The organism is Flectobacillus rivi (assembly GCF_030056655.1).
Lineage (GTDB): Bacteria > Bacteroidota > Bacteroidia > Cytophagales > Spirosomataceae > Flectobacillus > Flectobacillus rivi.
Genome location: NZ_JASHIE010000018.1, coordinates 1 through 57,671, shown reverse-complemented (window position 1 = coordinate 57,671; position 57,671 = coordinate 1). Strand labels below are relative to the sequence as shown.

Below are 57,671 nucleotides of genomic sequence, written 5' to 3'. Positions count from 1 at the left end.
TACGTCCTTCCATAGGTAACTGCTTCATCTGGAGAGAGGTCACGGCGATAGCAGCACCAGCACGTTCGGTTTCTTTATTGACAAAGTTGGCACTTACTACCACCTCTTTTAGTTCGGTGTTACTTTGTTTGAGCTGAGCATTCACTCTTAATTTGTCACCTTGATTCAATGCATAGTCGGTGAATTTTGTAGTTTGATACCCCACAAATGAAATGGTAATGGAATATGGCTTACCCAAAGGCAATTGTTGTAGTTGATACTCACCTTGTGCATTGGTGACAGTCCCTGTCTGGAAGCCTGTGGATTCGTTGCGAACTTTCACTGAAACACCTGGCATAATTTCGCCACTTTCGTCTGTGATTTTTCCTAAAATGGTAGCATCCGTACCTTGTGAAAATGAATTAAATGAGATAAACAGTACAGAAAAAATAAGGAAAATCTGGAGCTGTTTTACACGGTTTGAGAATTTGTTTGAAATAGTAAACGTGAGCATAAATGCGTATGGGTTTTGTTGAGGCCACAAAAGTATGACGACATTTTATGCTCTTTATCTGCTTTTTCTAATGTGAACAAATTTTCATTTTGGGGTAACTTCAGTTTTAAATACCCTGATTTTTAGCGACTTTGTATGTATGATTTGATATTGTTCCGATAAAATGTTATTAATGGTTAGTACCAAAATAAAAAATCCCCACCGAAGTGAGGATTCCTATAACAGCGTTAGATATGTTCTGACACCAATCAAATTTCAATAAGCAATAGGTCGTCAAACATATTTACGCAGTACGTTTTACAAAATCTATGCCGTTACGACTCTACAATTTAATTTTTGTGGTAATCTTCAAAATATCTAGGGCTGCTTTTTGAAGATTGATATATTGTTCAGGAATCAGCAATACCGTTTCTTCATCGTCACGAACGGGATTTTTGAGCTGTATTAATTGTACCTCTGCTAAATCAACCTCTTCGCCCTGAAGCGTTTTTATTCCTAAGGCTAATATTTTTTCGGTGTTATCCCCTACCATTTGTAGATTATGAAAATCTGGAATTTGGTCAAAATGCTCTTTTACATAAAGACCTAAAGTAGCGGTATAAGACGCAAAAAGATGATTTAATACCGAAAATTTATGAACTTCCTTGATACTTGTTTGCTTACTTTTAGGTTCAGAAAACATCCGCTGAAAAGCCGATGCCAAGTTGGCAGTTTTTACATATACATCTTTGCGTGCCAATTTGTAAGGCAGATAATGAAACTCATTACCTAGATATAGACCTCTTACCTGCCTAAAATATTCTAAATTAGCTTCTAGCATTTCGACTAATACCTTTTGGAGTTTTTCCTTTTCCCAAGCCGGAAATAGAAAATAGCTTGCAATAAAGGATATGCCACCGCCAATAAAGGTATCCATGACTCTTTCTTCAAGAATAGAAATATTCCCCATTCCTAAGAAATTATAAAGAATGAGTATAAATGGAGTCATAAACAATACACTTACCACATAGTTTTTCCGTTGAAAACTATACGCTCCAAGCATGCAAAGCAACAAAATGGCAAATAACACATTTTTGTTATGCTGATACGAAAGAATCAACAAACCGAAAATAGCGCCTACGATTGTGCCGATTAAACGATGATAATTTCGCTCTTTAGTTAGACTAAATGCAGGCTTCATGATTACCATAATCGTGAGCAAAATCCAATTGCTATGCAAAAATTCAAATGATTGTGCAATGATAAAGCCAACCAGCATTACCAGCGCAACTCGTAAAGAGTGCCTGAAAATTTCAGAATCAAACGTAAGGTTTTCTCTGAAAATTTTGGGTTCAAATTCTTGGTGAGAAATAAATTGGTCGGTTGCTAAATCACTAGAATTAAGCGTCTTTTTCTTTCTATTTTTAAAATTCCCTACAATTTTCTTTAATCTCGCAAAGATATTCTTGATGTTGACTTCGATATTTTTCAATGCACCAATACTTAGTGCTGTAAATCCATGTTCTTCGGCATGTTCCTCCAAATCAAGAACAGCAAGGTGTAGTTCTTGAAGTTTTCTAGGAATAATTGGTGAAAGATGTGGCGTTGTGCCCATTTTGAGGTCATACCCAATCTTTTCTAATTCATCTGCTAAAAGTGTCAGAATATCCTCATACTTTTTGAGAATACCAATGCTATCAAACTGTTTATGAAGATGTTGATAATTATAAAAAGTGGACATAATTTGCTCAAACAAATCAATAATATCCACAAAAACTACCACCAAAAAGCGTCCCTCTTGTGTCGACTCTCGAACTATCTCACGTGTTTTAAAAAGCATTTCTCGAGTAGCATCTTGCTTTTCATTTACACTGATTTGTGTTTCAATAAGCTTTTTATAATTTTCATCATAATCAACTCCTTCACGATAAAAAGCCGCTTTAATTTTCATGAACTTGGCTACTTCCACAATAGAATCTCCTAACGATTGTTGTGCAATGCGATAGGGCATTATTCTGTACAATGACAAACTAAGTGCTGTATACCAAAGTCCCCCTATTAGGATATAAACAGGGTGCATCATGATTTCATGAAGCGGGCGAATATCTCCAATACTCAATGTCATGACCAATAGCGCTGCCGTACCGATGGCAGCTGCACGAAGCCCATAGACATAAAACATAGAGAACAAAAAGCTAAACCCAGTAATCATTAATCCCAGAATCGGGATAGACAGATTGGCAAATCCTACTAATAAAGCCACTAACGAAACTATTCCTGTGGTAGTAAGCATAGCATTGCGTCGATGCACAATAGGTCCAGGCGAATCCACGACGCTGGCACATAAGGCTCCCAAAGAAATTGTCATGCCGATATTGATTTTATCAAATTCGAGCATGAAAAGACTTGGAAACAGAACCCCAAAGGTGATACGAAGTCCGTCTCCAAAATAGGAGCTTAAGACGAAATGCTTGATTTCGTTAGTAGGTCTTTGTGCACTATTGAGCATATTATTCAAGATTAAGATTGCTTATTTATACTAAATTCAATGGTAGGTTTAGGTTTTTTGAATATAGAACTATTTTACAAAGAAAAAGGGTATTTCGCTACAAAATACCCTTTTCTTTATTTAATCTTGGAATAACTTGATTTGTTTCAAATTGTCGAACGTTAAGGGCTTTGTGATAAATCCGCTCACTTCTTCAAACCCTTTGGCTCGTTCTATATCGGCAGGATTGATGGACGAACTAACGACATATATTGGAATCTCTTTCTCAAATTTATTTTTGATTTTGGAAAACTCTTCCAAAAACTCCCATCCATCCATCACTGGCATATTAATATCCAGTAATATCAAATCAGGAATCACACCCTCTCCCACGACTAATTCATTGAAATAGTTGAAACCTGCCAAGCCATTTTCGAAAATGCTCAAGCTTTTACAAAAGTTTTTGGAGACCAATAATTTCTTTACCCAAAATCCATAGATGTTGTCGTCATCTATGACACAAATAGTTTCTACAGGCTTCATTAAAATGTAATCTTAAATGTTGTACCAATATTTTCTTGACTTTCGACTTCTATTTTACTTCCCATCAAATCCAGTTGGTTTTTGATTAAAAATAACCCAAAACCTTTTCCACTGGTGTGCTTATGAAAAGTATGATGCATACCAAAAAGCTTGTACTTGTATTTCTCAAGGTCAATACCTACACCGTTATCCTCTATTTGCAATATGATTTTATTATTTTCAATCCAAGAAGAAAGAGTAATCTCTGGACACACTTCGGGTTTCCGAAATTGAATTGCATTGGAAAGAAGATTTGTCAGAATGCTTTCCAAATAGGCTGGTATATAGTAGACACTTTTACAGCTTGTAAAGTTGCTTTTGATACGTGCGCTACTGAGAACTAGCTCGCTTTGAATCTGACTTTTGATTTTTGTCAGCATCTCATCAAAGCAAATCCTAACTTTCGGTTGTTGAACTTGTGATTGTGTTACTAATACTTCATTGAGTTGTGAAATAGTTTCGCTGAGCTGCTTAGAAATTTGCTTAACACTGTCTAACAAGAGCTTTTGTTCATATTCAGTATCACATTCTTCAATGAAATTACTTACCATTTCTAAGTTGCCAGTATGTGACCTTAGATTATGTGATACAATATGGGCAAAATTTACCAATTTCTTATTTTGTTCATGAATGATTTTTAAAGAATCTTGTAAAAAAAGTTCTTTTTGTTTCTCTTCATCGATATTCTTGATTACTCCACGAACGCCGATAATGATACCTTGAGTATCGAATAGTGGGCTGCCTATGACCCTTACCCAAATTTTATTTTGCAAATATGTCAAAAACTCACAACTTACATCGAAAGCTTTTCCTAAGGCAATAGTTTCGTCAAATGCCTTCGCGACCATAGCTCTAGAGGCTTCCGGGTAATACAAGAATGCCTCTGCCAAACTAGGAGTTTCTAAATGTGAAGGAAATTCATGGATAGCTTTTGTACTTTCTGACCAATACACTTTCTGTGTTTTGAGATCAACCTCCCATGCACCAATTCGTGCTAATTTGGCTGATTCATTCAACAGAAATTCATTCTTCAACAAAGAACTTTTGTAATTAACAGTCTCCGTAATATCAATGATGGACCCTGCCATTTTGATAGGCTTTCCCTCCTTATTCCACATAGCTTGCCCTGACGTTTGAAACCATTTATATTCTCCAGAGCGACAAAGTAATCTAATATCAGTCTTATAAGGTTTATGATGATAAAGATGTTCCCCAATGAGTTGCTCGACTTTTGCCTTATCATCTTGATGCAAAAGCGTATTGAAAAAAGTATTGAAAGAAGTGCTAATGCCGCCATCTTGATAGCCCAGCAATTCATAAAATTTACTTGACCACCAAATGGTATCAAATTGCAAATCCCAATCCCAGATTCCAGCTTCTATGCTATTGATGATGAGTTCAAACTCTGTTTTGTGAACGGGAGGGGCTGGCAACTTTTCAGGGTATTCTATCAAATAGGAAATGTGCGTAAACGTTCCTTTCAGCAATACAGCATAGTTATGCGCATCTCTTAGTTCAACATATCCATTTATTTGAAAAAACTGAAAATTTCCATCAGCGTTATACAACCTTATTTCTTGCTCAAAATAGTTTTCATCTTTTGTTAATTCCTTTACTATATTGAAATCTAGCCATTTTGTATCTAATGAAAACAGATGGCGCTTCAATGTATCCAAATTATTAATTGTTTGGGAAGGCAGTGATAAAATCGCATTCACATTATCTGAAATAGAAAACGTATTGCTCGTCAAATCCCATGCCCAAAAGTTAGGAATATCGTAATATCCTTCCCGATTCCAAGGCTCTCGGATCGTTTTCATAACACAGTGTGGTTTTACTCAAATCAAAAATTCAATTGTGGTCCTTTTAGGGAATTTATCAGTAGTGGAAAGGATTTACTATATGATTGAAATACAGTAAAATGAAGCATATTTTTATTGATAAGTCGCTGAATCAGTGACTATAATAGCGTTACGGGTAGACAGTTTGTCTTAAAATTGGCATATAGCATAAAGTAAAAAAAAATTTACTGGCTATATATCTGAACGGTGTTTACTAGAAGAAAATCAGATTTAAATTGTAGAAGCTAACGAAATTCGTAAAACAGATTACGAATTTCGTTAAATATATCAACTTTAGCAAAGATACAACTATGTATTGATTATATGGTCATTTTGGTATCTAAGATGTTTGGCCAGCAACAAATATAACTCATCTGCGGTATGTGGCTTCAACAGATAATCGTTCATGCCTACAGCGAAAGCTTCTTTGATAGTTTCCGCATTATTGTCAGCTGAGCTTGCAATGATGGTCAAGTTGCTATCTATTTTGCGGATTTCTTTGGTCAATTCAAATCCGTTCAATTCTGGCATTTGTAAATCTATAATCGCTAAATCGTAGCATTTATCTGAACTTACCAACTTTAAAGCTTCGTATGGAGATACACAGGTGTCGACCTGAATACCTTTTTTCAACAGATTTCTTGCAATGATTTTTAAGTTGATTTCGTTGTCATCTACTGCCAAAATATGATATCCTTTAAAATCAAAATCAGTCAATTCTTTGATGGAGTAATTTTGGTCTTCCGCAATTTTGAAATTAACGGTAAAGTAAAAATTTGAGCCTTCATTAAGCCTACTATCAACGTGGATTTCACTATTAAACAATAGCAAAATCTTTTTGATAATGGCAAGTCCAAGTCCAGTACCACCAAACTGACGCGTTGTTATAATCGATGCTTGTGCAAATTCATCAAATATTTTAGGCAAAGATTCTTCAGAAATTCCAATGCCATTATCAATAACCTCAAATTTGACCTCAACATGCGAGTGGGTTCTGTTCACAACTCCAGCTTTTAGCGTAATGAGCCCATTTTTGGTAAATTTTACCGCATTAGATACCAAATTGTTGATTACTTGAACCAAACGAGTAGGGTCTCCCTCCAAAAATGCAGGAATATCGGTATCCAAATCTATTTGTAGGGTATTGCCTTTTTCTTTAGAACGATGCCAATTTATTTCTACAATATTATTAAGCAAATCAACAAGGTTAAAAGGAATTTGCTCAATTTGTACTTTTTGTGCTTCAAGTTTACTGTAGTCTAAGATATCGTTAATAATCGATAAAAGAGTTTCACCAGTAAACTTCAACACCTTTAATGGAGCTTCTTGTTCTTTACGAGGCTGTTCTTCCAAAAGCAAATGAATATTGCCAAGAATTGAGTGCAAAGGAGTTCTAATTTCATGACTCATCATCGAAAGAAACACCGATTTTGCCTTTAATGCTTCTTCCAAATGAAGTTTCGCTTGCTCTAACTCTTGGTTTTTTATTTCTAAATCTTCTTTGATTTTTTCTAACTGAATTGTTTTTTTCCGAAGCTCAAACTGATTCGTTACTTGATTAGCCAAAGCTTTCAAGGCTTCAATTTGATCATCGGCTAGCGAACGGGGCTTGTTATCAATCACACAAAGTGTACCTAGTGCATATCCTTTTGAAGTTACCAGTGGAACTCCAGCATAAAACTGCACGCCAGGGTCATTTATGACAAAAGGATTGTCATAAAACCGATCATCTTCCAAAGTGTTTTCAACAATAAAAGGCTCGTAGGGATTCAAAATAGTATGTCCACAAAAAGAAAGATCTCTTGGTGTCTCTGCCACATCGATTCCTTTAGCTGACTTAAACCACTGTCTATCCTTATCAATCAAGCTGATAAGGCTTATCGGAGTTTGACAAATCTCTTGAGCAATTTGAGTGATAGAGTCATAATCTCTCTCGGGTGAAGTATCGAGAATATGATAACTCTTTAGCGCATCCAATCGCTCCGATTCGTTACTTGGTAAGAGTGGTTTTTTCATAAGTAGTTTGTTACGTAATAATTGAGGTAATGTACCCAACAATATCTTTGTATGTGAACAAAGACCCCTATTGCCCAACCCACTCGGAATAGGTTATGGCTATCTGGTATTCAGAAATTTACGGCGTTTCGCTACTGGCAATAGACGAAACTTACTACTTAGGGCTTGCAGATTTATAGTTTTATAGAAGTGCCATCACAAGGGTAATATGAGCACAATACAAATTAATTTACTATAGGATACTCACTTGATACGTGTAGAAGTCACTAAAGACACATATACAGAGTGGTAAAAATACATATTTTATTTAAACAAATAAAACTATAGTTAGTTGATGAATATATTTTATGAGTATCATAAAACAAACTGAGTATTTCCTCTTACATTGACGTGGACTGTCAATAGCCCTGAAGATGTCGCTGCAATTGTTGTTCCTTTGAGGTGATGTGGTCGAAATACAGCCCCATACTTAATATCTTCTTTGTAAATATTGGTAGTAGCTTCAGTTAAGGTTGTAGATTGTACTCTAATACTCAAAATCTGCCCTTCATTATCAACAGTTATTTTAAAGACAATTTTACCAACTTCGCTAGACTTGTCTGTCAACAAAGGTTTTTGAGCCAAATAAAAGCGATCTAGTCCATATTCGAGACCTTTTCCTTTTGAGGCGCCATAATCTGGCATAAAAGCTTTAGGTTCGGGGCTATAGCCATATTTGTCAGATGTAGAGCTTGGCAATTTTGCTTTAGGAGCTTTATAAGGACTTGCTTTAGCATAGGATGTTTCTGCTCCTGATGCATTAAGATTCTCCCTGTTTGGGGCTGCAGGACCTGATGCTTCTTTGATTTTTTTATTATTTTCAATAGTATTTTCTTCTGGAACTTCTGTTAATTCATTCGTAGCAAAGGAGATTCTGATTGGTTTTTGGGCCACTATTTTCGTAGCTTCATTCCAAATAGGTAACTTGATGGAAGTATAAAAAAGAATAGCGCCAACAGCAAGCGTCCACCAAAAGGCTGCTTGCTTGTTTTTTTGTTCTTCTAATTCTTCTTGGTATGTTTTCATGGGTTAAGGTATTTTCTTCTTCTGCAAATTTATAAAATCGCTTCAAAAATATAAAAGATAAGGGGTTGAATAATAGCTTATAAAGCCATATTCAACCCCTTGACAATAATTATTTCTTGTTACGATTTTTTAGGAGCAGTAGCTGGAGCATAACCAGTACGAGTCATTTCGCCCCAAGAGTGTGTTTTCTTGAAAAACAAATCATAGTTACCTTTTATAGCCCAATACACCGTGAGTGGGTGATAAATAAAAGGTTCTAAAATAGCAGTGACAAAAAGCCGTCCAATTTCTTTTGGCTCGGAGTAACGATTAAAAAAGGTTTCCTGAGCCTGAATTGCCAATATTGAAAAGAATAGCGACATTGAGAAAACCAACCCAATCATAGCTATAAAAAAGTAGATATTGATATAACCCAACAGAATCATTACCAACGTAAAAATCAGACCGAATGCTTCGATAAACGGTCCAAACCATTCTGCAATTAACCAATATGGGAAGCTAAGCAAACCAATAATACCATATTTTTTTCGTCCAATCATATCTCTATGAAGCATCAAACACTCGGCTGTACCACGTGCCCACCTATTACGCTGGCGCGACAAAATGGTCTTTGTTACAGGAGCTTCCGTCCAACAAAGTGGAGTGGGTACGTATGCTACTTCATAAGGTATTTTTTTGTTGAGCATAAGTTTGTGTAAACGAATAACCAACTCCATGTCTTCACCAACTGTTTTCTTGTTATAGCCACCAGCCTCAATAACCCTTTCTCGATGAAAAATACCAAATGCACCCGAAATTAGCAGAAGTCCATTGATAGATCCCCATGCGGTACGTCCTAACAGGAAGGCTCTAAAATATTCTATTAATTGAATTCTTGGCAGAAATTTATTAGGAATTTGTAGCTTCACCATGTGACCATGATATACCTCTGCATCGTTATTGAGCCAAACAATTCCTCCTACTGCAACAACTTCTTTATGGCTATTAATAACAGGATAAATCAAGTGTTCAAAGGCATTTTCTTCCAACAAACAATCCACGTCGACACAAGCAAAATAATCTGAGTACGAAACATTTATGCCCGCATTAAGGGCATCGGCTTTGCCACCATTAGCTTTATCAACGACAATAAGCTTTTTGAAAGCTTTATTTCTGGATTTATAAATAGCTTTGATTTCGTTGCAAGGCAAACGATATTCGAAATAGTAATCTACCTTTTCTAAATCGTAAAACTTGATGGCTTTTTCAAGCGTATCGTCTTTACTCCCATCGTTTACAATAATCAATGTTAAATTATTGTAACCAAGTGATAATAAGGAGCGAATGTTCTCAACAATGGTGACCCCTTCATTATACGCAGGTGCTACAACAGAAATAGAAGGTAGGTACGGATTTTGACGAAAAGCATTAAAATCGATATTGAGGTTTGCTTGTTTGTGGTGCTTCAGTACTTTCCATGACCTAACGCTCATGAGTATGTAAGATGTAAAAATCATCATACAGTACAAAAACAAACCAAATTGTATAAAGTAAGAGAAGAATGTTAGCATCCGTTTAAAATTTATTTAGCACATGAATCGCCAATTTTTGATCAGATTTATCCCCATTTGATTCAAGATAAGATAAAAATGACATACTATTCGAATTCATGTTTTGAAGCGTTTCGGCAGCTTTCACCCGAATAGCTGGATACGCATCTTTCAATTTGTTGAATATAAATGGAACATCGTCGTCGGTTCCGTGTAAGGCTACGTATTTTAAAATGGCAATTTTTACTGGTTCTTCTTCAGAAGCAAACCTTCTCTTTAGATCATTCAAATACTCGTTGCCACCACACTCTGCGAGGTATTCGATAATAGCAGTTCTTACTTTTGGATTGGGATGTACCACAAATGATTTAGTATCCATCTCCAAATCAAGCTCTTGAAAAATATTAGCAAGTTTCAATCCTAGTATTTTAAGTGTAACTGATTCATGGTTAATCAGTTTGCTTAAGTTAGGGATTTGTTTAAATTGGCTTCTTTTCAAAAAACTGATGATTTCATACATTTCCCAATCTGAAAGAGGAAAATGTATTTCGGACAGAATATCCACTTGATCGCCACCCATTGATATTTCGGCCTTAATGGCCACCAAACGTACAAATTGATTCGGATGATCTAATAATTCGGTAAACATCGCCGAATTTTCTAACGCCTTAATCGCCAAAAGGTCATTCGTTGCGTTGACTAGTTTATACCATTTGTACCTGAAGAATTCCTTTTTGATTTTTTGCTCGAAACCAAAAAAGGTGTACAGCTCTTTTATTTTTTTTTGATCGTCGCCCAGGAGAACTTTGTTGGCGTTGAATATTTCTTCGTAGAGAATTTCTCTAAACAATTTAAACTTTAGCTGAATATTAGAAAAGTAGTTTGCAATTTCTTTGCTCATAAATTCTTGAATATTCAAGTCTTCTTCCATGAGCCAAGCTGTGATATATTGCTGAATTTTTTCTCGGATTTCTGCTCTTCGTTTTGCGCTTCTTTTGGCACTTATTTTTTCACTCAGTATACTTATTATAATCACCGAATCTACAACCAACAAGATTGTAGCAATGACTAATATAATAAATATAAGTCGTTGAATATGAGTGGGTATATTATTCATAAATTTTGAGAGAAAGGGCAATAAATATCATCAAACCTACAACGGAATCCCTAAACGGAGGTTCCCAGTAGCCTTTTAACACGAATGATTAGCTCGTTGAAGCGAAACGGTTTTTCAACGAAGTCATTGGCGCCAAGTTCCAGAGAAGAAACGATTTTATCTTCTACATTCGTACTTGAAAGTACAATAATTGGAGTTTGAGCGTCGCGGGTTTTACGGATATGAAAAATAAGCTCATACCCTCCCGAAAACGGCATTTGTAAATCAGTAATGACAATATCAGGTTGAACCTCGTCGTATAAATCAATAGCGTCTAAGCCATTTTGACAACCTGTCACTTCAAAGCTTTCTCTATTAAATTTATCAACAAGTAATTTTAACAACAGTGATTCATCTTCGGCAATAAGAATTTTCATGATTGATCAAAATTGGGTCTAGTACAATACCCCCTAGGTATTGTGAAACTAGGGTTAATATTTATTTTAATTGTTACCGAATAATAGTTTTATTCGATTATTACTTCATTTAGATAGCTTCTTCTGAAAGCTTTTTGAGCTTTTCGTAATCGTTTTGAATATGAAGCAAAATCTCTTGAAGATCCTCAATCATCTTTTCTTGAGGGACAATAAATTCTTGGGTTTGTAGAAAGGATTTTTCGACTTCTTTACATTGTTTACTAAACTCAACTTGACCTACACACCCTAACATTGAACTCATCTTATGCAATTTTTTGGCAAAACCCATTTTGTCACCACTTGCAAAAGTATGATTCAAATCAGACATTTCGGCAGGTATGTTGTTAAAAAAGTACTCCACTATTTCAAGAAAATATGAAGCCTCGTTATCAAATAACTCTGCAATATATTCTTTGTCGAAACTAGGATGAAAAGGAAAGGATTCTAAGCTCATTATTATCAAACTTCACAAATAAAACAATCTTAAAAGTTAAACGCTAAAATTGGCGGAGCGCTACTTTTATACTATATCAAATCGAACGGTACCTTCAGTTATTTTACAAAGAAAATCAAAAAACCTATATTTGACTAGTGTAATTAACGAAGAATTAAAATTATCAACGCAAAAATCGTTCCAAATAGGTTTTACTCGAATTTCGGTATTTTATTTGTAGCATAAAATTTAGATTTCATTTTTTTTGATAGAATTATAATTAAGCATGAGCGAATCACCAGAAAAAAGTACCTTTTTTGACCTTCAAAAGTCTGGGTTAAACCAGTTTGGAAACATGGCCCTTGGCTGGTTTCTAACCATTCTTATTATTCGTCTTGTTGAGTTGATTTATGGTAGTACAACTCAAAATATTAGCGATTCACTCATTTTTTTATGGGCAAGAGGTTCGTTGTATGACCTTATCTATTTTTCAAAATCTATTGTCTTTTTAGGGCTGCTTCATCAAGCTCTACTGTTTCTGTCTTCTAAGATTGCTAAAATTGTCATTTGGGTCATTATTTCAGCCTTGACATTATTGCATTTATCATTAATGCAATATTTTTTGACAGCCTTAGTACCACTCGGTGCGGATTTATATAGTTATTCAATCGACGATATCAAACAAACCGTCGGAGCAGCAGGTGTTCCTGTACTCGGAATGATTGGAATGTTAGTAATCATTGGATTGCAATTTTTACTTTTCCGTACATTGACGCAAAAAGCTCCGATACATCGCATAGTTATTCCTTTAACGATTTGGGGACTTGCCTTCGTTGTTTATTATTTTGATGTAGAACTACAAATACCAAGTCATCAATTTAGTAATGAATTTGACAACTATCTCACTTATAACAAGTCTCTCTATTTCTCTAATTCGTCTTATGATTATTTTGTTGCTACCGACGACGAAGTAGATATCTATGCCGATAGTTACTTGGGCATTGGCGGTGCTTTACTTGGTGGCAATAACGAGATTTTGAAAGTAAATTATTTGGATGAAAATAATTACCCTTTCTTAAGAATAGATTCTACGCAGGATGTATTAGGTAATTTCTTCAATAAATCTCCTCAAAAACCTAATATCGTATTTCTATTAGTGGAAGGACTCGGTAGAGCTTTTACGGGTGAAGGCGCTTATCTGGGCAACTACACCCCCTTTGTGGATTCTTTATCGCAGAAAAGTCTATATTGGAATAATTTCTTGAGCGAAGGGGGACGTACATTTGCTGTATTACCTTCTATTTTAGGGTCACTCCCTTTTGGAAAAAGTGGATTCAATGATTTAGGCAATAATATGCCCGTTAATAATTCATTAATTGGCATTATGAAACGTGCAGGTTATCATACCGCATTTTATTATGGTGGCGATAGCAAGTTCGATAATATGAAGTTGTTTTTGCAAAAAGAAGGTATTGATCAAGTCAATGATGAGCCCACTTTTACAGGTTCTGGATATCTAAAACTTCCTAAAACAGGTTCATTTACTTGGGGTTATGATGACAAAAGTTTATTTAAACGATACTTTGATGTAAATGCCAATGAGACTAGCAAACCTAGTTTTCAGGTTATCCTGACGGTTTCAACTCACAGTCCATTTTTAATTAATAATCAGAGTGTTTATACCCAAAAACTATTACAATATAGTCAAAGCCCTAAGGCTAGAATGACTGCGTCACAGCAACAAAATGCCAAAGATTACACACAAATGCTTTCGACAGTAATTTATACCGACGAAGCTATTCGTGAGTTTTTTGAGAAATATAAAAAACGTAAAGATTTTGCTAACACCATTTTTGTCATTACGGGAGACCACCGTATGCCAGAAATTCCGATGGCAACTAAAATTGACCGTTTCCATGTGCCTTTGATTATTTACTCTCCGTTAATAAAGCGTCCTGTGAAATTTGAATCTATTTCGACACACTTCGACATAGCGCCTACTATCGCAGCCTTTATGAACAAAAACTATGGTGTAGCAAAACCACTGGTCACCAATTGGATTGGTACAGGTATTGATACCGTCAGACAGTTCAGAAACGTACACTCTTATCCATTGATGATGACAAAAGCACAAATGATTGATTTCATTTATGGAGATTATGTGTTGAACGGAACAGACTTGTATCAAATAGGACCAAATATGTCGATGACCCTAAGTCCAGAAAAAGACGCACAGTCGGCGGTGAAGGCTAATTTTGATATTTTCAAACAGAAAAACGAGAAAATTCAGAAAGGAATTAAGTTATTACCTGATTCTGTTCGACTCAAATAAGTGATTAAACAAAAGAGGTTCTAAAACGAAAGTGTTTTAGAACCTCTTTTGTTTAGGATCTTTTCCTATTTGCTCAATCGATTTTTAACAAGCCTTTTTACCGTATCGATACTAACGGAAATGTCTAATTCTTGTAAAAGCTTTTTTTGTAGGGCTTTCAAATTAATTGATTCGTCTTTGAGCGCTTCTTCTATTACCTCCAAATGCTGAGGATTATCAAGTGATATGATTTGTTTTCGACCTTGGCCTTCTTTTCTAATCAAACCATTGAGTCCTTCCGATAACCATGCTTTTTTCCAATTCACAAATGTATTTTCACTAATATTCATGAACTTTGCTACATTCTTTTGGTTCATTCCAAAATCGTTCAGCAAAAGCCCCTGACAACGCATACGAACCTCTGGCTTCGGATGATACATCGAAGTTTCTTGTAAAAGCTTTTTTTCCGATTCAGAAAGTTTAAGTGCTTCTCTTTTTTGCATTTTACTCGTAAATCTAGCGTGATTTAGGTACACCTCATTTTTTCAAAGGATAACTTTACTGCTTTTTTGCTAGATTTCCAAACCGTTACCTAACTTCCGCCTTCGATTGTACCTTTTCCTTATAGTAATCCTCTAAAATCTTGCTTGTAAGCGGTCGATATACCTCCCAAAAGAAGCCTTTTCGTTCTGAAACAGATTCATCTTGCACAAACCAAGGAACAATATACTCAATCCACTTAAAGTAAGTCGAAAACATTCCGATAGGATTATCACTAAAATCTCCAGCAAAATAACTGAAATGATAATCGTCTCCTTTATGAATAATTACCGCAGGAAATTTTGATGGAATCCCGTAGCGCTGTAGTTCTTTTGTCCCTTGCGAATTGGCATATACTTGATGATAAGCCATTACCTTATTCATTTTGGGATTATTCTTCAATACATCAAACCAATATGGATATTTGATGCTTTCTGGTAACCCATATACCTCCTGACCTTCGTCGGTACTTACCATAAAAGGTACTTCGTTGGTCAGATGCGTTTCATTTTCTAATACAACGACTTGGTCTTTTTCTGAAACAAATGCAACACCTGATTTTTTAAATGGCCATGAACCTCTTTGCTTGATATAGTTGCGGACCAACCATTTGGGCAACTCAACATTTACTGTTGTGTCAAGAGAGTCAAAATATCGGCCTATCCAACCTGTCCATTGAACACCAAAATCATTTTCAAATTCTTCACGAAGATGTGGAGCTGTAGGCGAATTGATATCGTTGAACTCCATCATGACAAGCTTTTTCTGTTGCTTCATATTTTTGAGCAAAGTCAAATCTTGTTCAGACATCCCGCCGTATAAAATTCCAGAACGCTCGGTTTGACTTTTCCCAGCAAACCATTCCTGACGATAAATACCATAAGTATCGGTAAAAAATGCCACATCTGAGTCCTTACTAAGCTGCTCTAACTGCGAACTCGAAAAACGTTCCAAGCCTTTTACTTGATACTTTTGATCGTCTTTCGGAAAAAAACCAAAGTAATCACTAATCTGATACAGTTTGGTACTAGTTTTGGTGAACCGCTTATGTTTTAGCATCCAAATCAAAGAAATATGTTCTTGTCCGTCGGGCGTAAGAACAGTCTTATCAACGGTGGCTACCACCATTTTTCTTTTGGGAGTAAAACACCAAGCCAACCACATCCAAAGTGGTGCGCTAATAATTACAAGCAATACTAATTTAATCCAAGAAAATTTCTTCATTTTACCTAAAGCTTTCTGCGAATGCTAATGCCAATATCAAATTGATTCCCGTTGACTCTTTGACTTAAATCTTCATTAAACCACGTTGCGCTGAGTCCTAGCGTTGTTTTTTCTTTAATCACCTTGCTGTAGCCAAGATTTATTTTGAAAGTATTGAGCTTTCTTCCTCCTTCCAACAATACGTTACGACTTTCATCGGGCGAAATCCCTGTTCCTATTCCCAAAGAAAAGTAATCAAATGAACCACCAAAATAATATCGAGTTGTAAAGGTATAACTCTGTGAAATATCGCTATTGCTTGGCACTAAAAACGCTCGCAAATTGAACCAATAATTACCGATGTACTTGCCCAATGAGCCAGTGTAAATCCATGTTTCGTCCGAAAACTTTAAGTAGCGATACCCAATCTCTCCTTCAAAGCTTTTGGGTAAGTTAGCATACAATGAAATCCCATTTCTAAAAGTAGGAAAAACAGGCAAGTTGGGGGAATAACCAAAATTGACATAAGAGTAAAAGGTTTTGCTAATGCGAGGATAGCCATCCACCTCAAACTGGATACCATCTTCACCAAACCTTTTGGCATGAGTAACGCGACCTATAAACGAGCCTACTTGTGAGCCTCTACTGACAGAAATACTAGTCAAATGCCAAGGTTGTTCGTGTAAGGAAGAATTGTAATTTTTATCAAAATAGAAAAAATCATAGGACAAAGTCGCAAATACTTGTCTCGAATTATCTTGCATACGTGCCGCCAAAGTACGAGCTTCGGTATTCTGAGGTTCGCGTTTGATAACTCCATTAACAATTGAAAGCCCCTCATCAAATTTTTTCAAATCTTTCAAAGCTTTCGCTTTTTTCAGTAATATCTCGGTATCGTTCGGGTAATATCCTAGGGTTGTTTCGCAAATAGTGAGCGCCTCTTGAGGATGGTCGTTCCAATATTCTAAATCAATCATGGAACTAAGCGCCTCTTTATTTTTTGGATTAACAGAAAGTACTTGTCCTAGTTCGGCACGGGCACTATCAGTCTTGTCTGTCCAAATATATATCCTTCCCAAAAACACTCTTATGTCTTGGTAATCAGGGCTTTTTTTAAGTGCCTGTTGGCAGTACGAAACGGCAAGGGGATAATTTTTTTGTTCAAATGCAGCGGTTCGAGCCAATTTGAAAAGCTCGTCGGAGTCAAGTGTGGGAGCTTGCGAGTAACTTTGAAAACAAAGACTCGATAAAGTAAGAAATAATAAAAGATACTTTGAGAGTAAATTCATAAAAGTAAGTTTTGAAATTGGGCAATAGTTCAAATACAAGGTATGCTAGGAAACCCAATCGTAAACATTAAAATATCAGAAATATTGCGAGAAAAGGCACTCTTAATACTCTAGCAAATTTTATGCTATTATCATGATTTTTTAACGTTCAGGAAAATAAAATTACGGGCTTCCTAGCATATATCAAACATATTGCCAAAATCTTACCTAAACTTCGACTCTCAGTGCTTTGAGACCGTAGACACCCTGCATCTCTTCCAATTCGAGGTGTTCGACCTTGCCAGAAAGAATATTTTTACTTTGAAGATATGTAATATAACTAACGTATTCTTCAGCGTCTTTATGGTTGGCATACACCATGGCTATCTTGCCAGGCTGTGTCAATCGTTCGCCTGTGTTTTTTACTAAGGCTTTGTCGATACGCTTTTTCATAATCTCGTATCGTAGGTTATAGGCTCCTTCAGTATCAAAACGACGTTCGTCTTTTCTGAAACTAATATCAATCGGATTGCTGTGAATCAAAATCAGTTGCGTAGTATGCAAAGGCACAGGCAACTGTGGGATCAAATCTTCAGTCATCTTTACAATTTTAGCCATCGAAATCAATTGCCACAATCGTAAGTTTTTCAAATACAGTGGATTAAACGGTTTATTTGGAGCAATACTTTGTCCGATATAGATATTGTATTCGACACCATCCGTTTTATACTTTTCGAAATAGTTTGGATATGCTTCTTGTAAGATTTCTCTTTCTTCTTCCAAAAAATTATTAATCGTTGCATTGATTTTGGTCAAGCTATCCTCAAAGGCATTTCTATGGGTAAAAATATGCTGATGGAAGGGCTCAGTCTTAGCAAAATATGCTGCGATGGCTTCGCTCGCTTTGCCTTTTTCTCCTTGTAGATGTTTGAATATGGGTTGTATTTCTTCTTCAAAATAAAAGTTGATATTCATTTCTTCATCAGGTAAAATTCCTTCAGAAATTTTTTGAATAAAACCGTCATTTTTGAAATTCAATTCATCCAATAAGGGCAAAACAAATTCATTTCGTAATACCTCCAAAGTCTCATGAATCAGCAAAAGCTGCTCCATAAAATCCTGTTGCAAGGCTTTATTTCTTTCAATAGAAGAATTACGAATATCGATAGCGCCATACAAAGGATATACCTTTTCAAAAACCACATTGCCCATGGGTTGTTTGGTGGTGGCTCTATTTTTGAGGTATTCCCAAGCGACTTCATTAAACTTCCACTCAACTGAGGGTTGTAACGACGTAAACTTTTGCTTAATCAATCGCTCTATTTTATCATTAAAGTTTTTGATATGATAGTCTAACGCTTGTTCCAAAATAGGCAATACACTATTGATTTTAGTAAGTGATTCATGCGATAATTCAGAAACACTCGAAGAGGCAATCTCCAAAACTCCAAGCATGCGGTCTTGAGATTGAATCGGATACATCAAATAGCTTTTGAATCCCTGCTCAATTAAATAGCCAGCGATACTTGTCTCTTCATTGAGCAAATTAGGAATAAAAACTACATGTGGATATTGTAAAAATTTGTCATAGGCTTTTTGAAATTCTTCATAATAAATACTTGAAACTGGGGGCGTAATAAACATCGTACCACGATGATACTCATGAGCATTCACATAGGTATCATTTAGCCGCAAGTATGGAATGAGATTTACTTGGACATTAGCAGTTCCCAATAGTACTTTAATGGTTTCGCTCAAGGCGCTATAACTAACTTCTTCTTTTTCTGAAGGCATTCTGAGAACGATATTCTTCATCTCATGAAGACAAGTCTCGGCAGTTATGTCTTTTACCGTAATTAATCCAAATCCTTCAAATTCGAATTGGTTGAGCGGTAATAATCGTTGAAGCGTTTCTAGGTCTATTATTTCATTTTTCCCATCACATACCAAACCACTCTCAAGTTTTGGCAAAGGCTCTGTTCCGATGTAGTTGACATCCAAAAAGCGTTTGTCAGGCTTGATAAGGTAATGTGTTAGCAATCCCGTTTTTTTATTGAAAAAAGAATACGGTACTTCTTCATTCATATCGACCTTAATACCATAGTATTTCCCCAAAATCCATTTGTAGGCATGGTGTAATTTCGTACTATTGAGTTTTTGGATATGCTCTGATTCTTTGACCAAAATTTTACCAGAATCTTTATCAATAAAAACATCTTCAAATGCCTCTGAATAGTAAAAAAAGCGAATATGAAAAGGATAACTAAGCGCAAAAATCTCTTTATCGTTTTCAGATAGCAGCGGAAAAATAACGGTTTTGAGTAAACTTAAAACCTCAGGATATTTCTGTAAAATTTGTGTATCATAGATGGGCTCTTGAAGTTCAGGATATTGCTCTAGTTGGTTCAATACCTCTTCATAAATTCTTTTGAGAATCCCTTCAGAGGATTTAGTATATTCTTTCAATAGTCGAAAAAAAGGACGAAAAGAAAGCTTAGTCGATACGAGCTCTTCGACAGTAAATAAGTCTAAGTCACATTCTGGTACTAGCGTGTTCATTGTTGTTGTTGCCTCTACGGCATTCCTTGCTGCGATTAATTAATTCTACCCCCCACTAACTACTCTCCTGAATCACAAAATAGATATCCTTGGCGTGATATAACTCTAAGGTAATCAACATTTTACTATTATAAAACAATAGAAAATGTAATACTATCTTTTTATAACAATCATTCATAAAATAGAGATCCTCTCTTTCACTGGCGAAAAGAAATAGGCTTTTATTTTGATTGAAATGGTTTCGAGATCTGTGTATAAATGAATAGAGCAGCTTGCTGTAAAATTTAGTTATTTTATCAAACTATACGCCGCCACCAATCCTCTATCACACTTAAGTGGGTTTCGTAAGAATGAAACAAATGTTAACTCCAAAAAAGTTTATTTCTTGTAATTATCTTGTAATGATTATAAAAAATATTGTTAGAAGAAAAAACCAAGCTTAAAACTAATCACTTCATCCTCTGAAGAACGTCCATAAGTCAAAGTCAATACTGCCATTTGGAATGGCGAAAGCCAAATACCACCACCGTATCCATGATGCCATTTTTGAGATGTTTCATCTGGATTCCATACTCTGCCAAGGTCATTAAACGCCAACACGCCAAGATGCGCAGGGAAAAGGTACGATTTGAAAGAGAGCAACTTCAAACGTGCTTCTAAATTATGATAAAATGAGCTTCTTCCTGAAAAACGTGAACGACGAAAACCTCTGAGGTTACTCAACCCTCCCAAAGTATTAGCCTGATAAAACTCGTAATCTAACAAGTTGATTCCCCCACCAACACGAGTAGCAAAGGATAAAACAGCCGGGAGTTTGAAGGTATGATAAAATGCCAAATCGGTTTTGACATTTAGGTAATCGTCTTTATAATTATGCTCAAATGCTTTCTGAAAAGTTGCCTCTGTATTCCATTTCAAACCACGAGTGGTCATTACTGGATTATTGCGAGTATCGACAGTAAAGCCTGTACGTACACCATAAAAATCCTGTTCATCATACACTGGTGATCCTTTGGGTGCGTATTCGGCAATATATCGTTTAGCATTTTCTTTTACATTATAGCCATTAAATACAAGTCCATAATATAGTTTCAAGGGTCCCCAATTATTACTCAAAAGCACCGAGTTTTCAAGATTACTAAATTTAACTCTGTAATATTCTATGCCTTTTGATTGTATATATTTTGACTCATTGCTAAAGCCAAAAAAGTTATCTGTAAGTCCGTCTTGTTGTAAAGTTATTTTTACTTCTAAATCTGTTTTACCTATCACATCAACGGCTTTTCCTACATAGTAAAGATTGAAGGCATTGGTTGAAAAAGCATAATTTCCTGATAAACTATGTTGCATTCGGAAAGGCGATTTTCTAAAACCTTGCTGGGTATATTGTACCCCACCACCAATAAATAATCCATCGTCAGGGTTATAAGCCAGCGAACCTAATGGAGCTAATCTATCATACACATACGCAAATCTGTCTAAATCATTGATATGCTTATCGTTTTCGGTGGTATGATTAACAGTTTCTTCTCCTGCCTGAATTGTTGTGTTCTTCTTTTTGTCATAAATCAGCGTTTTGCGTGCACCTTTTTCAACCGCTGAACTATCGATAAAGGTATCTTTCCCTTTTCCTCCAATCAACCTTACTTTGATACCTTTATTTGATTTTCCGTACACATGAAATACATCTTCTCCGTCCATTCCCCAGATACGAATTTCTTTGGTATCTTTTTGGTCAAAAACTCTTTGGTACAAAAGGGTTCCTTGTTTTCCCTTTTTAGTTTGGTCAAATAGCTTTACACTGGTATTGCCGTCGGCAAGGCGCTCGATGTCGATAATTTCGTCCTTGTCCGAAGCCACAACATCTACTTCTTTCGCTAAAAATTTATAATACTCTGAAGCATAAGCCAATAAATCCTTTTTGCGTTGCTTAAGCTTATTCGCTATCTCAGAGGTAAATGGGTCATTATTGGGTAACTTTTTAATAGATTCATCAATCAATGAATCTGTAATATTTTGCTGTAATAAGCTAGCTGTTTCTTGCCAATCTTGGTGAGATAGTTGCGTTAAAAATGCTCTGTCAACGTATCTTGCATTGAAGTTGAACGTATTTACATCTCGAATTTTATAATCAAAACCCTGTACTTTAGGTAGTATCCATTTGCGAGATACAATCTTTGGCAAAAGTCCTTGACTTACAAAAAAAGCTTGGTCACGGTCGCGTGGAATAGCCTTATAAACTGTATGTTTTCCTTCATCAAAAGCAGCCCAACGCCATTGGTCATCATGACGATCCCAGTCACCAATGAGCATATCTAATAATCTAGCTCGAAGTAAGGCTTTTTGATCTACGACATTTTTATTGTCTTGGTCCAATTTATCAAAAAGTTTTAGGGTCGAGTAGGTCTTTTTTGCACCTGCAAAACCCTCATCTGGTCGCTCTTCAAACAAGGCTAATTGTCCTGCAAAAAGTCGTTGATATGGACCAAGAATAGTATCATTAGGTAATCTAACCAATCGTGGATTGGTATGCAACACTCCAGCAGCTTCGGCCAAGGAAGGAATCGTTAGGGCTGCAAATGGGTGTGATGCTGAAATTTGGTCACCAACGATATCAACGGTAAATTTGCTACGAATTGCCTCAGGGACAGCACTTTCTGGATATTTCTCCACCGAGCGAGTTACATACTGATTTTCATCCTTACCTGCATATCGGAGCGATAAGGTCTGTTGTCCTCCCCCACGTTGAATGACTTTTAGTCCTCCTTTTTCATGAGTCAAATCCAACACAGGCGCTTGTACAGGACTAGTCCAAATACTACGATAGTTTTTTCCTAAAAGCCATTCTTTAAATTTATTAGCTTTAAACTTAGGATTAGGAATGGTTTGTTGATTAGATTGTACAACTAATTCTTGATATGGCTTTTTCTTGAATTCTAAAACTTTTTCATAAAGAAGCTGACCGTTGGCATCCCAGAAATAAATTTTGGAGGTACCATCTGATAGCCAGTCTAATTGTGTAAATCCTTTGGTAGCAGCAGCAAAATAAGAATCTTTCCCTTTTTTGACAGGAGTCGTTTTGGAGCCAGCACCAGAAGTAATATAGTAAAGAGAATCTTTTTCAATTAATTGAAGCGTATGTTCGTGTCCGTTGGCATAAACTACGTTGGGATATTGTGACATGATACGTACCATTCCTGTTCGCATCTCTTTGTACACAGGATTAGGAATATCCTGAATATTGCCAATCCAAGAACGATACAAAGGATAAATAGAACCTAAAATCGGTAAAGGAATATTGAGTCCTAGCTCGTTGAAAGGTAAAATATGAGATTTGAAAGGGTAATATCCACCATGTAAACTATAAGAATACATGGGATGATGACCTGCCACTACTACCTTTTTGTGTCTGTTACGATACAAAATATCGTCTAAGGCTGTCAACAGACCAGTAAGGGTTTTTACTTCACAATCAGAATTTTCATCAGGTTTTTTCCAAGGATGCAAATACCATTGCGTATCCAACAAAACTAGAGTCTGATTGTCAGAAAGTGGTATTTCTTGAGGTGTTGGACAACCACCTTTGGGGAAAAATACGGCTGGATTTTGAAGATATTCCGTTACAAATTTTTCTTGAGCAATAATTTCTGTCCATCCATTTTTCCCCCCTTGTTCCCAATCGTGATTTCCAGGAATAATATAACCCGTTCCTGTATGAGATTTTATCACCTCTAATTGCGCTTTCAGACGGTCTTCAGCATCTTTTCTGTCAGGGTGTTCTTCATCGACCATGCCTTTGGGGTAAATATTATCCCCTAAAAAGACCACGGAACTATTTTTTCCTTTCAATTTTAATTTTTCTGAAAGTGTATTCAAAACAGCATCTTTACCATGCGTGTCGGGTTCGCCTGCATCACCGATAAGAAACAAAGAAAATTCAACTTTAGGTACAGAGTTCTGCGCCAAAAGTTGGGTTGAAAAACATAGGAAGAGAAGTATACAATAAAAGCGAGTTTTCATCATAAGAAATTATCAAGCAGTAGTGTGCGCAAATCAAAATCCAATCGTGAGGTTTCCAGTAACAGCGTAGCCATTATACACTGGAACAAACGATACGTTGGAAGGTAATTTTGGAGCAATCTGTTTTTTTATCCAAGGATAAATAATGTATGAAGCCTTGGCAGAAAGGATTCCAATACCTGCACCAACCAACACATCGGACAACCAGTGACGGTTATTTAACATTCGAAAAGTACCCGTAGCGGTAGCAACTGTATAGCCACCTATCGTGTACCAAACGCTTTGGTCACCATATTCGGTAGCCAAAACCGTTGCACCAAAAAAAGCATTAGCCGTGTGCCCCGAGGGGAACGAATCATTACTCGAATCATCAGGACGAGTTGTATTGGTTATCTTTTTTAGTCCAAAAACAGTCCCTAACATAATACCTGTGCCTAAAACAATGATTCCACCTTTATCGACAAAAGTATTTTTGCCTTTGACACCCACTAAACTCAAACCCATGGCAGCAGCTTGGGGCGCAAACTGCAAGTAATCGTCGGCATGAGTCCTGAAACTAGACAAATACTTGGTATGCCATTCTTTTTGTTCAGCTTTGGTACTATTATTAATAAACACCATTCCTGTACCAATCAGGATACCTGGTGCAATCATTTCTTTAGCAGTAATTAAGGGTTTTGAACTATCAGAAGTTTGCTTTTGAGCGCAAGTAATTTTTGATAAAAAAAGAAAGCTGATAAACACCAGCCTAAAGGATTTTTTGAACATAGAAATGAAATTTTAGTCAATGGCAAGGTTACCAAATTGGAAACAGAACACAAAGCAATGAGTATTGGGTTATCAGCCATTCGCACAATTGCCTTTAAATCGATCCAAACTTTGAACTGTTTACATTTTAAAAACTACTTCCCCAAAATGAACATTATTTATGTTTCTGTAACATAGCTGCCACTCCGAATGCCAAAATAGAAGCTACAAAACCATACATAAAGATGTTGTAAGCAATACGTAACAACTTATACTTTTTACCAAGTACCTTCCCAAGGAAGTAAATATCGCGCGTCATAGAGGCATACAGAAACTCCGAGTCGTTCATCATTTCTTTCATACCAGCCTGATAATCTTCTAATTCCATTTCATGAAAATTACCAAAAAACAACAAATTCGCGCTACGGTTGGCAATATCCTCTTTTGAAAATTTACCTTTCGTTACGTTAGGGATAGTAGCTAATACTGCAAAAACCGTAGCCAACAAACATACCGTTGTAATCATTATCGTAGGTACAATCAAATAGGCATTTTCCTCCAATTTTCGAATTAATATACTGACAATCAAAGAAATAACAATCGTGTTGACCGAAATCATGATGTTTGCCTTATTATCAGCCATTGAAGAAAGTTGGAAGTGATTAGCAGAGGTAGTTCTAAACATGGTTTCGATGCCACGATCAGGGCGTTTTACCTTTGCTTCTGCCTCCTTTTCCTTTGCTTTCTCTTTATTTTCTTTTTTAGCTTGTTTCAACTCTTCCAATTTATCCTTGAGAAGACTTATATTTTTCTGTTTTCGAGGCTCCAAAACTTTCTTTCCATAAGCGGTAAAATAGTGATGTTCTTCCATGAAAGTTAGCGTTTTCTTAAGCCAATCTTTCTCAGACAAAGACATTTTAGTAAAGCAAATTTCGGTACGAAGATGTTCGGTTTTTTCTAAGAAATTTTCAGAAGCTAAATGCGACAAATCTGCATCACACAAAATCATCTGCTTGTGTGAATGTGGGCTTTGCGGCATTCGGGTGGCTCCGATGTAAGTTGAAATTTTCTGTATTTGCTTTTCTGTGCACTCGATTTTGGTAAGAAATTCCTGAGAAAGCGCAATACTATGTGTCTCATGATCATCGAAACTCACAGAATAACCAATATCGTGTAGCCAAGCCGCCATCAAGAGGTTTTCGAGTGCTTTATCTTTAACACCTTCTTCTTGGGCTATTTCTTTGGTGGCTGCCACTACGGCTTCGGTATGTTGAGCATTGTGGTAACAAAACTGAGGCGGTAGTTGTGACAACACCGATTCGGCATATTGTTGTACTAAGTTGAGTTTTTCGGTATGCATAAAGGCAATTGCAACACGATTACAGTGTTTTTTTCAAGTAAAAAGTCCCAAAAGGAATTAAAGATAATAAGAATGCCAACATCGCTTTACGTAAGGTCATTCCTACTTGAATAATCATGGCTAAAATGATCGCTACAAAAGCCACAAATAGCACTCCATGGATGGTACCTCCGATTTTAACGATTTCGGGTTTATGCAAAATATACTTGACTGGCATTGCAATAAACAACAAAAACAAATAGCTGTAGCCTTCGATTTTTCCTATGACAAGGAACGCTCTGATGATATTAGCGGATAAGGAAGTTTTTTCTGACATAATTTAATTAAGCTTTTGTAAACAACTATCAAAAGTGATGTGACAAAGTAAATTCAGAACTTTGGAGAGTACTTACATTTCTTCAACTCAATATTGAGAAATTTCGTTTCAAAAGCCTATGATTTAGCAAAATACACAATAAAAGTTGTGCCTTTATCAACTTCACTTTGTACATCTATTTTTCCACCAAGCGCTCTAATTTGAGAACTTACGATGTAAAGTCCTAACCCTTTGCTTTCTGGATAATCATGAAAACGCTGATAAAGCCCAAAAATTTTATTTCGGTGTCGCTTCAAATCAATCCCAATGCCATTATCTGCAAAATGAAGCTCTACGTAATTCGGTGTATCTTTGGTAAACACCTGTATTTCAAGTGGTCGCTTCAATGAACGATACTTTAGGGCATTGGTTAATAAATTTAATAAAATACTTTCAAGATATGATGAATCGAAACTAACACTGCCTGCTGCACTAAAGTCTGTTTGCAATGAAGCGTTTGCTTCTCGAATTTGATACCCAACAGAAGATTTTACTTTGTCAAATTCGGTTGTCAAACTCAAGGGTTTTTTCTCTAAATTCACTTGATTTTTAATCACCAACACATCCAATAAATCATTGATAGTTTGATTGAGTAAGTGAGTGGACTCTTTAAATTTTTCAAGTAATTCTAAGGTCATTTCATCGCGTATTGACTCAGGTTCTACCAAATCCAAAATACCCATTAAATTAGATAATGGCGCACGTAAATTATGAGAGGTAATAAACGTAAACTGCTTTAAGTCAGTATTGCTATCGGTCAATTCCTTAATCAAAACCTCTCGCTCTGCTTCAGCTTTTTTACGTGCTGAAATATCTCTAAATACTGAAATGGCATGCGTAAACTCACCTTTCGCATCGGGCACTGGCACCACCTCTAAGCTTGCCCAGAATTGCTCTCCGTTTTTGCGATAAACAACAATTTCTACCTCTTCATGCTTCCAGTTTTTAATGGCATCTTCAATTTTGGCAAGAGCTTCCAAATCCGTTTTTTCACCAACCAGCATCATTGTTGGATTAGCTTTTATTTCACTTGGATCAAACCCAGAAAGTCGCAAAAAGGCAGCGTTATAGTAAACAGCTCGATGGCATGCGTTCTCGATATTTGGCTCAGTAATCACAATGGCATCATTGCTATTCGTAATTACAGATTCACGCAAACGTAATTGTAATTCTTCTTCTTTTTGTTGAGTAATATCACGTCCTGAGGCAAATATGAGTTTTTCGTCAGGCAAATAAGTAACCGACCAAGAAATCCAACGAACACTTTGATCTTTGGCGATAAAGCGATTTTCCATCACCGACACCGAAGCCTTTTCCTGAATACCACGAAGTACCTCAAACGTTTTTTGTTTGTCTTCAGGGTGTACAAAATCTAATACATCATGTCCATTGATTTCATGAGTATCATAACCCAAAACACGTAAAAAAGCATTATTGATTCTGACAAAAAAGCCATCGAGTGTAGCAATGCCGAGCAAATCGTTGCTCAACAAGAAGAAGTGATTAAGCATTTCGTCAGCATTTCGCTTCTCAATTTCGGCCCCCAATTGCTTACATACTTCACCCAAAAAAGTCAGAATACTCTCATCGACTTGGTGGTTGGCCTTACTAAAAAACACCATCCAACCAATATGCTTTTCATCGTAGGTAATAGGAATAGAAATAGCGGAGTGAATACCTATTTTATCCGAAACATTGGTTCGTTGAAAATCCTTCATATCATGAAGATTATTCAACCAAATAGGCGTTAAACGATTACGACTATTGTTATATACAGTTTGAGTAAGATTTATTTCTTTCTGTAAAAATGGTTCGACCATTTCTTGCAAATGCTCAAATTCGGCAGTATAACTATACGTTTGTAATCGGATATATTCTTTTTGATAATCGGTCATCCAGATTTCAGAATGCTCCCAACCCAAGTAATTTCGGATTGTTTCGAGACAAGCATTGAGCCCTTTGGTCAAAGATGGGGCATTCCTAAACAATTCTAAACCATGGACTAAAATTCGTTTTTCCTCTTCTGCTCTTACTTTTTCAGTAACATCACGAATCAACATTTGCATAGCCTTTCGTCCAGCAAAGTCGATAGGATAGGCTGTAACCTCAACAATGATTTTTTCGTATCCTGCTTTTAAATGTACTTGTAAAAGACTGTTTTTTAAGGTTAAAGATTCTCTTTGCATGGCTTTAGGACAAATATCTTCCATGCACATTTCTAAAAACTCTTCTCGGTCATAACCATAATGATGAATAGCCGCAGGATTTACTTCTAAGAATTCCATTGTAGCACTATCATAAATCCACATTGGATTGGGGTTATTATCAAAAATTTGACGATAGTTATATTCGGAAATACGCAACTTTTCCTGCGAAACCTTGCGCTCAGTTATATCCATCATAGTACCTAACATCCTTACAGGCACATCGTTGTCATCATAAATTACCGAACCACGATCATGTACATAGAAATATTCACCTGAACCATTTTGAAAACGATACTCATATTCCCAGAATTTGGTACTTCGAGAAAGTAAATGGGCTTTGATAACCGTTTCCACGGCAATAATATCTTCTGGATGGACTCTTTCGCCCCAAAAGCTAAAATCTGAAGTAAAAGATTTTTCCTCATAACCATGTGTATGCAAGAATGTGTCACCTGAGCGTACGACTTCGTTATTGGACAAATTGACATCCCACACGACCCCAATGGTCGCATTTGACACCATGGTATAGCGTTCGTTGCTTTGTTTTATTCTTTCAAGATTACGCTTACGCTCGATACTATATCTAATCGTTTTTGAAAGCAATTTAGACTCTAATTCACCTTTTATCAGATAATCCTGCGCACCATTAATGATTGCTTCGGTGGTAGTTTGAGTATCCTCCATACCCGAAAGCACAACAATTGGAATATGGGCAGCCATTTTATTCAAATCTATAATAGACTGAATACCAATGCTATCAGGTAAAGACAAATCCAAGAATACTAAATCATAATCGGCATTGGACAACGCTTGTTTAGCCTCAGCTACCGATATGACGTTCTGAACCTCCTTTACATCTAGCCCTGTATCGTGTAAATACTCCTCAAAAAGTATATAATCTCCGAGGTTGTCTTCTACAACGAGTATCCTCAATTGCTGTGGTCTTATAGTAATCATGGTGGTGATATAGTTAATACAAAAGAGTGAATTACGCACAAAGCCAAAAGGCTTATACGAAATTAGTTGCTTACCATTTTTTCATTTTACAAGTTTGTCTCAATAAACTTGGGCTTATTTTTGGGTAATGTAAATTTAAAAGCACTGCCTTCTCCGACTGTACTCTCAACCCACATTTTTCCTCGGTGGCGTTCAACGATTTTTTTACAAATCGCTAGACCAATACCTGTTCCAGAATATTCTGTTTTGTTATGTAGCCTTTGAAAAATGATAAAAATCTTTTTGAAATATGCAGAATCTATACCAATTCCGTTATCTCTGAAAGAAAAAATCCAATCATTTTCAGTTTCCTCTAATTCAATCTGTATAACAGGGTCTTTTTCTCCTCGATATTTGAGCGCATTTCCAATTAAATTCTGAGCCAATTGAAGTAATTGTACCCTATTCCCATCTATAATGGGCAATTTGCTAACCAATACAGTAGCGTGTTCTTTTTTGATTTTTTCATCATAAATCTGAATTACTTCCGTCATAACTTCATTCAAATCTACCAGAACGAATGCCTCTCTGTTAGTGCCAACTCGTGAATATTCCAGCAAATCAAGGATCAGTTGTTTCATTCGCTCAGCACCATTTACTGCAAAATAAATGTATTTTTTTGCTTGGTCATCGAGCTGAGCGTCATACTTTTTCTGTAAAAGTTGTAAGAAACTACTTACCATACGCAAAGGCTCTTGAAGATCATGCGATGCCACATAAGCAAATCTTTCTAATTCTTCATTAGAAGCAACCAGTTCAATAGCTCTTTTTTCTAGTTCAAGATTTAATTCATTTAACTTCAATTCAGTCTGTTTCAAGGGCGAAACATCTTGAATTGCCCCAATCATTCGTATAGCATGATTGTTTTCATCATAAAGCGTAAAACCTCTGTCATACACAAACTTATAGGAATCGTCGGCACATAGGATACGGTATTCGTCTTCCCAGTGCAGTTTTTTATCAACCAAATGTTTCCTTAGTCCATAGTTAACTCTTTCGGCATCGTCGGGATGTACCTTCGACAGCCACCAATAATAATCTCCTGTAATTTCTTGTAGCGAATAACCTAATATCTGGTTCATACTATCGCTCCACAAAATTTCATTGGTATCAAGATCCAAATCCCAAATCAAATCGTTGGTGGCTTTGGCAACCAAATTATAACGTTCATTACTTTCTCGTAGCGCCAATTCGGCGAGCTTACTTTCCATGATGAGCGTTACCACTCGTTTGACATTTTCGAGTGCGACTTCTTCTTCTCTAGAAGGCACTCTCTCATCATTAAAAAAATAAGCCAATACGCCAATGATTTTATTACCTGCACCAACAATTGGCATCGACCAACAAGCTTTGATTCGCTGGGCTCGAAGCATTTCAACTAAAGGTTGCCATTGAGGCATGAGGGCAAGGTTTTTTACAAATTGTTTGTGTGGAAAAAACAAGCTCGTATATTCACCGTCATTGTTTGGTTTTGTATTAAAACCAAAGGTCTCGATAGAGGTAATCAAGTTTTCATCCAAACTCGAATCTACTAGCATTTTTAAATCATTGCCCACCACTTGCCATGCCGTAATGAAAGTGCTTCCTTGTAGCTCTTGTACCTCGTTGATATAATATTCCAAAACTTGCGCTAAAGTAGAGTCTTGTGAAGTATTATACTCTAAAGCTGCTTTTTCAATTCGGTCAAGTTGCTCCTTTAATTTTTGCTCAGTAACATCTCTAAAAAAGATGGAAAGACCATTTTCGGATGGATAAGCATTGATATGAAACCATCTTCTGCCTGGCGCATAATAATCATCAAATGATACCGAAACATTTTCTTCGATAGCACGGGTATATTCAGAATAATAACTCAAAGGAGCTCCATGCCCGAAAGTGTCCCAAAGATTTTCGTTGATTAAGAAATTACGACTCATTCCCAAAAGTCTTTCGGCTTCGGCATTCATATAAGTTACTGTATATTTGTGGTTTACAGCAAAGAACCCATCGGTAATACTTTCAAGAATATTGGTGATTTGAACATTGTATTGTTCCAAATCTCGTTCATGTTTCTTGCGTTCTGAAATATCCGTAAAGATGGTAAACAAGGACACTATCTGATTATTTTCGTCGGCAATAGGTCCTGCGCTCACATAATAATCTATCCAATCTTCTTCTTTATCATAAATCACAACGTCTTGACTAACATGTTGTCCTCTTAAAACGGTATCAAAAATATTTTGGGCAAGAGGCTCTTCTACAAGTGGAATTTTTTTGTCAACTATATCCGTAAAATCTCCCGCAAATTCATGGAAAGATTTGTTGACATAGATGGGCTTTCCTTCGGGGCTCCACAAACACACCAAGTCTTTCATATTGTCGAGCAAGTGCTTGTACAAACTTAAGTGTTGGTCGCTGTGTTTTTTCTCAGTAATATCCTTAGCAGCGGCAATTACCCTATCTTGTTCTTTGATAGAAGCGACTGTCCATGCCAACCAGCGGACTTCACCATCTTCTTTGAGTATTCTATTTTCAAAATATCCTACTTGACGAGTTTGAGCCAATAAGGAAATTTGTTGTTGAGTATTTGCTTGATCATCTTCATGTATATAATCAAAAACAGATCTGCCCATGAGTGAGTGCTCAGTACCATATAGCCATTCGGTGGCCACTTTATTGAGCTTGGTAAAGCAAAAATCTGCATCAAGCATACATAGAAAGTCTGGCGATGAGTTAAAGAAAATATTGAGCTCGTCTTCAGCCTTTCGTCTTGATAAGTCCACCCCAATTTGTCTTGAAACATTATCAAAGAAATCTGTATCGTTTGATATATGCTCTTCTGTAGAGTAAAAGCTGAAAACCGCTATAACTTGACTACGAAACATAATGGGCAACGCCACACCCGAACGACACTCTAGCTTTTCGATAATACGTTTTTCAGTAGAAGGAATAAAACCATGTGATAAGTCCCATTCCTGAATACGCTGGGTAGCCCATGCCATACCTGGCAAAAACTCTCCTCGTTTGAGGTCTTGGAACGCCAGTCCTGTAAAATCTAGGGCCACAGACTCATCCGCAAACCAGTTGGTATGAAGATTAAGCTTAGAATGATTAAGGTTGAGCATCCAAGCTTCAGCATAGTCGCAGTCTAGGTAATAAGCTAAAATCCTGAGAGACTCATAAATAGCTACCTGAAGATTTTCTATTTCATTAAGTTTTCGAGAAATCGTCCAAAGGTGCTCTTGCTCTAATTCTTTTTTGACTGAATCAGTTATATCACGGCTTACTCCTACCACGCCAATCACCTCTCCACTGGTATCACGAAGAGGCACTTTGTTGGATAACAACCATTTGATTTGTCCTGATTTAGTCAGAAAATACTCTTTGATATTTGTTACAGCATTGCCCGAAGACATTACATATACCTCTTGTTCTCGAAGCAAATTGGCACTACTTTCTTCCAATAAGTTTAAGCCTGATTGATGCAGTAAATCGCCCTCTTTGGTTACACCAAATAAATCTAAGCCAACTTTGTTAACCAATAAATGACGATGGTCGGTGTCTTTGTAGTAGATATACGCAGGAATATTATCGATAACAATCTTCAAAAAGTTACGTTCCTGCAACAGACTCAGCTCTATTTGTTTGCGCTCAGTAATATCTTGTGAAGTCCCTTTCAGACCTATTCCCAGACCAAACTCATTGGTGATTAACTCTCCACGTTCGTGCATATACCGTATTTCGCCTGTGGGCAGCACAATACGATGTTCAATATTCAATAACCCCTTTCCTTCACAAACCTGATGATGAGCTACCAAAAAACTCTCTCTATCGTCAGGGTGGATACATTGCAGAAAGGTTTCGAAAGTCGCCTTAAATGATTTTTTATCTAATCCAAACAGTGCAAATAGCTCATCAGACCAGACTAAATGATTTTGTGTGAGGTCTAATTCCCAACTTCCTATTCGTGCAATTTTTTGGGCATCCGTAAGATTTTTCTCGCTTTTCAACAATTGCTCCTCTACCCCTTTGAGCTGAGAAATATCCGACAAAGTTCCAATCACTCTCGTAGGTTCATTTTGGGCGTTTCGCTCCATCACCACTCCCCTATCCAACACCCAGATATAATGGTTTTGTTTGTGTTTGAAACGGTAGATTTCTTCAAAATACTGGCTTTCATCGTTGATTAATTGCTTTGTCGACTGCATAACCTTTGCATAGTCGTCAGGATGTACACGAGAAACCCATTCGGTATAGGAGTCATCTATTTCATTTTCCTGATAGCCAATCAATTCTTTCCAAATCTTTGAATAATGCACTTTTTGCTCTAATACACGCCAATCCCAAACGCCTTGTTGACTGCCTTCTAACGCACGTTTCCATTTTTGTTCATTGGCTACAATAGCTTGAGAAGTCTCGAAGCTACTCGTAATATCTTTCGCAATGCCATATACACCTTGCAAATGCCCATTGAGCAAAATAGGCATAGAGGTAAGATGTATCCTTTTTTGTGTTCCTGTACGTGTATGAATATCGATTTCTATACTTTGAGAAGTTCCTTCAAGTGTCTTTTGCAAAACCTCTTGAAGATTTTCTGAAAATGATAATGCTGAAAAATTACTTACTTGACATTTTAGAAGTGTATCAATAGGAAACTCCAAAATGTCGGCTAAAGCCATATTGACAGAGGTGAATTTCCCTTCAAAATCCAAAGAAAATACGCCATCAGGATTTTGATCAAAGAGAGATTGATATCGTTGTTGGTTTTCAAGTAAAATCTGTTCTGTCTGCTTTCTAGAAGTAATATTGTTCATCAGAACTGTAATGCCAACTACTTCGTTCTGAGCATTGTACGAAGGGTTAATACTAATCTCAAAGATATGCTCAGTTGCTAAAATATTGATTTTTCGCTCGATAACGGTACTTTTTCCACGAATGGCATCATGAAAGAATATATCACAATCGACGAGGTTTGCCTCACTACAAATTGTATAAGGGAGTGGCACGCCTATTTGGGGTTCGGTACCTGCCTTTTGTAACCAGAAGCTTCTGAAAGCTCCATTGTATTTTAGTAAACAAAAAGATAAATCCAAGGAAAAAACACCATAAGGAATATTTTCAACCAATGATGTTAATTCTGCTTCACTTTTGATAAGCGATTGTTCAAGGCGCTTTTCATAAGTAAGATTCGTTGAAAAAATAGCAATACCGTTAGAAGCTGGAAAAATTCTGTTCTGAAACCAAGTATTCCAAGGCGTAAAGTAATTGACAATCACCTTCATTTGGCGATTATTCATCACATCTTGACATGTTTCCTGAAATGGTCCACTCGAAAATTCGGGAAATGATTGCCATACATTTTTACCAATCAACTGGTCAACAGTTGTCTGAATAGAACTTGCTAGTTGTTCGTTGGCATAAGTAATAATCCAGTCTTGGTTAATAACCACAAAGCCGTCGGAGATTCCCGCTAAAAGGTCATAGGCAAAATTTCCAGACTCCTCAGTATTAATGGTTTGTAAATCCTGCGTGCCAATTTTCATGGCACGAATAATGCCCATCAACACCTCTTCTTTTCCATTTGCTGGATGTGAGTTGGCCAGATTCCAATGTGCCGAAACTTCCAACCAAAGATTCTCTCCAAGTTCGTTGGCTTGGAGTACCACTTCAAAGCCCTTTTTGGTACTAACTGCCTTAGATAGATGCCTTTTTAGCACTTCTTTTCCTAAATCTGAAAAAATATCCTCTAATCTATTACCAACCTGATAATCAGACCAATAGTTGATAATGTTATCCGAAAAAACAAATTGTTGTGTCCTTGGAAAATACTCCCAAATACATAGCTCCGCAAGCGAATCAATAAAGAAATCATGTGGTTCGGTGAGTTCTTCATCGGGTATACGCGTAGGAGTTTGACTCCCTTTTACCTTGAGGGTTTCCAGTATTTCACGAAATTGCTCAGTGAAATGAGGGAGTTGTTCGATAGAAGCAGTGGGCAATTGTTCAACCAGAAATTCAAGTTGAGAAAGCGTTTTTATCATTCGAATTGGGCAGCTATGAAATTCAAAGGTAAGTAATAAAGTTAGTGAGCAAAATTAAAATCATTTTACCCGCAGTAGGCTTTATGCTTAAATATGCTTCTGAGGAAAGAATGAAAATATTTTGCTTAATACCTATAGCTTATTGCCAAAGGCATTTTATTTTTTCACCAATGTGAAAAACAAACAAGCATAAAACCTCACAGTCATCGATTGGGTGATGAGTGCTGTGATACCATTATGATAAACACATTTATCCGTATAGTTCGAATGACTTAGGTAGAGATATGTATCTACTATATCCGAAAATTAGTATTAAATAGCTTTTAAATTTACTCAATAATATTTAAGCTACGCAGTAATTTCAAGATAAATAAACGAAAGGCTGACTTAGGCGCTGAATTTTAATTTAATATTTAAGAATAATCGTAGTTACAGAGGCTCTCTTTGGAAGAATTTGTATCTTAAAATGGAGTGTTGGGCGGACACTCTTTCAAGATACCATTAATGCCATTGATGGCACATTTTCATTAGAATGACTCTTCATTGCTATTGAATGCTACAGTCATAAGCTCACTTTCTGATTGTTCTTTTTCGAAAACTATCTCATCGGATAAATTTAGAGAAATTTGCGGCTCTTCATCTTCCATAAGACTGTTTAGGTTTGAAATTATATGAGACTTAAACTGCTTTAATTCTAACTGACTTAGAATTTTCATAAGATTTGTGGACATTAAATTAGTGACAATCTGTAGTTGGGAACGTGTTACAATGGTTTGACTTCCAGTCAGAACCTAACGACAGATTTACGTTAAAAAATGCTATTAGGGTTTGTTAAGGCAATAATTTTAAACAATAATACGAGGAAAGAATGTTATTTGCAAGCCCCTAAAATGCCTCTATTTATCGCTAATATTCGTCATAAGAAATAGACTTTCTTAAATATTATAAATATTTATATATCAATTACTTATAATAATTAAATTTGATTTCATGCAGGTTGGTAACATAGGGGATTTTTATCTGCACAGAAATCTCTTCAGAAAAATCGTTTTGGCTATTAAGTTATCTTTCTAAACATTGTCAGTATGCAAGAATTTCAGAAGTTTTGTTTAGTTATTTTTACCTAACCATCCTATTCGTATATGTTTTCAAATATTACAACCATCAAGAGCGATTTTTTCTCTCAGTTGATTCAACATATAGATCACCCCGTGTGTATAATAAATTCGTTTTTCCAAATCGAAAAATGTAACCTTGCCTTTAATCAAACCTTCCCTCCAAGCAGCATTCTAAGCAGTTCATTTTTTTCTAATAAATTACTACAAGAATCACTGAGCCAAGTATGGGAAGGTCAAACGATTCAGTATATTACCGAACTCGAAAATCAGATATTTGAGCTAAAATTAAGCCCTTTAGCGAATAGCGACGATACTTATGGACTAATTCAATTTTTCCCAAAATCAGCTCAGACATTTGACTCCGAACAAGCACTACAATACAAATATATTGTCGACCATATTCATGAAGTTTTGTTTCAAACTGATGCCGTTGGTAATTGGGTTTTCCTCAATCAGGCTTGGAGCGATATATTTGAGTACACCTTGGAGGAAAGCCTAGGGCGACCATTTTATGAGTTTTTGCATCCTGAAGATGTACGAAAAAATGAATTACTTTTTGCTCCATTAATCAACCAACAAAAGAGTTATTGCAAACATATTATCAGGTATATATCTAAATCGCATAAAATCAAATGGATAGAGGTATTTGCCACATTGGTCATTGGTAAAAACGGAGAAGTACTTGGTACCTCTGGAACCTTGCGAGATATTACTAATGAAAAAGAAAATGCTAGAATTAATACAATTTTGTCGCATAACGTTCAAGACATTGTATGTATTCATGACTTAGAAGGGAAATATCTCTACGTTTCACCATCAATCAGCCAGCTTACAGGATATTGCCCCGAAGAACTCCTCGGACAAAGTCATTATGACTTTTTTCACCCAGAAGATAAAGCAAAAATTATTTCTATTTCAAATAGCTCTGCCAATAATGATGTAAGCTATATTTCTTACAGATTTAAGAAGAAAAATGACGAATATGTATGGCTAGAAACAAGTGTCAAGGTTTTTTTTGATGACTATGATATATGTGACCGCATGATTACCTCTTCGAGGAGTATCCAAGAACATAAATTGGTAGAAGAGAGTATGATGAAATCGCTTCAGCGTGAAAAAGAACTCAATCAACTCAAGTCTCGATTTGTGAATATGACCTCGCATGAATTCAGAACGCCTCTTGCGACCATTCGTTCGAGCGCCGAAATTATTGAAGCATATACCAAACTCGATAAATCCACCTATTATGAGAAGATTACAAGACAATTGGAAAATATCCAGTCTGAAATAAGTCGAATTTCAAGTCTTATTCATGAAACTCTTTTAATAGGAAAAATTGAATCACAACAACTCACAGTGCACCGCGAGGAAGTAGATGTGATAGAGCTCATAGAGTTTATCATCAATCGACAAAATCAGCAGCAAAAAGACCATCGCATCACAGAATTAGAAGTAATAGGAGAAGTTCAAAAAATATGGATTGACCCTCAGCATTTTATCCATATTCTTGACAATCTTATTTCAAATGCCTTTAAATATTCATTAAGTAGGCCCAATCCTGTGGTATCTGTCAGCTTCGAGAAATATCATTTGAGGCTCCAAATTAAAGATTTTGGCATTGGGATTCCTCCATCTGAGCAAGGGAAGATTTATTCATCATTTTTCAGAGCCAAAAATGTTGGTACAATTGAGGGAACAGGGCTTGGTTTAGTGATTGTCAAAAACCTCGTTCAGCTTAATAATGGCAACATTCATTTTGTCAGTACCGAAAATCAGGGAACGACCTTTTATCTTGATTTTACCTGCGAATAAAATTATTTGAAGGTAAAACTCTTCAATTTTTTGCAAAAATCTTGCAAACTTACTGCAATATCCCTAGAAATAGGGATTGCATTTCATTATTAATTAGCACAACTTTGCAAGACAGGCTATCAGAAAAGGTGTAGACTCTTTCTATAGTTCGAACCCACATAAAAAAAGCCCTTCTAAAAAATTTATCGTGATGCTGATTTTTATCATTTTTTTCTAATGGTAAAGTCCTGTATCTGTCGTTATCTCTCTCTTACATTTGAATTCAATTTATTTGATAAAATGTAACAATAGTATAACGTATGCAAATCGGAATCATTGAGGATGATTTAATCTTAAGAGAAAACATCGAAATATTTTTCTCCATGTATCCTGATATTGAGGTGAGTATTTCGGCATGTAGTATCGAGCGTTTTCTTGAACAAAGTCAGGTGGTTTCGGCAGAGCCATATATCGTATTTATAGATGTTGGTTTGCCAGGGATTTCTGGCATTGAAGGAATCAGTAAAGTTAGGAAGCAATTTAACAACACACACATTGTTATGATTAGTGGCTCATGCAATGAAGAGTCCATTTGGGAGGCTATCAAGGCAGGTGCAAACGGGTATTTGTTGAAGCCCCTATCACTAAAAAAACTCGTAGAACAGATTGACATTATCAAAAATAATGGTGCACTTATCTCCCCTGAGATTGCATCAATGCTTTTTTCTAAAATATCCCAACAACCACAAGAAAAGAAAATAAATGCTGAAGAGATATTAACAAGGCGCGAACTCGATGTGATGGATTACCTTTTAAAGGGCTTATCCTACAAAGAAATTGCCGAAAAACTTTATATAAGTTATACTACCGTCAATGACCATGTAAAGAAAATTTACCACAAGCTAGGAATCAATTCAAAAGGAGAATTGCTAGCCCTATTTATCCACTAATATTATGACAACCACTTTGGATCCGCCAATCATTTTGATTGTTGATGACGATTTTATCAACCGTTTTGTATTAGGTAAAACGCTTGAAATACTAGAGCAAACTTACCACGAATGTGAAAATGGTGAAGATGCTATAAACTGGCTCAAAGCAACCACTCATAACCATATTGTCGTATTGTTAGATCTCAATATGCCTATTATGGATGGTTATGATTTTTTGGAGTATTTAAAAGAATATCCAAGCGAATTTGAGCATACCAATATAAAAGTAGTAGTAATATCAGCATCTCCGTATTCGCAATTTTTAGAAAGATTGCCCCACGCTGAAATAGTACAATTTTTATCAAAGCCTATTGATAAAGATCAAATCAAAAATGCTATCGAAGAATCTATAGAATCGTTCCACCAATGATACTCAACAACGACAAACTCTATTCACAACTTAACTTTGTACTCAACAAGATACCATTTGCGGTATTGATGGAAAACTATGAGCGTAGATTAGAGTTTGTCAACCAGAATTTTTGCCAGCTATTCAAAATCCCTCTTGCACCTGAGCAGTTAATTGGATTTGATTGCAAAATTGCTGCAGCACAAAGCGCTGCCATGTTTAGTAATCCTACTCAATTTTTAGTGCGTATAGAAGAGATTTTAACCGCTGAGGAGTTTGTTTCTCATGAAATAGTAGAACTAGCAGACGGTCGCTCTTTTCTTCGAGATTACTTGCCCATTATCAACGAGGGCGTACACAACGGGCACGTTTGGATATATTATGATTACACCGAGGCCCGCACGATGGAGTATCATATACTTCATCTGAAAAAGTTTTATGAACAAATCTTGAATCATATACCCGCAGATATTGCCGTGTTTAACAAAAAACACCAATACGTATTTGTGAATCAAACTGCTGTTCGAGACGATAGTTTACGAGAGTGGCTTATCAATAAAGATGATTACGAATTTGCGAAAGAACGAGGTAAAAATATTTCCTTCGCCGATATACGTCGAGAAGCTTTCAACCAAGCAGTTTCCACAAAAAAAGTATATGAGTTTTTGGAGGAAGGTATTAACCGTGATGGACACCACAAATTTAATCTGCGTCGTTTTCAGCCTATTTTTCAAGAAAATGGTGAGCTTGAATTTGTGGTAGGCTATGGGATAGATGTGACTTCATTGAAAAAAACAGAAGAATATGCTCGTCAAAAGGATATTATATTCGCCAAAGTAGCTGATTTACTAGATGTTGTAGTTATTGTTATTGATAACAATTTTCAAGTAGTTTTTGCCAATGCTGCCTATGAATCCTTTTTTGGTATCCCTACTTCCCAAATTATTGGCAAAGAAATAGACGCTATTGCTATCGAGGACACCTCGATTATTAGAAAAGATATAGCACAATATCAGCAAACTCAGCATGCACATCATACTGCCAAAGTGTATCAGGTGAAGGATAAATATGGAATGATTAAATATTTTTCCTATTCCTTTACACCTTATGTGCAGGGAAAAGCTGGAAATATCAACTATGCTGTATTCTTGAGCGATGTGTCGGACCAATATTATGCTGTTGCCGAACTACAAAAAATCATCGATAAAGAGCGTCGACTTAATGAACTAAAATCGGGATTTGTCAACATTGTATCGCACGAAATGCGTACACCAATGTCGGTGATTCAATCGAGTGCCGAAATTCTTGAAATGCTCAATGACGCCGATAAAGTTACCAAACCACAACTTCAACTATACCTTTCCCGAATTATTAATGAAGTAAGAGGAATGGAATCGTTGATGAAAGAGCTTTTGTTGGTCAGCAAAATAGAAGGAGGAAAAATGGAGTTTAAGCCATCTCCTCAAAATATGAATGAATTTATTGAACAGATCAACAGTACTAATTTTTCACCGTATAAAGATGGACGGAAAATCGATGTGCAGTTTAAAGGGCAAGAATACCCCGTATCTTTTGATAAGCTGATGATGACACACATTCTCAAAAATCTCATTGAGAATGCCTTCAAATACTCAAGTAACAAAGCCTCCCCTATCATTCGAATAAGTTATCATAAATCTAAAGTAAGTATTCTAATAAAGGATTTTGGAATTGGTATTCCCGACAAAGATTTTCCCAATTTATTTAAAGCATTTGCTCGTGCATCTAACGTTGAAGGTATCAAAGGAACTGGTTTGGGACTACTGGTGGTCAAGTATTTTGTTGATTTCCATAAAGCCTCGATTCATTTTAGAAGCAAACAAAACCAAGGGACCTCAGTACTTTTAGAACTCAAAAATCATGATACCTAAAATCGTATTAATAGAAGATGATTTATTATTGGCCGAAAACACCAAAACAATTTTAGAACTCAATCAATTTGAGTGTGAAGTTGCTCATAAAGGACAATTAGGGGTTGAGTTGGTTCAATCATTCAAGCCCGATTTAGTGGTTTGTGATATTATGCTCGATGAAGTAGATGGTTTTGAGGTCCTCAAAAGGATTCGTGCTATTCCTGAGTTTATCTATCTTCCATTTATTTTTCTAACAGCTAGAGCCGATTTTTGGGATAAACGAAAAGGCATGAACCTTGGTGCCGATGACTTCTTGACTAAACCATTTATGTCTAAAGATTTAGTCGACACTATTCATGCAAGATTGGCACTAAGCAGTCAGAAAAAAGAAACAGTTGGTTTAGAAATTCGTAAAAATGCTGTTGATGTCTTTTACCATATTTCAAGTCATGAATATTTAACACCTTTGAATGGCATCGTAAATTTGAGTAAAATGGCCATCGAAATGCTACAAAATAATCAAGTAAACGAAGCCTTACCTTTAATGGAAGGAATTAGTATTTCAGGCAACAGAATTCTAAGAACCACTCGTAAATTACTATGGTACAATCAATTATCTAATAATAACAATCCGTGGAGAAATGCGACCAGTGGCACAGTAAACATACTATCGTTACAACAACAAATATATGCAGTCCTCAAAAAGGGCTCAGCTATGCCATTTGAATTTAGCTTTAAGTCTAATATCAATATTCTGTACGGTTATGATGAAGTTTTATTAGAGTTTGTCTTGACCGAGCTGTACCAAAATATCATTCAATACGCCAATCCAGCGCATAAAGTTTACACCGATACACGACTGGAGAACAATCATTTACTCATGATTATTCGTAATCATTATAACGGAAATTACACCGTTTGCACAGAAGATATAAAACCTTTCTTTCAAGCCCATAATTCCAAAGATATGAATGGCACAGGGTTGGGACTGTACATCATCCAAGAATGGGTTCGAACCGTTCATGGCAAAATGGAAGTATCGGCACAAAACAATCTTTTTGAGATTATCTTGAAAATACCTGTTAGTAATTTTTAAGAAGAATTGAATAGCCAAACAAGATTTTATGGGACTATGGTAGCTGAATATATTCTGCGTTTATACGAATTATTCACTATTTCAATTATGAAGGACGATATTTTTCTTATATTAGTGAAGAATATTCTATTTGCAATTTTTACTTTGATTGTCACGATAGAATGAGAGCAACTTAAAATTATGAAATCATTACTTAACACATCAATTGTTTTTGAAAACCATCACCCATCAGCCTTTTTAAATGAACTATCAGAATATCTTCAAATTGACCAACAAAACCGCTATGTTTATCAATTTGAAAATTCGCATGGAAAAGGTCAAATACTTTCTATCGAGATAGAACAAGGCTTTGAAGTTGAGCTTTTACAATTACATTTGAACGAAGATTTACATATCAAACCAATAGCCTCCGAGGAAAATACTCGGTGGAATGTAAGTATTTGTAATGACTACCTATATACTAAAGAGTCGGCTGAGCTTACCCCCAATAATTACCCTTATTGTGTGGTACTAAGTTCGTCTTCGGCAACTAATACAAGAGTATTCCCAGCGAATCGCCCAATTTTTAGTTTTTCTTTGACTTTCTCAAAACATTGGATAGAAACAAACATTATTCATGATTTAAAGGAAGAACCAGCAGGAAGGCTCAGTGAAATTATTCACAGTAATGAGTCAGTTTTTATGATCGATAACATAGACGTAGATCTGCACCGAATTGTGGATACACTACTCAATGAAGATCTTTATCAACAAAACACCAAATTGCTTTTTTATCGAACAGCCTTAGATTTGACTTTAATTTTCTTCAAAAAGTTAATTAACAAAAGCATATTTATACCAGCTAACCAGAATTTTAAAAAAAGAGATATACAAAAAATCCATGAAATCAATGAAGCTATTTTAGCAGATTTGTCCAAGCCTTGCCCCTCAATAGAAGAATTATCCAAATCGGTAGGCATGAGCACTGCTAAATTCAAAACGTTGTACAAAGCTATTTTCAACAATAGCGTTTATAATTATCACCTCAACGAACGGTTAGTTCAGGCAAGAAAGTACTTGCAGTCTGGCAAATACACCATCAATGAAGTGGCGTATATGGTTGGTTTTAATTATCCATCTAGCTTTTCAAGAATTTTTAAAAAGACCTTCGGGCAATCACCTCTTCAATTTATGGGCTTGAACTACGAAGAAGGTCAAGAAGAGTAAAATATCCATTTATGCACAAATGCTTAGCATTAGGCACCTCGAACCAACAATTTAAAAAAGAGAATCCACCATTATCTTTGACCATTTTTCTCGATGATTGGCAGTTTTTGGTTGGCTAATCCCCAATTAAAAATCCCATACAAAGAGCAAATTTCTATGGAAGCGTTTACTAATACCGAATCTCAACTTTCAGAAAATACAACTACAAAAAACAACGTATTGATAGAGCAGGAAAATCCTGCTATTTATCAGGCGTTGGATTTTGCCAATGAAGCAATTCTTATTTATAATAAGAACCAAGAAAATATTTACCAAAATCACCAAGCTCAGGTTTTTGTAGAAAATTATCGCTGCTTAGAATCCGTGAAGCTTTTGCCACAGTTATTAAGCAATTTTGTATTTCAACAAGAATCCGAAAGTCTTTCTACTCTTTCAAATGAATATATTTCGAGCTTATATGGACTAAAGGCTCGTGTAGTACAAAGCTCCGAACAAACCTTCGTCTATATTTCGTTGAATCCTCTGTTGGCGCAACAGCAAGAGGTTATTAACACCATTATCTCTCCAGATTTTAACCCGATTCTTAATCAATCAAATGATATTTTATGTTTGACCACTGCTTCGGGCAATATTCTTAAGATTAACCGAGCCGCAAGCACATCTTGGGGGTATGCCGTTCAGGAGTTTCAGCATAAAAACATTCTATCTTTTTTAACGGAATCTTCGGCAGGCTCAATCAAAGAGGCATTCGAATCTTTGTCGCAAGGACAACCCATTCAGAACGTTGTTTTAGATATTCGTAAAAAAGATGGAAGTGTATTTCCTATGATTTGGAATGCCGTTTGGAACCATCAGCAACAAAGCGTCATCGCTATTGCAAAAGATATTTCTGAAAGTTTGGTTCAAGAAAAAGCACTCAAAATTTCAGAACAAAATTATTCTTATCTCTTCAATAACAATCCATTACCTATGTGGATTAACGATTTCTATACCAAGGAATTTATAGAAGTTAACGATGCTACTTTACGACAATATGGTTATAGCCGAGAAGAGCTTACTGGCATGACCGTATACGACATCATTGCTCCTGAACAATTAGAGAGTTATAAAAATACCAGTTGGGATTTCACTACAAACCCTCCCAATTATAGAGGTATTTCTGTACACAAAACCAAGTCAGGCAATCCTATAACCGTCGATATTACGGCACATCAAATAGAATACAAAAATCGTACGGTATCACTGGTACTTGTACATGATATCACTCTCAGAAAACTTGCAGAAAAAGAACTTATCCAGACAAATAATCGCTTGAAGGCTGCTCAAGAAATTGCGCATCTTGCCTATTGGGAGCATGATTTGAGAACAGGAAAAGTATTCTGGTCAGAAGAAGTTTTTAAGATTTTTGAAATAACTGAAAACAAAGAAAGGTTTGATTATGAGGATTTTATCGGAATGGTTCATCCTGAGGATAGAATGTCAATCAAGCTCTTAGAAGTATCCGTTTTGTATGGCAGTAAGCCTATCGAAAAAGAATTTAGAATCATACTAGCCTCTGGCAAAATCAAGTATTTATTTAGCAAAACACAGATTGTATTCGACACCCTTGGTAATGCTCTGCGTATTGATAGTACGTTTTTGGATATAACTTTACAAAAACAAGCCAAACAAGCGCTCAGAAAAAGTAATGAACGTTTTGAGCTAGCAAAAAAAGCAACAAGGGACATTATCTGGGATTGGGACATCGTTACTGGAGATTCCTATTGGTCAGACAATTACGAATTCATTTTTGGGAAATATCCATACGGTCCTATGAAAGATTTTCAGGACTGGAGCAAAAATATTTATGCTGAAGATAAAGAAAGAGTTTTAGATGAAATCCAATTAGCACTAGCCAATCCTGAACAAACTACATGGGAATGTGAATATCGCTATATACGAGCCAATGGCGAAATTGCTTACGTAAGTGACAAAGGATATATGGTTTTTGATAATCATGGTAAACCTATCAGAATGGTGGGAGCTATGCGCGACATTACCAAAGAAAAAGAAGAAGAGCAACAGTTAAACCTTTGGAAATCAGTTATTACCAATAGTAATGATGCCATTTTAATTACTGAAGCAGAACCTATCGAACTGCCAGGTCCTAGAATTATCTATGCCAACGAGGCATTCACCAAAATGACAGGATATGAGCTTAATGAAATTATTGGAAAGTCACCCAGGATACTTCAGGGGCCAGCTAGTAATCGATATGAATTAAATAAGATTAGAGCTGCTCTAAAAAAATGGGAACCATGCGAAGTGGAAGTGATCAATTATAAAAAGAATAAAGAACCTTTTTGGGTAAATATCTCTATTGTTCCGTTAGCAGACGAAACAGGCTGGTTTACGCATTGGATTTCCATTCAAAAAGATATTACCGAGCGCAAAAAGAACGAAGAAGAAAGGGAGTTATTGATTCGAGAATTGACTCAAATAAACCAAGATTTACGTCAATTTTCGTATATCACTTCACACAATATTCGTTCCCCATTATCCAATCTATTGGGTTTGCTCAAGATGTTGAATACCTCTACAATTACAGACCCTATGACGTTGAAGGTATTGGAAGGTTTCAAAACTTCGACCAATCAACTCAACGACACCATCAATGATTTATTAAAGATTTTAGTAATCAAAGAAAATGTAAATGTTCAGCAGGAAGTTATAGCTTTTGAGACAGTTTGGAACAAAATAACACAGATGACCCAGCAGCTCATTCAGGATGCTGGCACATCTATCACTACCAATTTCGACAAAGCTCCATTAGTGAATTTTAATATTTCGTACTTAGAAAGTATTCTTTTAAATCTACTTTCAAATGCGCTGAAATATCGTTCGAACAAAAGACCGTTAGAAATTTGGGTAAAAACAAGAAATACTTCGAAAGGTATTGAGTTAATATTTATAGATAATGGTTTGGGGATTGACCTCAAACGCCACAAAAATAAAGTTTTTGGTCTTTATCAGCGATTCCATAACCACCCAGATAGCAAAGGTATAGGTTTGTACATGGTGCAAGCCCAAGTAAAATCTCTTGGTGGAAATATTTCAGTAAAGAGTGAGGTAGACAAAGGGACTCAGTTTTCAATTTTATTCAAGAAGTAAATATGTTTAAGAAGATTTTGTGCGTAGATGACGACCCCATCACCTTGATGATTCTCAAGATGACAATGAAGAAATGTGAATTTACATCTATCGTTGAAACCGTGGCAGATGGGACAGAGGCAGTGCGATACTATGAGGGCTTACTACAAAATCCTTCAATAGATGCTCCCGAGTTAATTTTTCTTGATTTGAACATGCCTCAAATGAGTGGATGGGCATTCTTAGATGTTTTTATAGCAAGGTTTCAAAAATATTTTCCAGCAACAAAAGTTATCATTCTTTCCTCGAGCATCGACCCCGAAGATATTCGAAAATCTCGAGCGGCACCTTGTGTCAAGGAGTTTATCAGCAAGCCCATCCATACAACAACACTTTTGAGATTAAAGTCCGAAATAGAACTTCACTGAGATTGAAAGATGAAATATTTCGTTATTAATATTCCACAAGTAATCATCAAAAAAGCGGTCGAAAACAATTTTCGACCGCTTTTTTGATGCTATATTACTAATATGAAATTACTCACGTTTACAGAGGAAACTCTCCAGTAAAGAAACCTACAAATTTCCAAAGTTCTTGAATATCGTCCTCCATTACGGGATAAGGCGCATATCTTTCGTTTGTCGATTTAAGAATCAACACATTTTTTTCGTTGAGATAATTGAACACCTTTTTCAAAACAACACCTTCATCTTTTGTAACAACAATACAAATAGTGCCATTCTTGATGGTTCTCCAATTGTCGACATACTCAGCAAAAACTAATGAACCCTCTCTCAACGGTAACATCGAATCTCCTTGAATCGGAAATACACGATACTTACGATCTTTTGGTAAAAAAGGTACATTAAAAATTGGCAAACGACTAATATAATCAATATCTCCATAGCCGTTTGAATAACCCGCTACAGCTTTGATTGGAACAAACTCGATATTCTCTTCATTATCATTATTGACGGTAGTTGCCAATATTCTCAGCTTATCTTCCTGGCGTTTAGCTGGTTGATTTGTTGCTAAATCTTTTGTAAGCATGTCGTCTACACTTACATTAAAATAACTAGCCAATTTAATCAAATCAGCATAACGTGGTTCAGCGCGACCACTTTCATAAGAACCGAGTGTAGATTTTTTTAAATCAACTTCCTCAGCAAGTTTTTCCTGCGAAATTTTTCCGTCTAACTGCTTGCGTAGGTATTGCAGGTTTTGGCTAAAAAAAGTATCCATTGTGTGTATATATCTAATTCCTAAAGTGAATGCGAATAATTTGTGCAAAAACAATATACAAAAATACCATATTTAGTCATCTTTCCGCACATTATTTGATAATATTCGTTAATTCGGTGTAAAATTGTAGGCATTTTATTGCGTGCGGACTTGTTGTAGAAAGGTAGGTAAGTAAATTTAGAGATTAGCATGCTTATTTCAAAGCAAATGTATAGGTTAAATTATAGATTTATTAGCCATAATAAAAAAAGGTGAGCATCGATTGCTCACCTTTCTCAAATCATTTTAATTGTCTAGATATCAGAATAATCCGTTGGTCTCAAGAAACGTGTATCATTTTTTGAAACATTGTGCTGATACTTTGGCATGGCTGATAAAGTTTTCCATTCTGGATCAGCACTAAATGCCTTCCAGTGAGCATCTCTATCGGCTTTATTTTCAAAGGTTGTCATATAAATCAAGTTCGGCATTGCTGCACCTGAAATTACTTCCGAGTAAAAAACTGCATTGAAGTTCAATCTTTTAAACAATTTAACCTCTCCACCAGCATTAAACATATCTACTTTGTTGACGTACAGTTTCTCGCTTGGACCTTCATAACTTCTAAATTCATACACTCTTTCTGATTTCGGAGAAGAAAGCGCTGGCATTTGGAAATGTGGCTGGTCCACAAATGCTCTCATCAAAATCGACTCCATGCGTGTGTACACTGGCTTGTCCCAAGGAGTGTCAATATAGTCTTTACCATCCTCTAAATAGGTTTTATCAGCAGAAAGTTTACCTTCCAATTTCGCCCATTCATCCTGTGACTTAAAAGGAATAAATACATACACTAATTTTTCGGCTGGCTCAGCAGCATCTGGTGCAATAATAGGCTTAAAAACCCCAACTTTCTCAATTCCAGCACGGTGCAATGCAGGCATATAAGCATTTTGTAAGTAATTGTCGAGCCTTGATTCTTGCTCGGCTGTTTTCAAACGATAAATAACTAACTGATAAAAATCTCTTTTAGGAGCGGCTGCCCATGAAGCCACAGAAGTAAGAATTGTAACCAATAGTGCCAATACAGCCACTAATTTGGTACGAAATACATGTTTCATTTTCTATTAAAATAATTAGTGAATAATGTTTGAATATATAGATAAAACAAGAAATCATTGTTTTTTACTTATACATCTAACAAAAATAGAAAATAAAAATAGTCATTCTACCATGTTTTATCGTTTAAGGATAAATAGCTTCCAAAAGCAAATTGCCTCTTGAAGAATAAATTCTTCAAGAGGCAATTTTTATTAAATACACCTAAATTTTCACCAGCATTTATGCTAAAGCCCCTTCTCCTAACACTTCGTATAACATACTATTTAAGGAAAGAACAAATTTTGTTCCATCCAACAAATCTCTCAACTGAACAATTTCACAAAGCGTTAGCTCCCATGAAAGTTGAGCTTGAGGAGCCTCAACTAACTCATAATCAAAATCATCTGACAAATTAAATATCATTTGATGAATATCTATTGAAGATACTTTACGGCGAAATGCTAGAAAATCATGAATTTTAAAACTCGCGACCATTCCATTAAAATGGACATGAATTTTGTTTGTCAAATCGCATTGCCAAGTACTCCCTTTTGAATTCTGATATAATTCGTGAAATGCTGGATATTCCATAACCTAACCTCTATTTTGAATACACTACAAAGTTAATAGGAGAAAGAATAACAAGCAATAGTTATTTAAAATAAGTCTAAATAAATTTTCATGCCTAAATCACAAAAAACGGCTACTTCGAAAAGTAGCCGTCCAATAACAATTAAGATGTGGTGATAATCTGGATTATATGATGCCAATTTACGGCATTAAACCTAATAATCCCACATTCAGCTATAATTTTACTTTCTCCATTTTGGGTGCAAAAAAGTGCATGGCTAACCAAGCAATAATATATGCCATAGAACAAATGATGAAGATAACATTGTAACCGATGTTTATATCTCCTGCTTTTTTGTAAGTATCTAACAAATAACCTACTAAGATAGGAAACAGAATTCCACCAACAGAGCCTGCCATACTACCAATTCCAACTACTGAACTAATCGCCTTGCGAGGAAACATATCTGAAGCTGTTGTAAAGATATTCGCACTCCAAGCTTGGTGTGCTGCCATTGCTAGAGCAATCAGTCCAACTGCCTGCCAGATATTAGTACAATATTGTGCAAAAAACACAGGCAATACCGCCAATGCGAAACTCAACATGGATGCTTTTCTCGCCTTAAATACAGTCCAACCTTTCTTGATAAGGTAACCCGATAGGTATCCCCCGCCAATACTGCCTATCGTCGTAGCTGTATAAACTACGATTAACTCGATACTTGGCTTTTTCAAATCTAGTTGAAAACGCTCTGCAAAATAAGAAGGTAACCAGTAAAGGAAAAACCACCAAATGGGGTCAGTAAACATTTTACCAAATACAAAAGCCCAGGTTTGACGAATCCCAAAAAGTTTAATCCATTTCACCGATTCTGTCGTTTCTACTTCTTGCTCATCTGCATCGCTATTGATAAATTCTAATTCTTCTTGGCTTAATTTAGGGTGTTTGGTGGGAGTTTCGTAATATAATTTCCAGAAAATCAACCAAATAAAACCTACTCCACCCGTAATGATAAACGCCTCACGCCAGCCATAAGCTCCCAAAATCCAAGGTACCATAATTGGAGCTACTACCGCGCCAATATTTGCACCTGAATTGAATATACCTGTAGCAAAAGCTCTCTCTTTTTTGGGAAACCATTCAGCAACCGTTTTAATTGCAGCAGGAAAGTTACCAGACTCACCTAAGCCCAAAAGCATACGCATACTTGCTAGTCCAAAGGTTGAACTTACCGCAGCATGCAGAACTGCCGCAATACTCCACCAAATAACCGAAATTGTGTAACCTAATTTTGTCCCAATTTTATCGATGATTCTACCAAAAAACAAAAAACCTGTGGCATAAGCGGCCGTAAACGCCATAATTACTTGACTATAATCAGACTCGGTCCAGTTAAATTCTTTTTCTAGGGTTGGCTTCAATAATCCAATTACTTGACGGTCAAGGTAATTGATAGTGGTAGCAAAAAAAAGTAAGAGGACTATTCTCCAACGATATTGAGGAATTTTAGAATTCATAAAAAACAGTTTAGGGTTCATTGCTCAACCACAACGGTACGCAAACGAACATTTTGATGATTAGAGTTAATGAGTAAAGACGCCAATCATGATTATTTACCCAAACTTTCTTAGATATGTATAATTTTTTTCACACTTTTTTGTATTAAATCCAAATTTTTCACCACATTTGCATCTATAGTCTCACATTGAGACAATTGCTCAAATGATATTTTCTTATTATCCAATTATCTAAAAAAGTAAGTAAATGGATAATCATAAAGGTTGCTAGCAACAAGATATAAGCATTTTTGCTGTACGACTTGTTATCTTTTGTAAAGAGCGCCTTCGCTTTATCCATTTTCTTACACTTATACTTATTAACTAATGAAAAAAATCATTTTATTGGGTGGCTTACTGGCTGTAAGCACACTAGCAACCTCATCATTTTCATATTCCCAAACAGACCCGCTGGTGGCAGGTAAGAATATTGCCGTTGTAAGCACAGACCTAGGAAAAGTAAGAGGTTATATTCACAATGGAACTTTTACGTACAAGGGTATTCCTTATGCTCAATCCGAGCGCTTTATGCCTCCTATTCGTCCAAAAGCTTGGACAGATGTACGTAGTTCCACAGCTTATGGACCCGTTTGTCCGACCGACCCAACAACCACAGTATTTGATCCTCTCGAATTTGCCTTTAATCATAATTGGGGCTATACCAACGAAAACTGTCAAACCCTTAATGTTTGGTCACAAGGTATCAATGATGGCAAAAAGCGCCCTGTTATGGTTTGGTTACACGGAGGCGGCTTTAGTGCAGGTTCTGCTATTGAGCTACCATCTTATGAAGGCGAAAATCTTAGTAAAAAAGGAGACGTAGTAGTGGTATCTATTAATCACCGTTTGAATGTACTTGGCTTTTTGGACTTGTCAAGTTTTGGTGACAAATACAAAAAATCAGCCAATGTGGGAATGATGGATGCTGTAATGGCTTTGGAGTGGGTCAAAAATAATATTGCCAACTTTGGTGGTGACCCAAACAACGTTACCATTTTCGGTCAATCGGGAGGTGGTGCCAAAGTTACCACGTTGATGTATGCTCCGTCTGCAAAAGGTTTGTTTCATAAAGCTATCAATCAGAGTGGTAGTTATCGTCAGAGCTTTTTGGAACAAGAAGATAGTAAAAAAATAGGCGAAGCTTTGTTAGAAGTATTGGGTTTGAAACCAAATCAGGTAGATTCTTTACAAAAAATCCCTTATGAAAAATTGAATGAGGCAAGCAAAAAAGCGATAGCCAAAGTTCAAGACCAAATGAAAAAAGACGGAAAAGCTTTTGTAGGAGGTGGCTTAGGCTGGGGGCCTGTGCATGACGGAGACTTTTTGCCTTATCAACAAGTTGACCCCGCTGGTTTAGCGATTTCAAAAGATATTCCATTTATGTTGGGGTGCACCAAAAATGAATTTATGGCTTCGTTGCTGAACCCAGCCATTCGTGATTTTAGCAAAGAACAAGCTGTAGATTTTCTTAAAAAACGTTACGCTGATAAAACGGATGCTTATCTGAAGGCTGTTGAAAAAGCCTATCCTAATACCACAAAACCATCCGACTATATCGATATTGATTTGGCAGCATTTAGACCAGGGATGGTCAAACATGCTAACTTAAAAGCAGACTTTGGAGGAGCGCCTGTTTATGCCTACCTATTTACATGGCAATCTCCTGTAAATGATGGTATGTACAAAGCGGTTCACTGTATAGAATTGGGTTTTGTTTTCAATAACATCGACCGTTGCCAAGAAATGACTGGTGGTGGAAAAGAAGCAAAAATCCTAGAAGACAAAATGAGTCAAGCATGGATTAATTTTGCTCGAACTGGCAACCCAGCTCACAAAGGCTTACCAGCTTGGCCAGCTTATTCCTCACAAAATGGAGCAACGATGTTTTTTGACAATAAAGTCGAAGTGAGAAATCATCATGATAAAGAATTGCTAGAGATAAGTTCCAGTAAGTAACAGGCTGTTATTGGTTAATTGTATATCCGTTATTTGAAGATACTCACCATTAGAAGTGTATTATAAGTGCAAATTTTCTTTATAGTTGATAAAAAAAAATTGGTTTCAGAGTTTTCTGAAACCAATTTTTTTTTACCCTATTTTTTCAAGAAATTTAGGAAAATTTATACGCCATGACACTCCAAAATAATTCGCTAACCGACCTACATCAAGTAGAGACACTCAACACAACTGCTGCTCATCTCTTAATTATCAGCGATTTACATATAGCCAGAGGAAAAGAACCCTCTGGAATGATTACAGGAACTGAAAACTTTTTTGCAGATGATGCGCTTCAGCGATGGATTCAATTTCATCTGCATAAATACCAAGAAGAATCCGCTCTTTTGGTGATTAATGGCGACTTTATCGACTTTTTGAGAGTCATTTTTACAGAAACAGAAGTCCTTCACTTTGATTATGTTGAATGGCAAAAAATATTGCAAAAAGTCCAAATTCACAAAACTATTGAAGAGCTCAAAAACAGCTTCACAGAGGACGAGAAAGTATATGGATTTAAAACTGATGATTTTAAATCTATTTGGAAGTTAGAAAAAGTTTTTGCAGGTCACGAAAAAGTATTTCTTGCCCTTGTAGAATGGTTAAGCTGTCCCAACAAAGAACTCCTAATCCTTAAGGGAAATCATGATTTGGAATGGCACTGGGAAAAGGTTCAAGCCTATTTTTCTGTAAAATTAAATGATATTTCCCTCCAACATAATAAGCCAATAATTGGCAAAATATCTTTTATACAAGACTCTGTAATCATCAACGAAAAACTCTATATCGAACACGGGCATCGTTATGATAAATTTTCTCACGTAGTCGGAACGCCAACATTGGATGGTAAACTTAGCGGACAATTAAGATTGCCTTTGGGCTCGTTTGTCAACAGATACTTGCTTAATCGCATTGAAATAGCCTATCCTTTTCTTGATAATATTCGTCCAACTAGTAATATTCTCGCTATTCTATTAAAAGAGAGATTTCCATTGGCCATCGAAATTTTGACCAAAAGGGTACTGGCATTATTAAAATTTGTTGATAAAAAGGCCTTTTCTTATGTTTTTGGTCAGGCACTGACCTTTATTGGCATCATCATGATACCTGTGGTGCTTACCATTTTTTTAATGTATAAAGATATTACTAACATCAATCTAAAAGGAGACTGGAGCAACTTAAGCTTTTTGAAAAACCTAGGTACTTTAGTTATCTCTTATATAATTGGACAGTTCGTGGGTGTTTTCAATCTCAAAGAACCTGATGATCTTTCGCAGGAAGCACCTAATATTTTCAAGAAATACCCAAATCTAGAAGTCATCACGATGGGACATACACACAATCCTATGCAAATATTTCTGGATAATAAAGCATTTTTTAATTCAGGTACGTGGATTCCAATTGTCGAACATACCGTAGGAAACCTTAAAGAAGATAAAACTTATAATTATCTAGAGCTCAGATTTTTAGAAAAAGAACTATTTACCAAAGACTCTCTTAAGCGTTGGAATGATGATGCTTTAAGACCTGAAAGCTTGTATTTGACCTTAAAAAACTAATAGCATTAGCGTTCTAAAATGATTATCTCGTAGATTTTATACCGTAAAATAAAAACAAACAAAATTTTCTTCACTTAAGGTATGATTATTGCGATAAAATAGTTATTCTTGTAATGCAACAACAGAAGCATCACAAGAATAACTAACTACTTTGCCCTTAACTTTACCTACCATTGTTGTGATGAATTTTAAAAAGAAACTTCTTGTTGTAGATCAGTCTGATTCTACCAAAATTATCCTCGACCATTTTATAGGAAAAGAATTTGACATAATCCAGAAAAGTAACGGCTACGAAGCCATTGATTTTTTGAACTCTGGTGTTGACATTGATTTTCTTATTACTGAATTAAACCTCCCTCTATTGAATGGAAAAGAGTTAATACGAAAGCTCCGTCAGAGTCATCTTTTTTCCAATCTACCTATTCTATTGTTAACGGCAAGTTCAGAAAGCAAAGACCGCATTGAATGTATGAACTTGGGTGCTGACAATTACATAGAAAAACCTTTTAATCCTTTTGAAATTCAAGCTAGAATTAATGCTGTATTGCGTTTGTGCCAACGTACAAACTATATTCAGTAGCCTTTGAAGAGGTCATTTGTGGGATTCTATTTAGCTTTCTGAATATATATCCTTACTTTATGATTTTAATGCAATAAAACCGCAGAATCCCCAAGTGGCCTCTACAAATGAGTTTTATTTTTTGATTTTAGTACATAAACGCTAGCCCTTTTTCCTGAGGATGATTTGGCTTTTCCGTCCCTATCTTGAATATTAAATGCTCCTAATACAAGCTCTATATTTCCGTCTTTATCCAAATCGCCACAATCCATTACCATCCATTTTTTATCAGAAATCCCTTCTATAAAATGCGGAGTAAAGCCTTTTCCTGTATTCTCAAAATATAAAAAACCCTCTCCAGGATTTTGCTTTTTATCAGGAAAAAATGAGATAGCTGCAATATCCATATCTCCATCACCGTCAAAATCTTGACTTAGAGCTTTAGCTGCTCCGTGCATAGGATAGAAATATTGGTGCTTAAAATTCATTTTTCCATCGTTCAAATATACATGTACACCATGATAACGTTTTAGCGAGATAGAAGCGTCGGCATTATCGCCGTTGGTGTAAACTATATCTTGATAACCATCTTTGTTGATGTCAACTACTTGAATAAAACTAGAACCATAAATCGGAGGAAAACGCAAGACACGCTGTGGTTCAAAATTTCCATTCCCTTGATTTTTGAGTATCCAAATACCCTCATCACCTTGAGTTTGCAAAACCACAATATCAGGTAATTTATCGCCAGTTATGTCAGTTATACTGGCATTTCGAATACCTGAAAAACTCAATATTTCTTTCTTCAATTTAAAGTTTTGATCATACCACGTTAACTTTCCTATATCGTTACCAAATTCACAAATCAGATAATCAGGCGTACCATTAGCATCCAAATCTCCCACTGATATTTCGACAGGGCGACGGAGTTTTTCTACTAAGGTCTGAGGTGTGCTTTTTGAAATATTCCATAATTTTCCTAATGCTTGATCATTGGGATCCATGATTCCCATACCAAGCGCCATCATACTAACAGGTGTTTTTACAACATCCGAAACAGGACTTTCGGTTGGAACTTCTGAGATTTTCTGAAGTGTTTTATCCCATTTTTCCACACGATTTCTACCGCGATGCGCTACATATAAGGCTTGTTCATCGGGTAAAATTTTCACCATTGTTACTAAAGCAGGCTCGTTATTGGTATTTTCTAGTTTCTGTACATCAAACAAACCCGAAAGTCGTGTTGCTCTGACTTTTGCAGCTTGCGGAATAGGTTTTTCAGGAGCATTCTTAACATAAAAGTCCACAATTTTCTTCCAATCCTCTGGCGCCATAGCTGGTTCATCAGGATAAATATTTGCTACTGAAACCTCCATCATGTCTTCATAACTAATATTGGTGAGGTATCCCATTTTGTTTCCCATGCCAAGTCGTAAGGCCATTTTAGGTAAAATACCTTTAGCCCACCATTCTTTTTCGACAAGATTAGGAGAAGGATAAGCGTGACAAGCCACACAATGTTGTTGTGATAACTGCTCACCTGTCAGCTCAGAAGGAGTTAGTTTTTGGTTTTTCGCTTTGGTTGAGTCACACGAAATACTCAGAAGGGTATTGGTAATTAATAAGCTTAATATTATTGCTCGATTCATTATTGAGATTTAATTATATGATGCGTGTACACATCATTTTTGGATAATAATCTAGCAATTATGTAAATTTTGAAGGGCAAAAAAAGATTATTTTCATTTACTCGACCACACAGGCAAAATAGCCGATAAGTCCGTAAAAAAATAAAAGCACCTTTCGGGTGCTCTATTCTTTTTCTAAGATAAACTTTTTAAACAGTGCATCAGCTTGCCATACGGTAACTTCAGACAGCCATTGATTTTGCGGTTGAAAACATAATATGGGAGCATGTTTACAGCGATCAGTACATTCAATTTTCACAATTT

At 36.1% G+C, this 57,671-nt stretch carries 38 protein-coding genes (1 of these 38 running past the window's edge); 12 read left to right on the top strand and 26 right to left on the bottom strand.

What is annotated here, in order from left to right; all coding sequences use genetic code 11:
* The 10 genes from QM481_RS21675 to QM481_RS21630 all read right to left on the bottom strand — a co-directional run.
* Positions 1–493 carry the 5' end (the start) of a TonB-dependent receptor gene (locus QM481_RS21675; RefSeq protein WP_283383300.1) on the bottom strand. It extends 2,732 nt beyond the left edge of the window, so the window shows 493 of its 3,225 coding nt (coding positions 1–493); its start codon is at positions 491–493; its stop codon lies off the left edge, out of view.
* Between the two features lie 322 nt (positions 494–815).
* Positions 816–2,981, bottom strand: coding sequence for an FUSC family protein (locus tag QM481_RS21670; RefSeq protein ID WP_283383299.1), 2,166 nt, complete (start codon positions 2,979–2,981; stop codon positions 816–818).
* 120 nt (positions 2,982–3,101) lie between these two features.
* On the bottom strand, positions 3,102–3,503 hold the full coding sequence (locus QM481_RS21665) for a response regulator (protein WP_095168241.1): 402 nt from the start codon (positions 3,501–3,503) through the stop codon (positions 3,102–3,104).
* Positions 3,503–5,362, bottom strand: a complete 1,860-nt coding sequence (locus QM481_RS21660) for a PAS domain-containing protein (protein ID WP_283383298.1) — start codon at positions 5,360–5,362, stop codon at positions 3,503–3,505. Before QM481_RS21660 ends, QM481_RS21665 begins: the two co-directional genes overlap by 1 nt.
* 330 nt (positions 5,363–5,692) lie before the next feature.
* The gene (locus QM481_RS21655) at positions 5,693–7,399 is read right to left on the bottom strand and encodes a GAF domain-containing hybrid sensor histidine kinase/response regulator (protein ID WP_283383297.1); all 1,707 of its coding nucleotides are present in this window, start codon (positions 7,397–7,399) and stop codon (positions 5,693–5,695) included.
* A gap of 354 nt (positions 7,400–7,753) precedes the next feature.
* Positions 7,754–8,464 (bottom strand): hypothetical protein, encoded by a 711-nt coding sequence (locus QM481_RS21650; protein WP_283383296.1) that lies wholly within the window; start codon positions 8,462–8,464, stop codon positions 7,754–7,756.
* 119 nt (positions 8,465–8,583) lie between these two features.
* Positions 8,584–9,936: a glycosyltransferase family 2 protein gene (locus QM481_RS21645; protein ID WP_283383295.1), complete on the bottom strand. Its 1,353-nt coding sequence runs from the start codon at positions 9,934–9,936 to the stop codon at positions 8,584–8,586.
* Positions 9,937–10,018: 82 nt separating this feature from the next.
* Complete coding sequence (locus QM481_RS21640; protein ID WP_283383294.1) at positions 10,019–11,110, bottom strand: HEAT repeat domain-containing protein; 1,092 nt, start codon at positions 11,108–11,110, stop codon at positions 10,019–10,021.
* Between the two features lie 50 nt (positions 11,111–11,160).
* Positions 11,161–11,526: a response regulator transcription factor gene (locus tag QM481_RS21635; RefSeq protein WP_095168227.1), complete on the bottom strand. Its 366-nt coding sequence runs from the start codon at positions 11,524–11,526 to the stop codon at positions 11,161–11,163.
* 109 nt (positions 11,527–11,635) lie between these two features.
* Positions 11,636–12,019: an Hpt domain-containing protein gene (locus QM481_RS21630; protein WP_166551152.1), complete on the bottom strand. Its 384-nt coding sequence runs from the start codon at positions 12,017–12,019 to the stop codon at positions 11,636–11,638.
* A gap of 265 nt (positions 12,020–12,284) precedes the next feature.
* Here QM481_RS21630 and QM481_RS21625 point away from each other — a divergent pair, with 265 nt between their 5' ends.
* The gene (locus tag QM481_RS21625; protein WP_283383293.1) at positions 12,285–14,330 is read left to right on the top strand and encodes an LTA synthase family protein; all 2,046 of its coding nucleotides are present in this window, start codon (positions 12,285–12,287) and stop codon (positions 14,328–14,330) included.
* A 65-nt stretch (positions 14,331–14,395) separates the two neighbouring features.
* Here QM481_RS21625 and QM481_RS21620 read toward each other — a convergent pair whose 3' ends face one another.
* The 11 genes from QM481_RS21620 to QM481_RS21570 all read right to left on the bottom strand — a co-directional run bounded on the left by QM481_RS21620 (position 14,396) and on the right by QM481_RS21570 (position 36,300).
* Positions 14,396–14,812 (bottom strand): helix-turn-helix domain-containing protein, encoded by a 417-nt coding sequence (locus tag QM481_RS21620; protein WP_283383292.1) that lies wholly within the window; start codon positions 14,810–14,812, stop codon positions 14,396–14,398.
* Positions 14,813–14,897: 85 nt separating this feature from the next.
* Positions 14,898–16,073 (bottom strand): hypothetical protein, encoded by a 1,176-nt coding sequence (locus tag QM481_RS21615; RefSeq protein WP_283383291.1) that lies wholly within the window; start codon positions 16,071–16,073, stop codon positions 14,898–14,900.
* Between the two features lie 5 nt (positions 16,074–16,078).
* Positions 16,079–17,341, bottom strand: a complete 1,263-nt coding sequence (locus tag QM481_RS21610) for a YaiO family outer membrane beta-barrel protein (RefSeq protein ID WP_283383290.1) — start codon at positions 17,339–17,341, stop codon at positions 16,079–16,081.
* A gap of 207 nt (positions 17,342–17,548) precedes the next feature.
* A complete protein-coding gene (locus QM481_RS21605; protein WP_283383289.1) occupies positions 17,549–19,879 on the bottom strand; it encodes a hypothetical protein in 2,331 nt (776 codons plus the stop codon).
* A gap of 420 nt (positions 19,880–20,299) precedes the next feature.
* Complete coding sequence (locus QM481_RS21600) at positions 20,300–23,845, bottom strand: BamA/TamA family outer membrane protein (protein ID WP_283383288.1); 3,546 nt, start codon at positions 23,843–23,845, stop codon at positions 20,300–20,302.
* Positions 23,846–23,932: 87 nt separating this feature from the next.
* Positions 23,933–24,667 carry a phosphatase PAP2 family protein gene (locus QM481_RS21595; RefSeq protein ID WP_283383287.1) on the bottom strand — a complete coding sequence of 245 codons (735 nt, stop codon included), beginning with the start codon at positions 24,665–24,667 and terminating at the stop codon, positions 23,933–23,935.
* A 154-nt stretch (positions 24,668–24,821) separates the two neighbouring features.
* Entirely contained in the window at positions 24,822–26,006 is a 1,185-nt protein-coding gene (locus QM481_RS21590; RefSeq protein ID WP_283383286.1) for a Pycsar system effector family protein, read from the bottom strand.
* Between the two features lie 19 nt (positions 26,007–26,025).
* Positions 26,026–26,322 (bottom strand): DUF3817 domain-containing protein, encoded by a 297-nt coding sequence (locus QM481_RS21585; RefSeq protein WP_283383285.1) that lies wholly within the window; start codon positions 26,320–26,322, stop codon positions 26,026–26,028.
* A 116-nt stretch (positions 26,323–26,438) separates the two neighbouring features.
* Positions 26,439–29,525 carry a PAS domain S-box protein gene (locus QM481_RS21580; RefSeq protein WP_283383284.1) on the bottom strand — a complete coding sequence of 1,029 codons (3,087 nt, stop codon included), beginning with the start codon at positions 29,523–29,525 and terminating at the stop codon, positions 26,439–26,441.
* A gap of 86 nt (positions 29,526–29,611) precedes the next feature.
* Positions 29,612–35,584, bottom strand: coding sequence for a PAS domain S-box protein (locus tag QM481_RS21575; RefSeq protein WP_283383283.1), 5,973 nt, complete (start codon positions 35,582–35,584; stop codon positions 29,612–29,614).
* 527 nt (positions 35,585–36,111) lie between these two features.
* Positions 36,112–36,300 carry a hypothetical protein gene (locus tag QM481_RS21570; protein WP_283383282.1) on the bottom strand — a complete coding sequence of 63 codons (189 nt, stop codon included), beginning with the start codon at positions 36,298–36,300 and terminating at the stop codon, positions 36,112–36,114.
* A gap of 426 nt (positions 36,301–36,726) precedes the next feature.
* On the opposite strand from QM481_RS21570, the gene QM481_RS21565 reads away from it, so the two are divergent.
* The 8 genes from QM481_RS21565 to QM481_RS21530 all read left to right on the top strand — a co-directional run bounded on the left by QM481_RS21565 (position 36,727) and on the right by QM481_RS21530 (position 47,585).
* A complete protein-coding gene (locus QM481_RS21565; protein ID WP_283383281.1) occupies positions 36,727–38,514 on the top strand; it encodes a sensor histidine kinase in 1,788 nt (595 codons plus the stop codon).
* A gap of 299 nt (positions 38,515–38,813) precedes the next feature.
* Positions 38,814–39,443: a response regulator gene (locus QM481_RS21560; RefSeq protein WP_283383280.1), complete on the top strand. Its 630-nt coding sequence runs from the start codon at positions 38,814–38,816 to the stop codon at positions 39,441–39,443.
* A 4-nt stretch (positions 39,444–39,447) separates the two neighbouring features.
* Entirely contained in the window at positions 39,448–39,855 is a 408-nt protein-coding gene (locus QM481_RS21555) for a response regulator (RefSeq protein ID WP_166551165.1), read from the top strand.
* Positions 39,852–41,744, top strand: a complete 1,893-nt coding sequence (locus tag QM481_RS21550) for a sensor histidine kinase (RefSeq protein WP_283383279.1) — start codon at positions 39,852–39,854, stop codon at positions 41,742–41,744. Before QM481_RS21555 ends, QM481_RS21550 begins: the two co-directional genes overlap by 4 nt.
* Positions 41,734–42,822 carry an ATP-binding response regulator gene (locus QM481_RS21545; protein WP_166551167.1) on the top strand — a complete coding sequence of 363 codons (1,089 nt, stop codon included), beginning with the start codon at positions 41,734–41,736 and terminating at the stop codon, positions 42,820–42,822. Before QM481_RS21550 ends, QM481_RS21545 begins: the two co-directional genes overlap by 11 nt.
* Before the next feature lie 180 nt (positions 42,823–43,002).
* Positions 43,003–44,028, top strand: coding sequence for a helix-turn-helix transcriptional regulator (locus tag QM481_RS21540; protein ID WP_283383278.1), 1,026 nt, complete (start codon positions 43,003–43,005; stop codon positions 44,026–44,028).
* 156 nt (positions 44,029–44,184) lie between these two features.
* Positions 44,185–47,178: a PAS domain S-box protein gene (locus QM481_RS21535; protein WP_283383277.1), complete on the top strand. Its 2,994-nt coding sequence runs from the start codon at positions 44,185–44,187 to the stop codon at positions 47,176–47,178.
* A 2-nt stretch (positions 47,179–47,180) separates the two neighbouring features.
* Positions 47,181–47,585 carry a response regulator gene (locus QM481_RS21530; RefSeq protein WP_283383276.1) on the top strand — a complete coding sequence of 135 codons (405 nt, stop codon included), beginning with the start codon at positions 47,181–47,183 and terminating at the stop codon, positions 47,583–47,585.
* Positions 47,586–47,703: 118 nt separating this feature from the next.
* On the opposite strand, the gene QM481_RS21525 is transcribed toward QM481_RS21530, so the two are convergent.
* From QM481_RS21525 to QM481_RS21510, 4 genes are all read right to left on the bottom strand, one after another.
* Positions 47,704–48,399, bottom strand: a complete 696-nt coding sequence (locus QM481_RS21525) for a LexA family transcriptional regulator (protein WP_166551171.1) — start codon at positions 48,397–48,399, stop codon at positions 47,704–47,706.
* 293 nt (positions 48,400–48,692) lie between these two features.
* Positions 48,693–49,499 carry an NIPSNAP family protein gene (locus QM481_RS21520; protein ID WP_283383275.1) on the bottom strand — a complete coding sequence of 269 codons (807 nt, stop codon included), beginning with the start codon at positions 49,497–49,499 and terminating at the stop codon, positions 48,693–48,695.
* A 220-nt stretch (positions 49,500–49,719) separates the two neighbouring features.
* On the bottom strand, positions 49,720–50,070 hold the full coding sequence (locus QM481_RS21515) for a hypothetical protein (protein WP_095168168.1): 351 nt from the start codon (positions 50,068–50,070) through the stop codon (positions 49,720–49,722).
* Between the two features lie 213 nt (positions 50,071–50,283).
* Positions 50,284–51,567: an MFS transporter gene (locus QM481_RS21510; RefSeq protein ID WP_166551173.1), complete on the bottom strand. Its 1,284-nt coding sequence runs from the start codon at positions 51,565–51,567 to the stop codon at positions 50,284–50,286.
* A gap of 366 nt (positions 51,568–51,933) precedes the next feature.
* Between QM481_RS21510 and QM481_RS21505 the strand changes: the two genes are divergently transcribed.
* From QM481_RS21505 to QM481_RS21495, 3 genes are all read left to right on the top strand, one after another.
* The gene (locus QM481_RS21505) at positions 51,934–53,562 is read left to right on the top strand and encodes a carboxylesterase/lipase family protein (RefSeq protein WP_283383274.1); all 1,629 of its coding nucleotides are present in this window, start codon (positions 51,934–51,936) and stop codon (positions 53,560–53,562) included.
* Positions 53,563–53,735: 173 nt separating this feature from the next.
* Positions 53,736–55,160 (top strand): metallophosphoesterase, encoded by a 1,425-nt coding sequence (locus tag QM481_RS21500; protein WP_283383273.1) that lies wholly within the window; start codon positions 53,736–53,738, stop codon positions 55,158–55,160.
* Between the two features lie 181 nt (positions 55,161–55,341).
* Positions 55,342–55,740, top strand: coding sequence for a response regulator transcription factor (locus QM481_RS21495; RefSeq protein ID WP_166551176.1), 399 nt, complete (start codon positions 55,342–55,344; stop codon positions 55,738–55,740).
* A 101-nt stretch (positions 55,741–55,841) separates the two neighbouring features.
* Here QM481_RS21495 and QM481_RS21490 read toward each other — a convergent pair whose 3' ends face one another.
* Positions 55,842–57,368, bottom strand: coding sequence for an FG-GAP repeat domain-containing protein (locus QM481_RS21490; RefSeq protein ID WP_283383272.1), 1,527 nt, complete (start codon positions 57,366–57,368; stop codon positions 55,842–55,844).
* Positions 57,369–57,671: the final 303 nt, after the last annotated feature.

Coding starts and splice junctions, on each gene's coding strand:
- QM481_RS21515 (WP_095168168.1), bottom strand. CDS start 50,070: ATGGAATATCCAGCATTTCACGAATTATATCAGAATTCAAAAGGGAGT.
- QM481_RS21640 (WP_283383294.1), bottom strand. CDS start 11,110: ATGAATAATATACCCACTCATATTCAACGACTTATATTTATTATATTA.
- QM481_RS21670 (WP_283383299.1), bottom strand. CDS start 2,981: ATGCTCAATAGTGCACAAAGACCTACTAACGAAATCAAGCATTTCGTC.
- QM481_RS21635 (WP_095168227.1), bottom strand. CDS start 11,526: ATGAAAATTCTTATTGCCGAAGATGAATCACTGTTGTTAAAATTACTT.
- QM481_RS21605 (WP_283383289.1), bottom strand. CDS start 19,879: ATGAACACGCTAGTACCAGAATGTGACTTAGACTTATTTACTGTCGAA.
- QM481_RS21540 (WP_283383278.1), top strand. CDS start 43,003: ATGAAATCATTACTTAACACATCAATTGTTTTTGAAAACCATCACCCA.
- QM481_RS21530 (WP_283383276.1), top strand. CDS start 47,181: ATGTTTAAGAAGATTTTGTGCGTAGATGACGACCCCATCACCTTGATG.
- QM481_RS21630 (WP_166551152.1), bottom strand. CDS start 12,019: ATGAGCTTAGAATCCTTTCCTTTTCATCCTAGTTTCGACAAAGAATAT.
- QM481_RS21665 (WP_095168241.1), bottom strand. CDS start 3,503: ATGAAGCCTGTAGAAACTATTTGTGTCATAGATGACGACAACATCTAT.
- QM481_RS21525 (WP_166551171.1), bottom strand. CDS start 48,399: ATGGATACTTTTTTTAGCCAAAACCTGCAATACCTACGCAAGCAGTTA.
- QM481_RS21580 (WP_283383284.1), bottom strand. CDS start 29,525: ATGATTACTATAAGACCACAGCAATTGAGGATACTCGTTGTAGAAGAC.
- QM481_RS21655 (WP_283383297.1), bottom strand. CDS start 7,399: ATGAAAAAACCACTCTTACCAAGTAACGAATCGGAGCGATTGGATGCG.
- QM481_RS21645 (WP_283383295.1), bottom strand. CDS start 9,936: ATGAGCGTTAGGTCATGGAAAGTACTGAAGCACCACAAACAAGCAAAC.
- QM481_RS21650 (WP_283383296.1), bottom strand. CDS start 8,464: ATGAAAACATACCAAGAAGAATTAGAAGAACAAAAAAACAAGCAAGCA.
- QM481_RS21590 (WP_283383286.1), bottom strand. CDS start 26,006: ATGCATACCGAAAAACTCAACTTAGTACAACAATATGCCGAATCGGTG.
- QM481_RS21535 (WP_283383277.1), top strand. CDS start 44,185: ATGGAAGCGTTTACTAATACCGAATCTCAACTTTCAGAAAATACAACT.
- QM481_RS21610 (WP_283383290.1), bottom strand. CDS start 17,341: ATGAATTTACTCTCAAAGTATCTTTTATTATTTCTTACTTTATCGAGT.
- QM481_RS21505 (WP_283383274.1), top strand. CDS start 51,934: ATGAAAAAAATCATTTTATTGGGTGGCTTACTGGCTGTAAGCACACTA.
- QM481_RS21545 (WP_166551167.1), top strand. CDS start 41,734: ATGATACCTAAAATCGTATTAATAGAAGATGATTTATTATTGGCCGAA.
- QM481_RS21575 (WP_283383283.1), bottom strand. CDS start 35,584: ATGATAAAAACGCTTTCTCAACTTGAATTTCTGGTTGAACAATTGCCC.
- QM481_RS21520 (WP_283383275.1), bottom strand. CDS start 49,499: ATGAAACATGTATTTCGTACCAAATTAGTGGCTGTATTGGCACTATTG.
- QM481_RS21565 (WP_283383281.1), top strand. CDS start 36,727: ATGTTTTCAAATATTACAACCATCAAGAGCGATTTTTTCTCTCAGTTG.
- QM481_RS21595 (WP_283383287.1), bottom strand. CDS start 24,667: ATGTTCAAAAAATCCTTTAGGCTGGTGTTTATCAGCTTTCTTTTTTTA.
- QM481_RS21510 (WP_166551173.1), bottom strand. CDS start 51,567: ATGAATTCTAAAATTCCTCAATATCGTTGGAGAATAGTCCTCTTACTT.
- QM481_RS21500 (WP_283383273.1), top strand. CDS start 53,736: ATGACACTCCAAAATAATTCGCTAACCGACCTACATCAAGTAGAGACA.
- QM481_RS21620 (WP_283383292.1), bottom strand. CDS start 14,812: ATGCAAAAAAGAGAAGCACTTAAACTTTCTGAATCGGAAAAAAAGCTT.
- QM481_RS21615 (WP_283383291.1), bottom strand. CDS start 16,073: ATGAAGAAATTTTCTTGGATTAAATTAGTATTGCTTGTAATTATTAGC.
- QM481_RS21570 (WP_283383282.1), bottom strand. CDS start 36,300: ATGAAAATTCTAAGTCAGTTAGAATTAAAGCAGTTTAAGTCTCATATA.
- QM481_RS21585 (WP_283383285.1), bottom strand. CDS start 26,322: ATGTCAGAAAAAACTTCCTTATCCGCTAATATCATCAGAGCGTTCCTT.
- QM481_RS21555 (WP_166551165.1), top strand. CDS start 39,448: ATGACAACCACTTTGGATCCGCCAATCATTTTGATTGTTGATGACGAT.
- QM481_RS21560 (WP_283383280.1), top strand. CDS start 38,814: ATGCAAATCGGAATCATTGAGGATGATTTAATCTTAAGAGAAAACATC.
- QM481_RS21495 (WP_166551176.1), top strand. CDS start 55,342: ATGAATTTTAAAAAGAAACTTCTTGTTGTAGATCAGTCTGATTCTACC.
- QM481_RS21550 (WP_283383279.1), top strand. CDS start 39,852: ATGATACTCAACAACGACAAACTCTATTCACAACTTAACTTTGTACTC.
- QM481_RS21490 (WP_283383272.1), bottom strand. CDS start 57,368: ATGAATCGAGCAATAATATTAAGCTTATTAATTACCAATACCCTTCTG.
- QM481_RS21660 (WP_283383298.1), bottom strand. CDS start 5,362: ATGAAAACGATCCGAGAGCCTTGGAATCGGGAAGGATATTACGATATT.
- QM481_RS21625 (WP_283383293.1), top strand. CDS start 12,285: ATGAGCGAATCACCAGAAAAAAGTACCTTTTTTGACCTTCAAAAGTCT.